Origin of the sequence: Marinomonas sp. PE14-40 (assembly GCF_051623805.1) — a bacterium.
Classification (GTDB): domain Bacteria; phylum Pseudomonadota; class Gammaproteobacteria; order Pseudomonadales; family Marinomonadaceae; genus Marinomonas.
Genome location: NZ_CP130700.1, coordinates 749,731 through 807,401, shown reverse-complemented (window position 1 = coordinate 807,401; position 57,671 = coordinate 749,731). Strand labels below are relative to the sequence as shown.

Annotated in this window: 32 protein-coding genes, 1 pseudogene and 1 riboswitch (2 of these 34 only partly in view); of the genes and pseudogenes, 16 read left to right on the top strand and 17 right to left on the bottom strand. The window is 37.8% G+C overall.

Annotated elements, in window-relative coordinates:
- Positions 1-1,308 carry the final stretch of an HD domain-containing phosphohydrolase gene (locus tag Q0A08_RS03720; RefSeq protein WP_438464960.1) on the top strand. Its footprint begins 1,674 nt before the window's first position, so only the last 1,308 of its 2,982 coding nucleotides appear in the window; the start codon falls outside the window, past its left edge; the stop codon is at positions 1,306-1,308.
- A gap of 37 nt (positions 1,309-1,345) precedes the next feature.
- Here the strand turns inward: Q0A08_RS03720 and Q0A08_RS03715 are convergent, their stop codons facing one another.
- Positions 1,346-2,605 carry a hypothetical protein gene (locus Q0A08_RS03715; protein ID WP_438464959.1) on the bottom strand — a complete coding sequence of 420 codons (1,260 nt, stop codon included), beginning with the start codon at positions 2,603-2,605 and terminating at the stop codon, positions 1,346-1,348.
- Between the two features lie 153 nt (positions 2,606-2,758).
- Between Q0A08_RS03715 and Q0A08_RS03710 the strand changes: the two genes are divergently transcribed.
- Both Q0A08_RS03710 and Q0A08_RS03705 read left to right on the top strand, forming a co-directional pair.
- Positions 2,759-3,433: a methylamine utilization protein gene (locus Q0A08_RS03710; RefSeq protein ID WP_438464958.1), complete on the top strand. Its 675-nt coding sequence runs from the start codon at positions 2,759-2,761 to the stop codon at positions 3,431-3,433.
- Positions 3,434-3,441: 8 nt separating this feature from the next.
- Positions 3,442-5,778, top strand: coding sequence for an EAL domain-containing protein (locus tag Q0A08_RS03705; protein WP_438464957.1), 2,337 nt, complete (start codon positions 3,442-3,444; stop codon positions 5,776-5,778).
- A 50-nt stretch (positions 5,779-5,828) separates the two neighbouring features.
- Here Q0A08_RS03705 and Q0A08_RS03700 read toward each other — a convergent pair.
- From Q0A08_RS03700 to Q0A08_RS03680, 5 genes and pseudogenes are all read right to left on the bottom strand, one after another.
- Positions 5,829-5,936 (bottom strand): annotated as a pseudogene (locus Q0A08_RS03700) (DapH/DapD/GlmU-related protein); the annotation flags it as partial.
- Positions 5,937-7,357: 1,421 nt separating this feature from the next.
- Positions 7,358-8,152, bottom strand: a complete 795-nt coding sequence (locus Q0A08_RS03695; protein WP_438464955.1) for a hypothetical protein — start codon at positions 8,150-8,152, stop codon at positions 7,358-7,360.
- Between the two features lie 386 nt (positions 8,153-8,538).
- Positions 8,539-9,519, bottom strand: coding sequence for a TauD/TfdA family dioxygenase (locus Q0A08_RS03690; protein WP_438464954.1), 981 nt, complete (start codon positions 9,517-9,519; stop codon positions 8,539-8,541).
- Between the two features lie 186 nt (positions 9,520-9,705).
- A complete protein-coding gene (locus Q0A08_RS03685) occupies positions 9,706-10,827 on the bottom strand; it encodes a Gfo/Idh/MocA family protein (RefSeq protein ID WP_046017905.1) in 1,122 nt (373 codons plus the stop codon).
- A gap of 25 nt (positions 10,828-10,852) precedes the next feature.
- Complete coding sequence (locus tag Q0A08_RS03680) at positions 10,853-11,572, bottom strand: GntR family transcriptional regulator (RefSeq protein ID WP_438464952.1); 720 nt, start codon at positions 11,570-11,572, stop codon at positions 10,853-10,855.
- 304 nt (positions 11,573-11,876) lie between these two features.
- Between Q0A08_RS03680 and Q0A08_RS03675 the strand changes: the two genes are divergently transcribed.
- From Q0A08_RS03675 to Q0A08_RS03660, 4 genes are read left to right on the top strand one after another with little or no spacing between them, the layout of a single operon-like run.
- A complete protein-coding gene (locus Q0A08_RS03675) occupies positions 11,877-12,779 on the top strand; it encodes an aldo/keto reductase (RefSeq protein ID WP_438464950.1) in 903 nt (300 codons plus the stop codon).
- 34 nt (positions 12,780-12,813) lie between these two features.
- The gene (locus Q0A08_RS03670) at positions 12,814-13,350 is read left to right on the top strand and encodes a TRAP transporter small permease (RefSeq protein ID WP_438464949.1); all 537 of its coding nucleotides are present in this window, start codon (positions 12,814-12,816) and stop codon (positions 13,348-13,350) included.
- 45 nt (positions 13,351-13,395) lie between these two features.
- A complete protein-coding gene (locus tag Q0A08_RS03665) occupies positions 13,396-14,688 on the top strand; it encodes a TRAP transporter large permease (RefSeq protein WP_438464948.1) in 1,293 nt (430 codons plus the stop codon).
- 44 nt (positions 14,689-14,732) lie between these two features.
- A complete protein-coding gene (locus tag Q0A08_RS03660; RefSeq protein ID WP_438464946.1) occupies positions 14,733-15,803 on the top strand; it encodes a TRAP transporter substrate-binding protein in 1,071 nt (356 codons plus the stop codon).
- Positions 15,804-15,864: 61 nt separating this feature from the next.
- Here the strand turns inward: Q0A08_RS03660 and Q0A08_RS03655 are convergent, their stop codons facing one another.
- Genes Q0A08_RS03655 through Q0A08_RS03645 form a run of 3 tightly spaced genes read right to left on the bottom strand, consistent with a single transcriptional unit; the run spans position 15,865 to position 42,308 of the window.
- Entirely contained in the window at positions 15,865-25,137 is a 9,273-nt protein-coding gene (locus Q0A08_RS03655) for an amino acid adenylation domain-containing protein (protein WP_438464945.1), read from the bottom strand.
- A gap of 30 nt (positions 25,138-25,167) precedes the next feature.
- Positions 25,168-37,146, bottom strand: coding sequence for an amino acid adenylation domain-containing protein (locus tag Q0A08_RS03650; protein WP_438464944.1), 11,979 nt, complete (start codon positions 37,144-37,146; stop codon positions 25,168-25,170).
- On the bottom strand, positions 37,146-42,308 hold the full coding sequence (locus tag Q0A08_RS03645; RefSeq protein WP_438464942.1) for an amino acid adenylation domain-containing protein: 5,163 nt from the start codon (positions 42,306-42,308) through the stop codon (positions 37,146-37,148). The genes Q0A08_RS03650 and Q0A08_RS03645 overlap by 1 nt, the downstream gene beginning before the upstream one ends.
- Positions 42,309-42,426: 118 nt before the next feature.
- Between Q0A08_RS03645 and Q0A08_RS03640 the strand changes: the two genes are divergently transcribed.
- Positions 42,427-43,749, top strand: a complete 1,323-nt coding sequence (locus tag Q0A08_RS03640) for a hypothetical protein (RefSeq protein WP_438464941.1) — start codon at positions 42,427-42,429, stop codon at positions 43,747-43,749.
- An 8-nt stretch (positions 43,750-43,757) separates the two neighbouring features.
- Here the strand turns inward: Q0A08_RS03640 and Q0A08_RS03635 are convergent, their stop codons facing one another.
- Entirely contained in the window at positions 43,758-45,011 is a 1,254-nt protein-coding gene (locus tag Q0A08_RS03635; protein ID WP_438464939.1) for an MFS transporter, read from the bottom strand.
- 139 nt (positions 45,012-45,150) lie between these two features.
- Here Q0A08_RS03635 and Q0A08_RS03630 point away from each other — a divergent pair, with 139 nt between their 5' ends.
- Both Q0A08_RS03630 and Q0A08_RS03625 read left to right on the top strand, forming a co-directional pair.
- Positions 45,151-46,089, top strand: a complete 939-nt coding sequence (locus tag Q0A08_RS03630; protein ID WP_438464937.1) for a cupin-like domain-containing protein — start codon at positions 45,151-45,153, stop codon at positions 46,087-46,089.
- A gap of 220 nt (positions 46,090-46,309) precedes the next feature.
- A riboswitch (FMN riboswitch) is annotated at positions 46,310-46,453 on the top strand.
- A 123-nt stretch (positions 46,454-46,576) separates the two neighbouring features.
- Positions 46,577-47,065 (top strand): 6,7-dimethyl-8-ribityllumazine synthase, encoded by a 489-nt coding sequence (locus Q0A08_RS03625; protein WP_438464935.1) that lies wholly within the window; start codon positions 46,577-46,579, stop codon positions 47,063-47,065.
- A 60-nt stretch (positions 47,066-47,125) separates the two neighbouring features.
- Here Q0A08_RS03625 and Q0A08_RS03620 read toward each other — a convergent pair whose 3' ends face one another.
- Together Q0A08_RS03620 and Q0A08_RS03615 are read right to left on the bottom strand one after the other, a co-directional pair.
- Positions 47,126-48,550: an ATP-binding protein gene (locus tag Q0A08_RS03620; RefSeq protein WP_438464933.1), complete on the bottom strand. Its 1,425-nt coding sequence runs from the start codon at positions 48,548-48,550 to the stop codon at positions 47,126-47,128.
- 12 nt (positions 48,551-48,562) lie between these two features.
- On the bottom strand, positions 48,563-49,228 hold the full coding sequence (locus Q0A08_RS03615; protein WP_438464932.1) for a response regulator: 666 nt from the start codon (positions 49,226-49,228) through the stop codon (positions 48,563-48,565).
- A gap of 626 nt (positions 49,229-49,854) precedes the next feature.
- Here Q0A08_RS03615 and Q0A08_RS03610 point away from each other — a divergent pair.
- Complete coding sequence (locus Q0A08_RS03610) at positions 49,855-50,064, top strand: FAD:protein FMN transferase (protein ID WP_438467598.1); 210 nt, start codon at positions 49,855-49,857, stop codon at positions 50,062-50,064.
- On the top strand, positions 50,033-50,383 hold the full coding sequence (locus Q0A08_RS03605) for an FAD:protein FMN transferase (RefSeq protein WP_438464930.1): 351 nt from the start codon (positions 50,033-50,035) through the stop codon (positions 50,381-50,383). The genes Q0A08_RS03610 and Q0A08_RS03605 overlap by 32 nt, the downstream gene beginning before the upstream one ends.
- A gap of 1 nt (position 50,384) precedes the next feature.
- Here the strand turns inward: Q0A08_RS03605 and Q0A08_RS03600 are convergent, their stop codons facing one another.
- Both Q0A08_RS03600 and Q0A08_RS03595 read right to left on the bottom strand, forming a co-directional pair.
- Positions 50,385-50,708: a hypothetical protein gene (locus Q0A08_RS03600; protein WP_438464928.1), complete on the bottom strand. Its 324-nt coding sequence runs from the start codon at positions 50,706-50,708 to the stop codon at positions 50,385-50,387.
- A 194-nt stretch (positions 50,709-50,902) separates the two neighbouring features.
- The gene (locus tag Q0A08_RS03595; RefSeq protein ID WP_438464927.1) at positions 50,903-51,799 is read right to left on the bottom strand and encodes a carboxylesterase family protein; all 897 of its coding nucleotides are present in this window, start codon (positions 51,797-51,799) and stop codon (positions 50,903-50,905) included.
- A 642-nt stretch (positions 51,800-52,441) separates the two neighbouring features.
- Between Q0A08_RS03595 and dusA the strand changes: the two genes are divergently transcribed.
- Together dusA and tal are read left to right on the top strand one after the other, a co-directional pair.
- Positions 52,442-53,488 (top strand): tRNA dihydrouridine(20/20a) synthase DusA, encoded by a 1,047-nt coding sequence (gene dusA, locus Q0A08_RS03590; protein WP_438464925.1) that lies wholly within the window; start codon positions 52,442-52,444, stop codon positions 53,486-53,488.
- Complete coding sequence (gene tal / locus Q0A08_RS03585) at positions 53,478-54,428, top strand: transaldolase (RefSeq protein WP_438464923.1); 951 nt, start codon at positions 53,478-53,480, stop codon at positions 54,426-54,428. Before dusA ends, tal begins: the two co-directional genes overlap by 11 nt.
- Before the next feature lie 92 nt (positions 54,429-54,520).
- Here the strand turns inward: tal and Q0A08_RS03580 are convergent, their stop codons facing one another.
- The 3 genes from Q0A08_RS03580 to Q0A08_RS03570 form a co-directional block, all read right to left on the bottom strand.
- On the bottom strand, positions 54,521-55,216 hold the full coding sequence (locus Q0A08_RS03580) for an aspartate/glutamate racemase family protein (protein WP_438464921.1): 696 nt from the start codon (positions 55,214-55,216) through the stop codon (positions 54,521-54,523).
- A gap of 187 nt (positions 55,217-55,403) precedes the next feature.
- Positions 55,404-55,703: a hypothetical protein gene (locus Q0A08_RS03575; protein WP_438464920.1), complete on the bottom strand. Its 300-nt coding sequence runs from the start codon at positions 55,701-55,703 to the stop codon at positions 55,404-55,406.
- A 60-nt stretch (positions 55,704-55,763) separates the two neighbouring features.
- The gene (locus Q0A08_RS03570; RefSeq protein ID WP_438464918.1) at positions 55,764-56,222 is read right to left on the bottom strand and encodes a GNAT family N-acetyltransferase; all 459 of its coding nucleotides are present in this window, start codon (positions 56,220-56,222) and stop codon (positions 55,764-55,766) included.
- Between the two features lie 111 nt (positions 56,223-56,333).
- Between Q0A08_RS03570 and Q0A08_RS03565 the strand changes: the two genes are divergently transcribed.
- Positions 56,334-56,753: a MarR family winged helix-turn-helix transcriptional regulator gene (locus tag Q0A08_RS03565; protein ID WP_438464916.1), complete on the top strand. Its 420-nt coding sequence runs from the start codon at positions 56,334-56,336 to the stop codon at positions 56,751-56,753.
- Positions 56,754-57,044: 291 nt separating this feature from the next.
- Positions 57,045-57,671, top strand: partial view of a M3 family metallopeptidase gene (locus Q0A08_RS03560; protein WP_438464914.1) — the 5' portion only. Its footprint extends 1,224 nt past the window's final position; 627 of the gene's 1,851 nt are visible here — the first part of the coding sequence; the start codon lies at positions 57,045-57,047; its stop codon lies beyond the right edge, outside the window.

The window sequence follows — 57,671 nt, the reverse complement described above, 5'->3', positions numbered from 1 at the left end:
ACTGAGCTAAATACTCACCATAAAGCCTTTATACAGGCGATTTCAAGCAATGCTGCCTTGTCTATTGAAACAAGACAACTTATTCAATCACAGGATGAATTATTTGAATCTTTCATCATGCTTCTTGCCAGTGCGATAGATGGTAAAAGCAGCTATACAGCCGAACATTGCAAGCGTGTCCCTGAAATTATGAAACTTTTGGCTCAAGCTGCTCACACGACAGAAACGGGCCCTTATGCTGAGTTTGAACTCACTAAAAATTGTAAACAAGCCATCCACGTGGCTGCATGGCTACATGATTGCGGCAAGATAACAACACCTGAATATGTGATTGATAAGGCAACAAAGCTAGAGACAATTTATGACAGGATACACGAAGTTAGAATGCGTTTTGAATTAATCAAAAAGGAAACAGAGCTGGCTTTTAGTAAAAGAGAGCTTAACGGTGAAGATCCAGTTAGGTTGGCTACAGAGCTTAAAAAAGAGTTAAAGATACTTGATGAAGAGTTTTTACTTGTTGCTGCCTGCAATCAGGGTGACTTAGTCATGGATGACTGGACAACAAACCAACTAAATAATATAGCTAAACGTAAATGGACACGTACTTTAAATGATAGAGTCGGGTTATCTCATTTAGAATTAGCCAGAAAATTGCGCTCTGGCACAACGCCAAATTTACCTGTACAGGAATTTTTATTAGCAGATAAAGAAGAGCACAAAATCATTCGAGACGAAGTTAATATAAAAGATAACTATCACAGTTTGGGCTTTAAAATGAAACAGCCTGAACTACTTTATAATCGAGGTGAATTGTATTCTCTTATGGTTAAACGAGGGACCTTGAATGAAGAAGAAAGATACAAAATCAATGAGCATATTATTCAATCAAGCTTGATGATGGATAAATTGAATTTCCCTAAGCATTTGAAAAATGTTCCAGAAATTGCCTGTGGTCACCATGAAAAAATGGATGGATCAGGTTATCCCAAAGGGCTTACATCTGAACAAATGTCTCCTCTAGCGAAAATGATGGCCATAGCAGATATTTTCGAAGCACTTACGTCAGATGATAGACCTTATAAGAAACCAAATACCTTGTCCCAATCTCTTGAAATTATGTCGAGAATGCGAGACCAGAAACATATAGATAGCGAACTGTTCGATTTATTTGTTGAGAACGGTGTTTATAAAGAGTATGCCGTTAAGCATTTAGATGAAAAACAAATTGACAGTATCCAGCCTGAAAAATTCTTAAGTGAAAACGGAAAAATACATTATTTCAATACCACAAGCCGTTTCACCAGTTAATTAATGACTAAATATGAGAGCCTTATAAAGGCTCCCATTACCAACGATACATAGCCGTAACTTGGTATACGGCGTCTTTTGTATAGGTTTCTTGGTTTAAGTCTGCACGGTTGGCTTGAAAGGAGTTTAATCCAGTAACTTCGAACCTAAGGTTAAGTTCCGAATTAACTTGATTAGCTAATGACAAGGTAATCGCTTCGCCATGACCATTATTATTATCGCCAGCAAGCTGGTCTTTATCTACCGTATCGTAGTTATCATAGCGCAGGCTGACTTTATAATTTTCAATGTCATGACTAACCATGCTAAACCAAGCTCGATAATCAACATTAACAGCATTATCTCCCATGATAGTATTACCTAGTAACCATTGTGCTAGGAACTGAGTATCTTTGGCGATAGGGTAAAAGAGGGAAATCGTATCAAACCGAGTATCCCAGGCATATTGTTGATGCTTAACGACTAACGGATCGCCATTATTGTCATAATGATAAAGCCTTACTTCTGCACCACTCCTGTGTTTAATATGCCCGCCTAAATAATGCCCAATACGATTGTCTAGTTCTAAATATGGATTTACCCAGTTTGGCTGTCTTACAAGAGCACCAGATTGAAGGCTAGGGTAGTTAGCAAAATATACTCTGTCACCAATATTAGTCTGAGCTGAATGTAAGGAAAAACCGCGCCAGCTGATAATACTTCCAATAGCATCATTTCCAATAAATAACCCACCAACACCTTTAAGTGAATATTTAGATCGAAATGCACGACCAGGACGTGTTATTGACCACTCTAAACCTGAAACTTTTAACTCTTCAGCAAACCAAGAGTTTATGGCTGAAAAGTTATTACTATAAGTACTAGTCCAAGCCGTATCATTATTCTCTAACGACATTGATGGATAAAAACTACCAAATCGAAAGTTATGTCGATATTTTGAACTAGTTATTGGGCGATAATTTGCCCAAAACTCAGTAACACCTAAGCTAGATTCTGTATTTTCTGATGCTTGGCCATGAACTTTATAACTAAAGTTGGAGTCTGTAGCTATATCAAGACTAAAAACACTGTCTGCTAATGATAAGCCTGAGAGGCTATCAAGTTGGCCTGAGTCTCTATCATACCAAGAGTTTGCTTGAGTTTCTGAAGCGCCTAGGGTGACACCGCCCTTAATTTCAAGATTGGTATATGGGGTCAATTGCGCTGCGTAAACTTGTTCTATACTCATAAAGGTTAATGAGTATGCGAGGCACTTTTTTACGCTAATCAGCTTGGTACTTTTAGGATAATTGTTCAAATCAACTTCTTTATTTAGGGATTTTTTTATCATTATAATCAGTGCATTAAAATACACACAAACAATCTGTATACTAGTGATATAACTGACAAAACTTTCTATTAATTTACAGCGTTATAATAACGCCTTCAATGCCTAAGGAATATTAGATTCATGTTCAATCTAGCACAGAAGGGACAAAAATTATTGTTAACAGGCCTTTTAGTAGCGACTTCTCTGAATGTCTACTCAGCAGACCTAACTCTGGTTATGACAACCAAGCAAGGTTCATTGTTACGGGATGCTGTGGTTGAGATTATCCCAATAGAAAAAAATGTAGTTTATGATAATTTAGCTGCAAACAATGGCAAAGATTTAGACTTGGTTTCAATCAGCCAAAAAGACAGAACCTTTATCCCTTTTGTTAGTGTTGTCCCAACTGGCACACCAATTGATTTCCCTAACATGGATAAAACACGTCACCATGTTTACTCATTTTCTCCTGCAAAAACATTCCAATTACAGCTTTATATTGGCAAACCTGAAACGCCCATTGTATTCGATAAAGCAGGGATTGTTGCATTAGGCTGTAATATTCATGACTTCATGGAGTCTTATGTTTATGTCGCTGAGAGCCCTTTTGCTCAGAATAGTAACTTAGAAGGTGTTATTCGATTTAAAGATGTACCTGAAGGGGAATATGAAGTCTCTTTTTGGCATCCTTGGCAGGATAGTGAAGAAGCAAGCATAACAATAACTGTTGCTGGTAAAGACTTAACCATTCAGCAAAGTATGGATGTTTATGAAGAAGAATACCCAACAAATGAAGGCATAAACGATAGCTATTAAGGGATAATATGTTTAAAAGTTTCCGCTCACAATTAATTGCCATGCTTGTGTTTTTTCTTGCAATGATACAATTAATTTCAGGAACAGCCATTCTTGATACCATCAAGCGTGACAGTATTAATCAAGCGATTAAACGTATTGATGTCGCTAAAAATGTTTTCCAATTAACTTTAGACAACAGAAATAAACATCTCGGTGTTGGTGTCAGTTTATTGGCTTCGGACTTCGGTTTTAAAACAGCTGTTGCCACTAGAGACGAAGCGACAATACGATCTTCACTTGAAAATAATGCTCAAAGAGTCAGTGCAGATTTTGGCATATTGCTTTCGAGCGATGGTCAAACAATTAACTCTACCTTCGACATGGCTTACAGCAGTGACTTTACTCAACTAGTAAAACGTAATCGCCGTAGCCGCACTATAAACGGCATTATTGAAGTTGATCATAAGCCTTACCAATTGGTGCTGGTACCAGTAAGAGCGCCAAACATTGTTGCTTGGGTAGGTATGGCTTTTCAAATGGGCAATGAGTTAGCAAATGAAATCAAAGGAATTACAGGGTTAGAAGTAAGTTTTGCCACAATAAAGGGTCTGGATACTGTCGAAAAACATGACAGCCACACAAGTACATTAAACGTGACTGCCATTGATTCAATTTTACATAAATTCAAAGGTGAAGATGTAGACGATAACACCACTTTATTCTCAGATGATGAAAACTTTTTAACCTCTCGAGTTAAGTTAGATCTTGATAATCATTGGGCTTTCTTACATTTACCCTATAATTCATGGATACAAAATATTAATGAAGTTACCAACCGTTTAATCATTATTTTCTCTATTATTCTTTGCCTATCAATTCTTTTAAGTTGGTTTAGTGCTCGCCGCCTGTTAAAACCTATTCAAATACTTGTTTCAAAGGCTAAAAAAATAGGTCGAGGAGAGCATGTCGAAATAGAGCATCAAGCAGGCGAGTTTGGAGTCCTTTCAAAAACCCTATCAGGCATGCAAGTTCGAATAGCAAAAAGGGAAGAAGAGCTCTCATTTCAAGCGTCACACGATAGTTTAACTGGCCTTAAAAACCGAAATGCGGTTGAAATTTTTCTTTCGGAAAACTTAAACACAAGTTTAGGCGGTGTGCTCCTTATTAATATTCGTCACTTTAAAGATATTAATAACATGATGGGGTTTGAAACAGGTGACATATTACTTTGTCAATTTGGTAAGAGAATTGATAGCCTGATCAAAAACAGTGATGTTGTTGCTAGACTAGCTGGAGATGAATTTTTAGTCGTATTCAATAGTCAACTTGATGAAATGACATTGACTAAAATGCATCAAGAACTTCAAGCAGAATTCGATGTTTCAGGGTCTAAAATTTGTTTGCAGCTCTGTATGGGGGCTTTGTTTTTTGCAGATCAAGATGACCTTAGTGTTAATGGTGTAATGAGGCGTGTTGATATAGCTGCAGACGAAGCCAAGCAAAGTGAAAACGGAATAGCTATCTATGAACAAGGTCAAGATGAAAGCCACAGAAGAACGTTATCTATTATCCGTGACTTGCCAAATTCGCTTGAAACTAATCAGCTATTTATTGTTTATCAACCAAAAGTAAACATTCAAAAAAGAAAGTGCTATGCGGCTGAGGCGCTTATTCGTTGGATACACCCAACCCTTGGATTTATTTCACCGGCAGACTTTATTCCTTTATTAGAAAGGTCTGGCAATATTCAATTAGTCACCAAATGGGTTATTGAAGAAGTCTGTAAACAGCAGTCAAATTGGCAAATAGAAGACATGCAGGTTCAAGTGGCTATTAATTTATCTGCTCTAGATCTATTAGATTTAAGCTTGCCAAATTTCATTAAAGGCATGATGGAAAAGTATCATGTTTCACCTTCTCAATTAGCCTTCGAGGTAACTGAAAGCTCTGTGATGAAGGATACCAAGACAGTCATCCATGTACTAAACGCACTGAAAAGAATGGGCTTCAAACTGTCTATTGATGACTTTGGAACAGGACAATCTTCTTTAGCTTACTTAAGAGACTTACCGGTTGATGAAGTAAAAATTGACAGGTCATTCGTACATGATGTGGATACGAATGAATCTAATGCCTTAATAGTTAATACAACCATTCAACTTTCACATAGCTTTGGATTCTCAGTGACAGCCGAAGGTATGGAGAATGTTGAAGGGCTATCTATTTTAGAAGATTATGGCTGTGAAACAATACAAGGTTATTACTTTTCTAAACCGCTCAAGCCGGATGAATTTCTAAACTGGCAATCAAGTTTCAGCTACTCATCCGATGAATGGTGGCATGAAAATACCATGGAAAAATAGGGCGTTTGTGTCCAATTTATAACAAATTAGTAGTAAACAGCCCCTTCGGGTACATCTTTAGTAACAACCGCATTGGCGCCGATAATGGCGCCATTGCCAATTCTCATTCCTGGTAATATCTTCACACCGCCTCCAATCCAGACATCATCACCAATAACGATAGGTTTCGCTGAACAAGTACCAGTACGTCTAAACTCAACATCTTTAGGATGATCGACCGTATATAGGTGAGTTCCAGGGCCTATTAAAACGTTATTTCCGATAATTATTGATGCAGCGTCTAGAAAAACGCATTGAAAGTTGATGTAGACATTTTGGCCCATGCTTATATTAACGCCGTAGTCACACTGAAAGCCTGGCTCTAGAATCACTGAATCGAATGAAGCAAAAAGGCGCGTTATATGCTTCATATTGCCTTTACTAGGATGCGCATTAAATTTAGAACACGCTAGACGAGCAGATTCTCGTAATAATCGTAATTCAAGATCTAAAGTGTTGAAGGCATGGCCAAGGCGCATTTTTTCTAGTTCAGTCATAAAGTAGCTCATCGAAGTAAAATCAAATCGAAAGGATTATATATTAACGTGTTTGAGATAAAACCAGTGATTACAATCTAGATGATTTAAATTCAAACTTAGAGACTTAGAGACTTAGAGACTTAGAGAGGAAACTTAAAGATTTAAGATAAATAAAATAATTAATATTCACTAATTATTTTTGAATTTACTTTATGGCATTACAGATCAATGAATTAAAAATTCATAATCCAGAACACAGGTGGAAGTTAAGAAATATGCCTACAAAGGGATGTATTTACGAATATCTACTATTTCCGATAATAACATTTATCGGAAATAAATATGATATTCATATGTCCTTAATCCAACTAATAAGTTCTTAGCTGACTTTCATTCAAACCCTTAAGCTGTATGGCTTTGAGTAATTAATAAAGCGCTTTCTATCTAACTCTTTGTGATCTGATTTCATTTCTTGTTTGATGCTGGGAATATTTTATTGCGGGAAATAACTATGAGCTCTAAATAACTATGAGCTCTGAGTTTGATACTAGACACAAACGAACTAAATAAATTTAATTTTGTTCACTGATATCAAACGTCTAACAGCTATTGTGTGAATAAGGACTGTCTGCTTTTATATTTCTGAATAAAGACTCTTATGAACTAGATACAAGTTAAGGCAAGGCATTTTGTCTTATAGTTAAAACAGTTGTTTCGAGGTCTCGTTAATGAATTCTGGGAATTTGTTAAAAGATACTTTCTATAGATCATTTGATGAATTCACGCTTAACATATCTTGTTATCACCTAGACCTCATTGGAGGCTCAAATTATCACTGCCTGCACTTTAGTTAATTTAAGCGACTTGATTATTAAAATTACATAGAAGTTATATTGGGCATGATTGCCCTCATAATATGTTAGAAAAAATGATAGAGGATTTTCTACATGATCACCCTGCTCATTATTTTTATTGCTAATAAGCTAGTGTGAATTGATGTATTTAAAATATGTTTTCTCTTATGTTGTTTTATTTATCTGCAAAGATGTTGTGCTTTTAAGTTATTGAAATGAAGAATAACGATACATACTTTCTTTAGTAACATCATCTCTGCGCTCCTCAATTTTCTCCCACAAAGCTGTCGCTAAATCAGGGTATCTAGCAACAAACCTATTACTGAGTACTAAAAAATAATCCTTTGTTTTAAGCGGCACTGATGATCGCTTTATTCCTGAAAATTCTGCACTATCAAGTAATGGGGCCACTTTTACATCTTGTAAGGCTGCACCTACGACTTGAGGACGCTTGGTAAGCATCAGTAACGCCTTATACGCGGAATCTGGCTGCTGAACTTTTTGTCCTATCTTTTCAAGATCGCCAATGATGGAATCGCCATGTTCAGCAACAATAAAGCCCTTTGCCCCTGTTACATTCGTGCCATCCCAGTCTAATTTTGCTTCTATTAGTGAATAGAGCCAATAACTAAGGGTTGCAAGCCTTTTTGAGCTATCAAGCTTGCCTTCTTGTGTCAGTGGATAGCGAACTATTTTGGCTCTATCGGGTTTATAGGAAAACATGAAAGCACCATCAATCTGGCCATGTTTAAGTAGGTGCATTACTCGTACATTAGGATATCGTTTATACACGATTTTGAGGTTAAGCTCCTGAGCAGCAGCGTTAATAATATCCAAAGCAATACCGGGTGGTTCGATTACTTCCACTCCTGTACCCATTTGGTATGGCGGAGATGGATTGATTTGATATGACAAGGTCAATTCTATGGGTTCGGATGATTGACTGGTAGCAGGGAACATAAAAATAATAAAGAGCCAAAAATATATCTTGTGCGAATTCATTATGGTAATTATTCCTATATTAAAGCGTTACATGTATGGATCCTTCCTTTACATTTAAGTTTTGCTGCAAGGTTTTAGTTTAGTAATAAATTAGAGTCTTTCTAGTTAATCAAATTTTCCAGATTTCATATAATACAGTAACTTATATCAATTTAAATAGGTCTAACTCTTTTCATAGCTAGCTCTTACCAAAACAATTTAACCAGATCTCAAGCTTACTGGTAAGAAGAAATATAATGATTTTATTAATCAATTCAAATACATATAAATTGTAGTGAAAGATGGATTTTGTTAACGATCACCCTGCTCTTCATTTATTAATTATGAGTCAGGGTGAATTTTAGAATTTACAAAGAAGGCATTTTATTGAGTGGACTTTCTTTAATCTATTTAAAAGAAATAGACGCTAAAATGCGGCGATCGCCTTCAAATGGCTGCCTAGCATGTAATACTGTGTGGTTATTAACCCAAAGTACATCACCATTTTGCCATTTAAAGTTTACGCACTTACCATCCATTTGTTCAACTAAAGCATCGATGGTAGCTTCATCCATAAGCTCTCCCTTGCCTGTTTCTACCGCGGTTTTACCTGTGTTACGACTATCATTCCAACCTGTATAAACAGCAACAACCGAATTGAAAAAGACTTTTTGCTGAGTTTCTTCATCAAATCGAATTGCAGATAAGGTATTAGTTTGAGTACGAAGGTCGCCATTATCTAGCCACTCCCAACTCATGCCAGCTTCTTTCATTTTTTCTTCTGCATCATCTTTGGTAGTGACTTGGAATGTATCTTTCCAAGAGCGACCAATAGCGGAGGTATTGTCTGTCACTTCAGGCATCACTCTGACATAACGAACACCATCCTTTTCAATTTTCGATGCGAAATCAGCATTTAACTCGAATAAGGATTTGCAAATTTCACCTGAGTGAAGAATCGACGTTGCTCCACCTTTAGGTGATGCTGTTTCACAATAAAAGAAAATATAACCAGGTGGTGTCGGTACCTGCGCCATTTCATGGTGGAAAGGAATTTTTTCAGTTGCAGGTGATTCATTCGCTGTGACAATACGTGATGCTGTAACTTGTTCACGTGGTGCTGCGCCGCCAACATAAGGCATATTTTTATAGTCAGTTTGATCTAACATCTTTTCAAATTCAGCGGCACTATCAAGTGGAAAGCCACGTAGCAACACTGCACCATGCTTGATCAGGTATTCATGTAATTCTGCTTTATTTTCACTAATCCAGTTTAAAAATTCAGCTTTAGTCGCATTCTTTTGCGTCTCACTAGGTGTAACCATTAAAGGAAAATCTAAACCATTTACTTGTTTTTGTTCTGCTAGTTTACCTATGACTACACTCATTTTATCTCCTAAATCTAAATTATTATTGTTAGCTTAGTTATCTGAAACTATGCGAATCAATCATGTATCAATACTTAAAACTCTAATCTTTATATTTATAAAAGTAAATCAATAGTGAATGAATTGTTGTTAAATTTATACAATATACATTCAAACTATTGATTTAATTTAGAATTTTTTTAGAGATTATTTTATGAAGGAATAGCCATTTTCTGTGATATTTACAGCTTGGCCTGTCATTGCTGAGTGTTGAGCCGCTAGACCAACAACAACGGCTTTAAGCCCATCTTCGATACTAACTTCAACACTTTTTTCTTGAGTAATAGCCTCAAAAAAACCTAAATGTTGATAAAAAGTAGAGCCGTTATGGTCGCCTGCTGCAAGTAAAGTGTCATCTACTGGAATATCAGACTCAGTTGGTCCTTTTGGATCCCTTGGACTTAAAACGACTTTAGGGATTGGTGCTTCACCGAGCGTTTCAACAGGCCAGAAACGACCTGGGCCTGGCACAAAGCATTCAATTTTAGCCTTTTCGCCAACTGCGCAAATTTCTTCCTGATATCGTGACCCTTCAGCAAACATATTCAGATCTAAACTAGCACGTTTTCCATTTTCAAAATCAACGACAACAAATGCATTATCAATGATATCTGGTTGCTCACCATCATAACTTTCGTCTAAATGATTTACATCTTGTCCTGTTGAGGCATAAACACGCTTAACTTCGGACTCTGCCAACAAACGCATCAAATCGAAAAAATGACAGCATTTCTCAACCAAGGTACCCCCGGTTTTATGATTAAATCGATTCCAATCTTGTACCTTTTCAAGAAAAGGGAACCTATGCTCTCTGATACTTAGCATTTTCATATCGCCAATTTCATTAAGTTGCTTTCTTAACTGAGCAACAGGCGGCATATAGCGATATTCCATAGCAACCCAAACAGGTGAAGGATGTTTATGAGCAGCCTCTTGTATTGCTTTTACTTGATCTAATTGAGTGATGACTGGTTTTTCAATCAAGATTGGAAGTTTAGTGTGTTCAAAAAGGTAAAGAAGTTGTTCTGCATGCTGAAAATTAGGTGTCGCAACAACTATGGCACCTAATTCTGGTTCACCTTGAAGCATAAGTTCTAGTGAATCGTAAAAAGCAACATCAGGTACTATTTGCGTACATTTAATTCGCATATCAAGGTCTGGCTCTACAATTGCCACCACTTTAGCACCTTCAATAAGGGCTATATTGTTAAGATGTTCTTGACCCATCATGCCGCAACCAAGCATGCCATAACGTACGCTATTGCTCATTTTCTTTACCTCATTTTTTGTTGTATTAACGCCAACGAGCAAAGTATCGACACTTACTTGGGTCAAACCAGGTTAAAGAGTATTCCTCAATTTTATCCTCGTTTGACCAGCCTCTTCTTTGCACCCTTGGCAGTATTTGGTCTTTATCTAATTGAAGCCCTGCTGCAACCCAATCAGGAATAGGTGCACAATCAATTTCGTCTTCAACTCGACTTATCCAGAAAGAAAAGTTTTCTCGATAATGTAAATATAAAGATTCGTGTAAATCTTCTAACGTTAGTTTCTCTGCGTGTTTATGGCTAAACCAGATTTGTTCGGCTGCCACTAAGTCAGTATTTAAATATCGCAGACGCTTAATGCACCAGGTACTTGCATCAATTTGTTCTAACCTTAACTGTTGGTTTACATCCGTGTTTTGATCTTTTCCAACACTTAAAGTATCGGCACTAGGTGCACCGCCACCGGCTAAAAGCTCTAAATGAAAAAACTGATAAATTGCCCTTCCACCTGGAGCTCTTTTAACATAAGTCCCCGAACCTTGGCGTCTTTCTAATAAACCATCAGTTTCTAATTTAGCAAGTGCTTTTCTTAGCGTGCCTACAGCAACGCCAAGCTTGACAGCTAATTCAGCTTCAACTGGAAGCCTCTCTCCAGCCTGCCAATGACCTGCTGCAATTTCACGGTGTAATAACTCTCCGATTTGAATGTATAGCGGCAATTTCTTTTTTGTTTTTTTATCTTTCACACACTCACTCCATATACTTATTTATCAGCCTATTTTACAGACTCAAACGACATTAGAAAGCATGCACTTAATGCAATTCTAACAATGGATAAACCGTAATATCTAAGCCGTATATATTAGGAAGTACTTAAAAAGCGAAAATTAAACAAAATTCATTCACTATTGATTTACATCATTAGAATACACTGATAGTGTAAATATACAAGTTGTGTCAATTTAGATTTTTGAACTGAATTGATGCTCATTTTTCTAGAGAGAAGAATAACTACTGCATTTATCTAGTCGTTATAGGGTGAGTTAAAAAATGAAAAAAATACAAATGGGTCAATCCGATATTGAATTAAGCCGTTTAGTGTATGGCGCATGGCGACTAGATGATGCTGAAGATACATCAAGCGCACATGTTAGAGAAAAAATTGACCTGTGTTTATCTCAAGGTATCACTAGTTTTGATCATGCTGACATCTATGGCGACTACCGTTGTGAAGCTATTTTCGGCAATGCTATAAAAAACGATAACTCTCTTCGTAAAGATATACAGCTTATTTCTAAGTGTGATATTGCTCTTTTATCGGATAAATTTCCTGACCGCAGAGTTAAGTTTTACGACACCAGCGCACAATATATAACCACAAGTTTAGAACAGAGCCTTAGCAACCTATCAACAGATTATTTGGATCTTTTATTGATTCATCGCCCTGATCCATTTATGGATGCAGCTGAAACAGCATCCGCTTTAGATGCATTAGTTGATAGCGGTAAAGTACGTGGTGTTGGTGTTTCTAACTTTGGTCCATGGGATTGGAAACTGATTCAAAAACATATGAAGCATCCACTTTTAACCAACCAAGTTGAAATGAGTTTGCTTAACCGTGGAAGCTTTGTAGATGGCACTCTTGCTGCGATGCAAACAGATAACATCACGCCAATGGCATGGTCACCGCTTGCTGGCGGACAGTTATTTCAAGATTCTGCTGCAACCCAGCGTTTAGCGCCTATCTTTAAGCGTATCTGTGATGCTCAAAATACCAGCATTGATCATGTTGCCTTAGCATGGTTGTTAGCTCATCCAGCTAATATTTTACCTGTTGTTGGCACTAACAATCCTGAGCGTATTAAGTATTTATCAGATGCTTTAAACCTAGATATCGATCGTGAAACTTGGTTCGAGTTATGGACTGCGGCTGAAGGCCAAGAAGTGCCATAAAACTAAGAATTCACATTCTTTAATGGGAGGCAAAATGATCGTGTTAATGTCTTTGGTAAAATATCTCAGTAGTTTCAACCTTATGTTACATAAGGTTGGACGCAATATCGCATGGGTACTGGTTACCCTAATGATAAGCGTAATACTGCTACAAGTATTCTTTCGCTATGTTCTTAATAACGCACTTCCTTGGCCAGAAGAAGCTGCTAGAGCCCTCATGATTTGGATGATGGCTGTCGTCGCTGGTGAGGCCTATAGAAAAGGAAGTTTTGTTGCTATAGATATGTTGATTCTTGCTCTCCCAGATAAAGCAGCAAGCTTGTTAAAGCTTGCTCTCTATCTATTGGCAGGGTTAGTTCTTTTCAAACTTTTCACCTTAGGAATCGACTTTTTTGAACGGGGTTTTAGGTCTAGAGCAGCCTCTATTCATATTTCTCGTGCATGGATATATCTAGCAATGCCTGTGTGCTTTTTCACCATGCTTTTATCAAACATCGAACTTGTGTTACGTGAAATTGGCTGCCTATTAGGTAAGGCAGATGAATACGCTTTGAATTTTAAAGAAAAGTAATTAATACCCTTACTTTCTAAAAATAATAAAAACGAGAGAAAATTAATGTTAGCGCTATTTTTACCCCTGTTTTTAGTTTTTTTATTGATTGGCATGCCTGTGTTTTTTGCCATGCTAACGGCTCCCGGTATCATGCTGTATGCAACAGGTATGGAAAGAGACGTCTCCTTACTGTTTCGCAATATATACAATGGTATTGATTCATTTCCTTTAATGGCTATTCCATTTTTTATGCTAGCTGGCGAGATAATGAATCGTGGTGGCATTACGCTCAACCTTGTTCAATTCTCGCAATCTTTTATAGGTCATGTTCGTGGTGGTCTTGCACATGTCAATATTCTTTCAAGTATGCTTTTTGCAGGTCTTTCAGGCTCGGCAGTAGCAGACACATCCGCCATTGGTTCCATGATGATTCCAGCTATGGAGAAGAATGGTTACAAACGTAAGTTTGCAGCGGCAATTACGGCGGCCTCATCTGTAATTGGCCCTATTATACCGCCATCAGGCATCATGATTATCTATGCTTATACAATGGAAGTGTCTGTCGCAGCCTTGTTTGCGGCCGGTATTGTGCCTGGTATTTTAGTGGGTGTGTCATTAATGCTAATGGTAGCTTTAATGGCTAAGAAGTATGACTTCCCAATAGCCGGTCCGAAATCCACATGGAAAGAAAGAGGTAAAGCCACTAAAGGTGCAATACTACCATTATTTGCTCCTGTCATTATCCTTGGCGGCATCATTGGCGGTATTTTTACGCCAACGGAAGCGTCTGCGGTTGCCACCTTTTACGCATTAATTATCAGTGTTTGGGTAATGAAAACCGTTAAGCTTTCTGACCTACCTGATATCTTTATCAAAGGTGCTCAAGCTTCAGCGGTTGTACTACTTCTTGTCGGTTCTGCTATCGCCTTTAAAACCGTCGTTAGCCTTTCTCACAGTGCTGAGATTCTAGCTGAATGGGTATTAGCGATCAGCGATAATCCACTTATGCTGCTTTTCTTGATAAACATACTCTTGTTCGTTGTCGGTATGTTTCTAGATGCAGGCCCTGCCATCATTATTCTTGGCCCTATTTTAGGCCCTATTTTTATTAATCTTGGTATAGATCCTGTTCATTTCGCCATCATCATGTCAGTTAACTTAACAGTGGGTCTTGCAACACCACCCATGGGGCTTGTTTTATTTGTGGCCTCGAGTGTGTCTGGTGAGCGAATCGAATCAATTTCAAAGGCAATTCTTCCCTTCCTAGCGGTTGAGGTTGTCGTGATATTTCTTATTACCTTTTTCCCATCTTTATCCATGACGGTTCCAAGATTATTGGGGCTGGTGTCCGGATAAGTAATTAGCTAAATCATTAAATAATAAAAAACGAGGACGAATTCATGTTTCTAAAAACAAAAATAAGCAGAATGATAGGTACAGCAGTACTTGCTACCAGTGTGCTATTAGGCGCTCAAGCACAAGCTGCTGATTTTAACCTTCGTGCTGTCGCAAACTCGAACGAAAATGATGAAGATTATGATGGTCTAGTTGTTTTCAAAGACTTTGTAGAATCACATTCAAATGGCCGCATTAATGTAGACCTATATATAGGCACTCAGCTTTGCGGTAATGGTGTCGAATGTCTTGAAGCGGTTGAATATGGTTCTGTTGATATTTACATTTCTACCTCTGGTGGTGCATCAGCCATGTACCCTTACGTTCAGGTACTTGATTTACCTTATCTATTAAGGGACGACAGAATTGCTGAAACAGTTTTTGAAGGTGACTTTACCCGTGAATTGCGTAAGCAGATCCTTGAAGATTCAGGTGATACTGTCCGTCTGATGACAATCGGTAATACTGGTGGCTGGCGTAATTTTGCGAATACCAAGCGTACGGTCAAATCACCAGATGATTTGGAAGGCTTGAAAATTCGTACAGTGGTATCAGATCTACCTCAAGAGTTAGTAAGATCATTAGGTGCTAGCCCTACTCCAATTCCATGGCCAGAACTTTTCACCTCATTCCAAACAGGTGTTGTTGAAGGTTCTAAGAATGGCATCACAGACATTATGGGGATGAAGTTCACAGAAGCAGGTCTTAAGCACGTTACTCTAGACGGTCACGCTTATATGTCTGCACTATGGTATATGAGTAATGAATCTTTCATGGATATGCCTGAAGATCTACGTAAAGTGGTTGTTGACGGTTTCAGTGCGCTTCAGCAGGCAACGTTTGCCTCACCAAAACGTAAATCAATCCAAGCTTATCAAGATTTTGCTAAAGCCGGTGGCGAGCTTTATGTACCAACACCCGCTGAAAAAGCTGAGTTCAAAAAATCAGCTGAGCCTGTTTATGACTGGTTCAAGGGTAATATAAAAGATGGCGAGAAGTGGTTTAACCTACTTGCTAAATCTGCAGCTGATGCAGAAAAACAAGTCGATAACGCTTATGCAAATGACTTGAATTAATAGTATTGCTCTTACTCCATTTAAGAGGCCTACGGGCCTCTTTTTTTGGATTACTTTAAAGCTAATGTTTAGCTAATACTTGCTCTACTATCACTTCCACATTGTCTTGTTCCATGATCGAATAATGATCGGCATTCACTTCATAAAAACTAACATTGTTTAAAATACTTCCCCACGTGCTTTTAACGTTATCAATCTCATACATGTCATTTCTACTCGCAATAAATATCTGTGTTTTTAAACTGATTTTAGTAACAGGTTCAAAGCTCAACATAGCTTTTTGATTCTTATTACAGCTCAAAATGGCGTTTTGGAAAAATGAATGAACCTCCTGATTTAAACTAGTATTAATCTGGCTAGAATCTTTACCCAATATGGCTTCAATCACTTTAGATACATCTAATTCATCAGAACTACTGTTGATCGATATAGGGTTAAGGTTATCTTTTAAATGAGGATATTGCTGTTTCAGTTCTTCAATAAATACATTTTGCCCATTTGCTTCCTCTTTATGACTTAAATTCTGTTTAAGGCTAGGCGGGTCTATGAATATTAAGTCTAAACTGTCCAATATCTCGCTTTCTTCCTGCTCTAGTAGACGTATCATTTCCCAAGCAATCAGCGCCCCAAAAGACCAAGCAATAATGCGCTTTGGCACATTCGTTTTAATGCTACCAAGATAAGCAGCAGCTAAGGTTTCAACACTGGTTAGCTTTTGTGAGTTATTATGAAATAAAGGATCCTTGATACCTAACGTCTCATCAGTATCAGGCAATGCTTTTATCAAGGCTCTATAACCCCCTAACTCACCACCAATTGGGTGAATAAGCATGTTTTTAGCGCCATTTCCTGCTTTAAGAATCTGACTATAATCCAGTTTTTGGATCTCAGAGTCAGGTGTTTCATCATTACTTATGAGTTTTATTAAACTATCAATAGTGACATCTTGGTTAAGCTCTTTAAGCGAAATTTTTCCAGGGAAGCTGGCTTCTAAAGCATCAAATAAATCTAAAACAGTGAGTGAGTCGCCACCTAAATTATAAAAACAAACCTCCTTTGATATGTCATCTTGACCCAAACAGTCTTGAAATAGATTTGTTATTAGACTCTCTAAAGTTTGAGTTTCTTGGTGTTCAACTGCTCTTTGCGGCATAAATTTATTGTTATTTATCTCTTCAAAAAATGCCGTTTTATCATGATCACTTAAAGGAGAAATTAGATACTGATTTGAGCCAGTCTCAAGAGTCGATAAAAACAAGCTAACCCCCTGTTCAGCCGTTATTGCAAAATCGTTTCTCTCAACCTCGCTAGCCATACCTGTTCCTTGCCAAGTAGGCCAGTTAACACTGATAAATTCTGTCTCTGGGAAAACCTGATTCTGATGTTTTGCCAATAAATCTAAAAAATGGTTTGAAGCACAATAATCAGTTTGACCTGCTATCGCATTCACACAAGACATAGATGAAAAGTACATTACCTTTTTAGGCTTAAGAGACAATAAGGTCTTTTCAATGTTAATTGCGCCAACTACTTTGGCTGACATTTTATCTATCGTCTTTTCTGTATCTAAAAGACGCATCATGCCACCACCGCTATTACCCGCTAAGTGAAGCAGTGCGTAAACCTCACCAAAATTTGTTTGAATTTGCTGCTTAACCCATTTCATTGACATAAGATCAGTGATATCACACTTGAGTCTGTTTACCGCTAGCTTTATATCTAACGTATTACTCGCAGAAGAGCGGCTCAAACAAATAAGCTTATTATTTGAATCTTGGCTTAAATGTTTTATCAAGGCTTCGCCTATTCCTCCAATCCCTGTGAGTACATAAACTTTTTCTTTTTTTCCCTTTTTATCGAGGGCCTTAGGGTAAGTCGTTTTATCAGATTCGGATAATAAATTGGGTGGATTTATCGACCTTTGATAATGCTTTTGCCACAAATAATGCCCTCTGATTGCATAATGGCCAGATGATAGGCTTTCTAATTTAAGTAATGCATTAAGAATGAGCTTTTCTGAAGTAGGTGGTATGTCCAACACAGTGTATTTCAAATTTTCAAACTCAATTGGGCAGGTTTGTAATAAGCCAAACAATAATGCACTGGTTGGATTTAAACTTTCATCTCCTAATATTTGAGCACTGCCTTGAACAAGATTAATGATCTTGATTGTCTGCTTAGAATGATTAATCAATTTGCTCTGAATAAGATTAATCAGATCATTCCAATCATTAAAAATTTGTTTAAAATCAAATGGTGCTAAATCTAAGTCATTATATAACCCTTGAGACGCTGTTGATGAGTAAGACGCTAGCTGATTAAAATTTAGCAAGGTAACATCTTCTAAAGTTTCTAGATCAAGCTTTTCAAGGGTTTTAACAAAGTCATCTAGATTAGAAAAGTAACTAACCTGGGTGAACAAAGAGAGTTTCTCTGCTAGCTTTCTCCCCTGTTGGTTTGGGTTATCAATAAGGACATAGTGCTTATTAAAAGATGTATTGTTCCCTTCAAGGCTTTCCCCCCTCAACCAGTTTTCCTGTAGAAACCAATCATTTTCAGCTAACTGTTTAAACCTTGTAACCGCCTTACTTTTTGTCCTCTCCGATGTCTCATCATTTAACGAAGAAGCAGCCACAGACTTGTAATGATTAAATAAATCACTCACGTAAGAGCGCTTATTGAATTCGATTTTTGGCGGCTTAAGCTCATTTCTCGAATCCGAGTTCGGTGATTGCCCCATAATAAGGTGAGCATTTGTGCCACCAATACCAAAACTACTAATACCGGCATATGGCTTTGACATATCTTGGTTAAGCATTTGAGGGCTTATTTCAAATCCAGCTTTAATGAAGTCGATTTTAGTATTTAGCGTATTTACATGAAGACTGGCGGGTGTTTTTTTATGATAAAGAGATAAGGCTGTTCGAATAAAACCTGCAACACCTGCTGCTGCGCCCAAATGCCCCATTTGACTTTTCAAAGTGCCTAAGTAGCGTTTATCTTGATGATCGACAGTTTCATTATGTTCATGTTTTACTGATTCAAGAGCCTGTGAAAGCGCACTGACTTCTATCGGATCACCAAGCAAAGTGCCTGTACCGTGTGCCTCTATATAACCGACTTCAAAAGGTTCGATCTCTGCTCTTTTAAGTGCCGTTTTAATCACCTCAATTTGCCCTGAAAGTGAAGGCGCAAAGTAGCTCACTTTATCACTGCCATCATTATTAATCGCACTCGCTTTTATGGTGGCATAAATCGTGTCTTGATCCTGTATAGCCTGCACTAATGGTTTAAGCACAACGGCAGCCACACCATTTGCAGGGACAGTACCGTCAGCATCATCGCTGAAGGGTCGGCATAATCCTGTTTTCGATAAAATCATGCCCTCACGATATGGATAGCCCGATAATAAATTTAGGTCTATGTTTACACCGCCAGCAAGGCAAACCTGACTATCACCATTTAACAGTTGCTGACAGGCTTGATGGATCGCAACGAGCGAACTTGAACAAGCAGTTTGAACAGAGATAGCTGGGCCTTTAAGATTAAGGTGATAAGCAAGGCGTGTCGCAATAAAGTCTTTTTCATTTAATAGAGATAAGTGAAATTTATCTAGATGCTTATTTTCAAGCTTAGATAGAATCTTAGTTTGGTAATCACTATCACCTTGGCTAAATACAACCCCAACCTTATTCAATCCATCACTTGTAATACCCGCATCAGCTAATGCTTGCGCCGAAGTCATAAGAGCATGTCTATGTTGAGGGTCCATTAGCTTGGCATCATTAATTGATATGCCAAAATAGTGAGGGTCAAAATCAAACACATCTTGGATGCTAGATACGCTATTCACCCAGTGTCTATCTGAGCGATCTTCTTTCTCATCTTGCACTTTAATTGCGCAGGTACCGTTTTTAATCAGTTGCCAGAAAGCTTGTAAATTATTGGCTTGTGGCAAATTGACTGCCATTCCTATGACAGCGATTTCTTGAATGCCATTATTAGCTTTAGCACTTACGGTTGTTTGTTCTTCAATTATGTCTTCAGTAACTAAACTAGGATCGTTACTTAAAGGGTCTTGATCAATGTCATTTTTATTTAGTTTTTCGGCTAACTGATTTAAATTTGGTGTATCCAATAAGGTCATGAGACTTAGATCAAAAGAAGCAATTTGAGCGTTAGTTAACGCATGATGAAACTTCATCATGAGAATCGAGTTCATACCTGCTTCGAAAAAGTGCTGCTCTTGGTCGATTTGGTAACCAAGAATGGGGGTTAAGATCTCATGTAGTTGGCAAACTAAAGCTTCTTTGCTTCTATTTAGCTCTTTGCTTTTATTTAGTTCACTGCATTTATCTAGCTCTGTATTTTTGTCTAAGCTGGACGTCTGATTAATCTTACTCTGACTTGTTATACCCGTCTTTTTACCATCTTTGAAATTTGGAGTGGGCAAGTTGTGCCTATCTACTTTACCATTCAAGGTTAACGGAAATTCATCCATTACCATTATGTATGAGGGTTGCATAAAACTGGGTAAATTATCCATTAGCATTTTGGATAATTCGGTTCTCAACGTTTTCGAACCGCGCGAAGTGATTAATTCAGCCTCTTGATTATTTTCAATTGATACTGGGGAGACTCGAACTACATAAGCTAAAAGCTCACTACCCGCATTCTCATTTTCAATGCTGGTTACCAGAGCTTGAGATACGCTTTCATGGCCTAAAAGGCAGGTCTCAACCTCCCCGGTTTCAATTCGAAAACCGTTTACTTTGATCTGAAAATCTTTACGACCAACAAGTTCTATATTGCCATCAGCACCACGTCTGGCTAAATCGCCTGACTGGTACATTGTCTGAAAGGGCGATGTACTAGATATAAAAGGATCTGATGTGAATTTAATATGGGTCAGCGCCTGGTTATTTAGATAGCCTCTGCCAACATTTGCACCACTAATATAAAGCTCACCCATTTCACCTCTAGCTACCATCTTTTTTGATTCATCGAGAATATAGAGTCGATTGTTCTCCAATGCTTTACCAATATGGATATTGTCTTGCTCTTTCGTCATTTCAGCAGCAGAGCAATAAACAGACGTTTCAGATGGGCCATACAAATTAAATAGACGCGCTTCATTTACTATAAGGGCGTTTTTCAATGGCAATGATAGATGATCACCCCCTGTCAGCATTTTTAAACCTTTGGAGGGTTTCCAACCAATATCAACCAACAACTGCCAAGTTGCAGGTGTTGCTTGCATTAGACTTACGCCATAGTGCTTTTGCCTATTAGATAAAAGCTGAGGCGTATGCGCTTCTTCCCAAGTTAGCATTGCGAGTTTTGCACCACAAATTAAAGGCAAATAAATTTCAGTGACATGAATATCAAAGCTGGGTGCGGTGAGGTTCATAAAGGTATCTTGATCTGAGACATCTAGCATGCGCCTCATGGATATGAGTAAATTAGTGATATTAGCCTGTGTCACCATGACGCCTTTTGGTTCACCGGTAGAGCCTGAGGTATAGATAATATAGGCAAGCTCATTAATTGCATCATTTGCTCTTGCCGGGTTATATGTGACTTCTTCTTTTATTAATGCTTCATGGTTAGCATCATCAAGCGGAATCAGTGTTAAGGCTTCACTCAAATTCTGTAAGTTTTCTAGATTACCTAAAACCGATTTTACGCCAGCATTACTGAGCATGCTCACCGTTCTGTTTTTAGGGTTTCTATGATCCAAAGGTAAATAACAAGCGCCTATTTTTGCTATTGCTAAGATTGCCAAACAACTTGATGGTGACCAAGCTGAAGCTAGCCCTAAAATATCTCCCTGTTGATAGCCTAATCGCTTAAGGTAATGAGCCAATTGATTTGCTTTTAAATTTAACGCCTTGTAAGTAAGACCTCTATCTTCAGCATTTTCTTTCCAAATTAATGCCGTTGAATCAGGTGCCCTAGCAACTTGCTGTTCAAACATATCGATAAAAGAAAGTGAAAGATCAAACTCTAAGTCACTATGTGTTTTTTCAAAATTAAGAGATCCCTCCAAGTCAAAAGATGCGCGGCTTTTCGGTAAGCTGATATCTGTCGGCTGGTAATCTGTTAAACCATCCAACTCCATAATAAAGTGATCTAGTATGGCTTTGGCTTTTGTCTGATTAATACAAGAGATTTGATATTCAAGGCACAATTCAGCACTGTCATGACTTTTAATTAGATATAAAGAGATAGGGAATTTAGCATCACCAGCAAATCCAGTTACCGCCTGAATCGTTTGATCTGCTAGCTTAAAATTATTCAAATCCGTATTTTCAAGTACAAATAAAGCCTCAAACAAAGGCGCCTTATTGCCCAGAGACATACTTAACTCACTAATTTGCTGAAAGTCTAAATTCTGGTGTGACAAGGTATCGATAACGAGATCTTGTACATAATTAATAAAGTCTGACTGCCCTTCTTTGGAGCTCTCCTTTAAATGGAAAATGCTCGTATTAGCGAACATGCCGACGATCGCTTCATCCTCTAAAGATTGACGATTAGCTATTGGAGAGCCAATGGGGATTTTTTTGTTATCAAAGATTTTGGCAAGCGCTAAGTAATAGGCGCCTAACAATAGGCTAAATAAAGTGACATTATGCGTTTTAACAAAGTGTTCAATAGATTCCCATCTGGTTGAATCAATAGACGAATGAAGTTGCGCCCCCTTTTTGCTATCACGTAAAGAAGTAGGAAATAACAAATTTTTATTTGAATAGGCTTTAAATTGAGTGAGCCAGAAGTTCTCGTCATCCTGGTTGCTTTGATTTCCAGCTTTATGACTATCCTGACTATATTGACCATAGTTCTTGTTAAGTGCGTTTAAAGTGTTGGTTTCTTGTTTTAAACCACTTTGATATAACTGGCTGAGCTCATCAAGAATAAGATTAAGACTCCAACCATCAATGATTAAATGATGAAAGTTAAAACTGAGAATCTGTTTTGCTTGATGATTAACTGGGTCAGATATGTCAAAAAGACAAGCTTTGGCTAAAGGGCCCTTTTCTAGATCAAAAGGGGCTTTCATAAATCGCTCTAGTTCAGTATCTACTTCTGCTTGTTTTATCTCACAAACCTTAAGAGGCATAACTAAACAAGTTTCAGAGACCATCAATTGATTATTATTTAACTTAAACTGACTTGTTAAGCCTGTATGGCGAACAAGTAATTGTGACCATGCCCATTCTAATACAGAAACAGATAAACCCTTTTCCAGAAAGAAATGATAAGGCGCATAATAAGCCTTAGAATCTGGCTCTATTTGTTGTAAGAAAAACAAACGTAATTGCTGCTTTGTTGCCACATATTGCTTGATGTTTGTTGATGGGCTCGCGGTATTTCCTTCTAACTCTTTTAATAATTCTGGTAACTGCTCAACCTTAACCATTAGGTCTAACATAGTTTCAGATTCCAATATGTCCCTGACACTTAGTTGTATTGAAAACGCACGTTTGATACTAGAAGAAAGGTGCATAGCTTTTAAAGAATCACCGCCAGTTTGAATAAAACCTTTTTCTAAGGAAAGTTCAGACTGATTGAGCGCTTTAAGCAATAAATCAACACAGGTATTGCCCCTTATTGGCGCTATCTTAGCTAACGTGTTTCTTAGTTCATTTAAGCTTTCTTTCTCTTTATTGACTCTTGTAGTTGGTGTTTGGCTGGATGCGAGTTCAGATAGCTCTAATCTTGCTAGTACCTCTCTATCTAACTTTCCGTTCGCATTTAATGGCAGTTTGGCTAACACAAACAAACGATGTGGCAGCATATAAGTTGGAAGTTCTTCTTTTAGGTATGCTAGTACCGAATCTTTGTTTAATAAACTGGTTTCCTGATAGCGGCTCTCTTCTGAGCTTGTCTCTTCTGAACTTATTTCTTCATTAGCACCTTGAGCCGTTACGATATAAGTGTAAAGGTCTTTATAGCCAAGCCCCGAATCCACCCCTAAGGTGACAGCTTGCTTAATATTAGGGTAGCTAACTAGGTGATTATCTATCTCTGCTGTTTCAACCCTGTGTCCACGTATTTTAACTTGATCGTCTGCTCGCCCTAGGTATTCAATTTCACTTTTATCATTACGTTTTGCAAGATCGCCGGTTTTATACCAAACATGAGAATCCTGCTCTTTGTTTGCTTTGTAGGCTAATTTAATGAAAACCTTATTCGCCTCACTATCAGTGCTAATATAGCCTTTAGTCAGACTTGGACCTGCGAGGTATAAGTCGCCTACTTCATTTGTCTTAGCCAAATCACCTGTTTTATTTAGAATAATCACTTTCGTTTTACCAATGACTTTCCCAATAGGCACAGATGCATTGGTGATATATTCTTCGAGACGACTTTCATCTAACTTATGACATAAGCTGAATGTAGTGCACTCAGTGGGACCATAGGCGTTATACAATCGGCTTTTACTGGTTTTACCAGCTTGTGCCTGATAGAAGGCCATGCAACTTTGTGGAGATAAAGCCTCTCCCCCAACTAATAAGTGTTTGATCGAAATTATTTCTTGTGGGTATTTAGTAACCATGTAGTTAAATAACGATGCCGTCATAAAAGCATAATCTAACTCGCTATGTTGAAGCTTTTGAGCAAAGGCGTCAGTTTCAATTAACTCTGCTTGGTTGAAAATGACCAAACAAGCACCATTTAAAAGTGCGCCCCATATTTCAAACAACTGAGCATCAAATGTGGGATTAGCCCAACTAGCGACCCTGTCATTAGCACTGATATCGACATAACCTGGCGTAATCACAAGATTAAGAATGGCGTCTTGGTGAATAGGAACGCCTTTAGGAATGCCAGTTGTCCCTGAGGTGAAAAATAAGCAAAAGTCCTGGGTTAAGTCTCTCGCTACAAAGCTCGTCGTTTCTTCAGTATTAAATAGCGAGACCTCATTTGTCTCGATATCAATACATTTAACGCCTAATTCAGAGGGGATGTTACCCAAGCCAAGCTCTACCTTGGCAAGTGATAGCATGGTTTTTTGTCTAACGATGGGCGCATCAGGGTCAAGGGGGAGATAACAAGCACCACATTTAGTAATCGCCAACAAACTAACACAAAGTGATAAAGATCTAGGTAAACATACTGCAACCCTATCACCCTGCTTAACCCCATTTTTAATTAAATGCTGGGCTAGAATGTCAGATATAGCGTCTAACTCACGGTAACTCGTTGCTTTATCATTGCACTCAATCGCATTATGGTCACCAAACTGAGTAACCCTTTGTTTAAAGATTGAAATGAGCTTGTTACTGTTATTTTGATCAAACAAAGGCTTATTATTTTTCTTATCCATGAATAATATCTCTTCAAACAGACTAATCTATTACGTCAGTTCAGTCTTAATAATGTCAGCTACTTTTAAGGTGCTTGGTGCCTGCAACATAGTTGAATGATCACCATCCACCAGCTCAAGTTGAAAATCAGCTTCTGCCTTACCAGCCCAAAACGCGGTCAAAGAATCAATATAGGCATCAGATTTATCATCTGTTGCTAGCACTGTAATTGTTCTTGCCTCTGTTTTTGCTAAAGACATGGTTTTTAGAGACAGCAAATGGTGGTTATAAATTCTGAAATAACGATCTATTTGAGCATCATCGATATGTGGATACATACCGTTATAGGTAACGAGCTTTTGCTTAAATACATCTAGGCTAACAGGTGAAATTTGATCTAAAACAGCTTGATCATGTGTTCCTTCACTGTCCAATAAAATGGCAACTGATTTATGGCCGGCGGTGTTTAAAATTCTTGCCATTTCATAGGCGATATAACCGCCATAAGAACAACCCACAAAAACATGTGGTTTTGATGTTAAATGAGAGACTAATGTTAAGTAATACTCTGCCATTGCTTGTACATCCGGTAAAAACACGCCATCCGTATCCACCCCTTTTGCCTGAATACCGTACACACCAAATTCATCAGGAAGTACTTTAGCCAAAGACAAATAGCCAAATGCCGTACCACCCCCTAAGTGAGGACAGATAACATTTAACTCTCCTTCCCCTTTTCTAAATTCAATCAACTCATTTCTTACGGCTTTACTTTCTGAACCTTGATTTTGCCTAATGATGCCACCTAGGGCTTCAATGCTTGTGGCTTTTAATAATTCAGAAACAGATAGCTTAATTGGCCAAACTTGCTCAATTTTGTGTATAAGTTTGATCGCAGAAATTGAGGTACCACCAATATCAAAAAAATTATCCGTAATGCTAATGTCTTTGGTGGTGAGAATATCTAGCCAAATTTGATACAAGGCCATTTCAATCTCATCCCTTGGACTTGCGGTGTTGACCTGTTTATTGGCTTTTTGTGTTTTCATCCGTTCAACAATTTTTTTACGATCAAGTTTGCCATTTTGGGTAAGAGGGAGTTCATCATAAAGATGAAACTCACTAGGCAACATATAGCTTGGAAGTTTTAATCTAAGTTCCGCTTTTACCGTCGCCAGCGCTTCATCTTTCTCTGCTTGTGTTTCAATCACGTGTAAGCTTGTGAAAACAGCCGCTAATACAGGCTCTTTTTCACGCTCGATCAGTTCGACACTTGCCTTAGAGATGAGGTCAATCGTCATTAATTGGCTAAGTACTTCTATCCTTTCAATCCTAAAACCCCGTAGCTTTATCTGATCATCTAACCTTGCAACAAACTCAATATCACCATTGGCTAAATATCGAACAAGATCCCCTGTTCGATAAAGTATTTGTGACTGATCGAATGGAGATTCGATAAATTTTGTATGAGTTAAAGCAGCTTGCCCCAAATAACCAAGCGCTAACCCTTGGCCACCAAGATAAAGTTCACCCACTTGGCCAAAAGGAGTAAGTTCTAAAGTCTTTGAAAGAATGTAAGCGCTTGTGTTTGAAATAGGCCTACCAATAGGATATTCATCAGCCTTTTCTTTAATTTCATGAAAGGTACTAAAGGTTGTGTTTTCTGTTGGACCATAAACATGTACAAGATGCTTAGGTTTACCTGAATCAAGCATACGGTTAATGGTTTGCTTATTCACTTTTTCACCACCGAATAACAAGGTGTCTAAGCCTGCAAATATCTTAGGGTTAATGGATATCATCTGATTAACCAGTGCCGTCGTCATAAACATGATATCTATGTTTTCAGATTCAATTTTATTAGAAAGTGCTTGAGCATTCTGGACTTCTTCATTGGGTAAGATAACAAGCTGAGCACCATTTAATAAGGCTCCCCAAATTTCGAAAGTCGCCGCATCAAATGAGAAATTACTTATCTGAGCGATTTTTTTATCTTGGTTAAGCTCGACATAATTAGTTTGTTTAACTAACCGTTTTATCCCAGATTCTGGAATCATGGTGCCTTTAGGCAAGCCAGTTGAACCAGAAGTGAACATAAGATAAGCAGGTATAGTTTTATTTTTTACATCAAACTTATCTAATTGTGTTTTATCCACATTTTCTTTGGATAACCCAGAGGGTAAGTGAGTAAAAGCGACAAATGTCAGTTCGATATCTGATTGAATACTGGTCGTATCCTGATCACAAATGATGTGGGAGATACCTGCACTCTCTATCATATGAGTGAGGCGTGCTGCAGGATAGCTTGTATCCATAGGCACATAGGTTGCCCGCAATTTCATAACCGCCAGCATGGCAACGACCATTTCGATAGAGCGTTCTGTATGAATGCCTATGTTATCACCAGGCTTGGCGCCTTTTGCAATCAAATAATGGGCTAAGGTATTGGCTTTCTCATTTAACGTTTGGTAACTCAGTTTTATTTGATTAAAGCTAATTGCGGTATTGAATGGCGATGATTGAACAATCGCCTCAAAGCATTCAATTAAAGAGCACTTATCTAGCCTTTGATTGGTCTCTTCACAAGGTGTGACTTGTTTAAGCTTATCCTCATGATTAAGCATTTTCACATCATTCAGGTTATTTGCCTGAGACAGCTTATTTGTCTGTGACATATGGACAAGAAGTGTCTTAAAGTGATTAAGGATTTGATCCACTTGCCATTGCGCTAAATGCTGATCATTAGACAAAAGCTTAATTTCTATTTCGCACTCTTCAACGATGACTATCGTTAGAGGGTAATTGGTTTGCTCTTCACTCTTGAGGCCAGCAAGTGTTAAGCCATTTGTAGTTGATTTTAAGCCTTGATCAAGCGGATAGTTTTCAAACACAAGCAGTGAATCAAACATTGCTTGATTACCCGTTACGGTTTGTTTCCATATATCCTGCAAAGGAAGATAAGCAAAGCTCTCAGCTTCCACATGTTCCCTGTGTAGCTGTTTCAACCAAGTCTTAATATCCGCATTTTTATCAAGTGACATAACGACTGGTAAGGTATTAATACAAAGACCTACCATCTTCTCAATATCGTGAACTTGAGAGTGTCGCCCTGAGACGATACTACCGAAAACAATATCATTTGAGTCTGTATAGTTTGACAGTAAAAGCCCCCACGCAGCTTGGAATAAGGAATTAAGTGTACATTGTGCTTCTTGCGCTAGGGCTTTTAAGTCGCTAGTTTGAACGCTATTTAAGTAACACTGACTCTTAATTGCCTTCGCTTTTTCGCTTTGTGTAAGATCATGTGGTTTAGATGAAAGAGACCTTGATGAAATAGGCCTAGTTGAAAGAGGTTTATAGTCAGCAATAGGTTGTAACTTAGATTGCCAAAATTCATTTGCCGTTTGTACATCCTGCTCATCTAACCATTTCACAAAGTTTTGATAGGATGGCGCTTCTTTTAAAGTGATCGCGGTTTCATTCTTTAACGCATGGTAAATGTGATTTAGCTCTGATAACAATATGGGCAGGCACCATCCATCAATAAGAGCATGATGATTTGTCCATATAAGGTGATAGTCACCTAACGCTGTCTTAATGAGACTAAAGCGCATTAAACAAGGTTCTTCATGATTAAAGCCTCTTGTCTTATCTTCAGCTTGAACGCTTTTAAAGCGTGCGGTGTAATCGATAGCCTTGAGATGGCTTAAATCCAATGTACGCCAGTCTAGAGGCGTTTTATCGATAACTACTTGGTACTTGTCACCTGCCGTAGTTGTCATAAATCCTGTTCTAAATATGTCATGACGTTGAATAAGCTGATACCAGGCGAGTTTGAAAATTTCTATATCAAGTTCATGGTAGTGTAAGTCTAATTGAGTAATATAGGCGTCTGACTCAAGCTGGTTCTGATATAAGAGCCCTGCTTGCATACCCGTTAACGGATAGACATTAACGAGATTAGCCTCTTCTTTAGAGATCCTCTCCTGCCAAATATCTAGATCTTCTTGAGTTAGGTTAGCCAGAGGGAAGTCAGATGGCGTGTATCTGACACTTTTTTGTTCGAGGTTATGTTCAATAATACGAATCAGGTAACCATAAACGCCAGCCTTAAACTTGCGGATATCATTATCTGAGTAAATGCCTGTCTGATAGGCTAATTCAAAGCATAAAACACCATCAGACACTCTTACGTTGATTGCCATTTTTTGTGGTGCCATATGATTATAAGCACCATCTTCAAGAGTCACTTTGTGCGGTGTAATCCCTTTCATGGTTGAGTTTTCGTTAAAGTCTTCTTGATCTGAATGAGTTTGACCAAAAAAGTTAAAAAGAACATCTGTCTCTATTATTTCTTGTTTAGGCTTTTCACCCAACCAATTAAGCACACCATATCCAATGCCTTTGTTTGGCACTTGTTTAAAGCTCTCTTTTATTTGGCAAATAACCGCACCTAAATCTGATGTTTCTAACGCCTTTTGTTTTTGAGCATCAGTTTCTATCAACAATGGGAAAGTCGCGCTAAACCATCCCATTGTCTGGCTAAGATCAGGTTCTGCTTTTAAGAGACCATGGCCCATGAGCTGTTTCACTAAACCTGTACTGAGACCTTCACGACCATGGCTTTCTAAGGTGAAAGAGACTGGCCTTTTTTCATCCTCTTTCTGCATTTTTGCCAAGGTCAGACTTATCGCGGTTATTAATAAAATCTGAGTATCTGTGTGATACGCCTTGTTTGCCTTATTCAATAAATCTTGCGTGTCATTGAGGTTCAATTCAAATTGATCAATTGCTATTTGAGGCCGTTCAGTTTGATTAGACCTGATGTGAGTTTTCGAAATTTGCTTAGAAACTTTAGCCCAATAGTTGGCTTCATGTTTCTCAAAATATTCAATTGTCACCTTATGGTTTAGCAGTTTCCCCCAATCTTGATAAGACAGGGTTTTAGCGGCCAACAGATTTTGGGATGGAATTTTTGCTTGATAAAGTTTAACGAAATCTGAGATGAGGATTTGCCATGACACCGCATCAATCACGAGATGGTGAGAAAGGATAAAAAGCTTTGTTTGGTGATCAGAATAGAGTCTCACAAATTTAAATACAGCCCCTTTAGCAATATCTAATGAGTGATTAATCTGATTACAAACTTCATTTAGAGAGTCGTTATCCATCTTACTCATATAGGTTTCATAGCAAGCTGAATTTAGATCCTTTTCCTCATGGTATGCTGCCTGATTATTATCAAAGCTAAGCCTTAACGCATCATGACGACTGACTAAAATATCAAAACAACGCCTCATCGTCTCAAGGGAAAAATGCTTGTCCACATCAAACAAATAGTACTGATTAAATTGATTCGACTTGTTCACAGCAAAATGAAAGAACTCGTGCTGTATGGGCAATAAGGCTTGCTTACCTAGACTAGCTCCTTGTTCTGCTTCTAGGCTATTTGAGTTTTTAATATGAGGGATAAGGCTTGCAATACTTGGGTATTCAAATAAGATTTTTGTACTAAAATGCAAACCTAATTCGGCACCCCTAGCAACCAGTTGCATTGCGAGTATTGAGTCTCCACCTAAAGCAAAGAAGTTATCATTAAGCCCGATGGATTCCAGTTTAAGCATTTCTTGCCATAAATTGATTAAAGTCTGCTCTTGTGCTGTTAAATCTTTTTCCGAGTCTTGTTGGCTAAGTTGTTGGCTAAACTGAAGACGACTAAGTTTTGGTAGAGCGGCTTTATCTAATTTACCGTTAGCATTCAATGGCCAAGACGATGTTTTAGCCCATAATTTAGGCAACATATAATCTGGCAAGCTAAGAGCTAGGCTTTCATAAATGGCTAAAAGTAATTGAGGATCATCTTGGTAAGTTAATACATAAGCCCCTAATTGTTTTGTACCTTGGTTTTCAACGAGCACAACCTTAGCTGTTTTTACTCCTTCAACTTTTTGAATTTCAGCTTCTATTTCACCAAGCTCAACCCTAAAACCACGAATTTTTATTTGTTCATCAATCCGAGAAACAAAGACTAGTTGAGCATTTTTATTTGTCTTAACAAGGTCGCCTGTTTTATAAAGCCTACCAAAATGAGTATCGATAAAACTTTCTTGATTTAATTTATCTTGATTAAGATAGCCTCTGGCTAAACCACCCCCAGACAAATATAGTTCGCCAGTAACACCCTGTGGGACAGGGTTAAAAAATGAGTCTAATACATAGGCATTTACCCCATTAATACACTGACCTATCGTGTTTGCTTCATCACCTGCTTGATAGATATGAAAGCTTGAACAGACGGAGTTTTCTGTTGGTCCGTATTCATTAATTAAACAGGTATGTTCTACATATTTATCAACGACAGACTGTGAAACAGATTCTCCCGAGATAATAATATTTGGAATCAAGTTTGACGTATCGTCAGGAGTTAGCTTGTCTAAAAGAATGGGAGGAATATAAGCAACTAGATACTTGTCACCTTGGCATAATAATCGATTTAACTTAGCCAAATTAAACCTATCTTCTTCACTCACTATCTCAAGATAATGACCACTGGTTAGAGCCCCCCAAATACTGGCAACAGAGGTATCAAAAGCAAAGTTCGTTAAATATAAAAAGCGTGATGGTGCTTTTAATCCATCTACCTTGAGCTTATCAAGTTTTAGGTAAGCAGATTGTGCTTTAACATAATTAACCACACCTTTATGTTCGAGTTGTACGCCTTTTGGCTTTCCAGTAGAGCCCGATGTATAGATGATATAAGCAAGATCTGTTGCCGTGGGTTTTATGGCTGATTTAGGGAGAAAATCAGGACTAAATTCAGAATAAGTTGATACATCAAATTCAGGTAAATAAAGAAAGTCAGCTTTATTACATAAAGACGCTAACTTGTTATTGTCACAAATTAATAAACGGCTATCGCTGTCGTTTAAGATGAAAGACAACCTGCTTGTCGGTGTTTTGGTATCAATGGGTAGATAAGCTGCTCCTGCTTTTAAAACAGCAAGCATGCTAACAATCATATTCAAGGATCTCTCAAGGCAGATAGCGATAATATCTCCCTGACTATCACCCATACAAATGCCTTTATCAATTAAGGCGTTTGCTAATTGGTTTGAACGAGCTTCAAGTTCATCGTAACTCAGCGTTTCACATTGATAGGAGATGGCGGGTTCACTCCCATGTGTCTTAACCTTTTGCTGAAATAGATCTAATAAACTTGTATCAGGAATTATATCTGAGGGTATGTGTCCTGCATTGTGAGTATTTGATTGATCACGCTCATCCATCTTCGTTGAAGCAGTCAATAACGCTGGTTTGAAAATATCCTCCTCTAATGAACGAATGCTTAACGTAACCAAATGATTTAGTTGTTTTGCGAAACCTTCAATCGTATCTCGAGTAAAAAGATCTAAAGCATAGTTCCAGTTAAACTCGACCTTATTAGTATGAATCCTCACGCCTAGGCTGATATCAAACCTTGCTTCATTATGTTTAATCGATAGCGGTGTTACCTGAGTATTCTCAAACTCAAAACTATTATTACTAGCATGTTCAAGCACCATCATAATTTGAAATAACGGTTGCTTTAATTGTTGCGCTGAGAGCTTTAAGGACTTAGTTGCCTGCTCGAAAGGCAGAGACTGATGTTCAAAATCAGACAAGAGATTTTGATGAGAGCTTTGAATAAGCGCCTTAAAGCTTATCTTTTCAGGCAGATGGGTACGCAAAGCTAAATTATTCACAAAAAAGCCAATCAAGTGATTGAGCGCTTTTTGTTCACGGTTTGCACTGACTGTCCCAACAAGCACATCCTTCTCTCCTGAGTATCGGCTTAATAGAACAACCAAGGCTGAGTACAGGATGGAAAATGGTGTTACTTTTAATTGCTTTGCCGTTTCGAGCAACTGCCGTGAAGTACTTACATCTAATGCTGTTGAAACATTTGCCCCTTGGTAACTGGAGATTTCAGGACGTTTAAAGTCAGAAGTTAAAAATGTTTTAGGCTGATACTCAGCTAGCCTTGTTTGCCAATAGTCTTGTTGCTTACTTGATGGATTAGTTTCAGGTTCATTTCTTTGCCAAGCGGCATAATCTTTATACTGAAAGGCTAATGGTTTTGGTTGATAGTCCTTACCAGAAACAGATGCGTTATAGGCATTTTGTATCTCGTTTAAAAGAATATCACTAGACTCACCATCGATAGCAATATGATGAACGCCAATGTAGAGATGGTATTTTTTATCAGCAACTTTGGCCAAACCTACTCTTAAAACATCGCCTTTTGCTAGATCGAAAGGACGCTCAAAAATATTAGATTCAAAATGACTCACCAGGTCATCTAAATCAGGCTTTTTAGTGACGTCTTGATAGTCCAATAATTGTTTAACAAGACTGGAATTAACCGATTCATGCTTAACCACTCTTTGATAAACTTTTCCCTGATCTGAATGATATGAAGTCGTTAATATCTGATGACGTTTTATTAGCGTTAAGAGGCTTTCTGACAAAGCTTTAAGGCTCAATTCGCCCTTTATTTCGAACTTAAAAGGTACACAATAGTGCTTACCTTTTGTTTCAAGTTGATCAAGTGTCCAGAGTCTTAATTGCGAGAAAGACAAAGGGCTTTCTCGTTTTTCACTCGGCTGAACAAGCGGTTTTTTAGGAATGATATTAGTTTCATTTTGTTCACGTAGCTCATCAATGAGCTTAGCCAGCTCATACACAGTGCCAGCATGTATTAGACTTCTTAATGATATTTCGTACCCTACTTTGTCACTGATACGATTAACCATCTTTATGGCTAGAAGTGAATGACCACCTAGGCTGAAGAAGTTTTTATTAATATCAAGCTTGGTAATGCTTAACATCTCCTCCCATAACGCCGCTAACCATGTTTCTGTGTTTGTATTAGCGTGAAGCACTAAAGTCTGATTAGTATTTTCTGCACCTGCTTTATCTATATCAGGTAATGGGAGAGCAAGTCTGTCTACCTTGAGGTTTTGGGTTAGAGGAAATGCATCCAGTTCAACAAAATAACTAGGAACAAAACTTGAAGGCAAATGCTTGGTTAAATATCGACGAATTTCAACAAGATCAAGTAGCTCACCTGCCTTGGGAACCAGATAGGCAACTAAAGCTTGATAGTCTGGCTTAATTTCTTTTATCGTCACAAGCGCATTATCAATGCTGTTTATCTGCAAGAAGTGATGTTCTATTTCACCTGCTTCAATACGAATGCCGTTTAGCTTAAGCTGGAAATCTTTTCGAGAGATTAATTCGACACTGCCATCTTCTAATCGCCTTGCAAGGTCTCCTGTTTGATACATGCGCTCACCGGCATCGTCACAAAAGATATCCGGCCTAAAACGCTGTCTTGTTAATTCATCATTGGCTAAGTAACCTCTGGCGAGGTTTTTACCTGAGATATAAAGCTCGCCAATACAACCAATGGGCAATTGATGCTCATTTTCGTCCAAAATATAATAACGATTATTGGCGAAAGGCTTACCAATATTCACCTTATCTTGATTAAGGCTGACTTGATTACCTGAGCAGTAAACGGTTGCTTCTGAAGGGGCATACAAGTTAAAAAGTTTGGCCTCTTGATGGCTGTTCAATAAAGCTTGTTTCAAGCTCTCAGGTAAATGATCTCCTCCTGTTATCATTTTAAAATCAGAATTAGGCCTGAATCCTTCATCGTAAAGAAGCTGCCATACTGACGGTGTCGCTTGCATTAGACTGATATTATTTTGCTTTACCCTGTTTAAAATCGTTTTAGGTGATCTAGCTTGATCCCAACTTAAAAGACTAATGCAGGCGCTGTTGGTAAGCGGCATTAAGATTTCAGCAATATGAATATCAAACCGTGTTGATGTCATACAGGCCACAACATCTTGAGCTTGATAATTCACTCTTTCTTGCATGGCATCCATAAAATTATTCAAGCTGGCGTGCTCTAACATAACGCCTTTTGGTTGCCCGGTAGAACCTGAAGTAAAGATCACATAAGCAAGATCTGATGCGTGAATTTTGGAGGTAGGATTTTTGTCTGGAAAGTTCGCAAGTATATCTTTTGCAGTGTGCGATGATATATCCATCACATTCAGCGATTGTATGCCTGCTTTAATCTCATCTGGGCCAAGCATCAATTTAATTGAGGCATTTTCTAGCATGCCTTCCAGCCTTTGTTCCGGCTGTTCAGTATCTAACGGCACATAAGCAGCACCTGACTTTAAAATCCCTAAAATGCTTATAATGGCGTCAATTCGCCATGAATAGGCCATGGCAATACAAACATCACTTTTAGCGCCTTTGCTTATTAGGTAGTGTGCAATACGGTTAGCTTTTTTGTTGAGTTCAGCATAGCTTAGGGTTTGCTTCTTTCCCTCTAAATACCAGACACAAGCAAGTTTATCTGGGTTCTGACTGACATTTTTCTCAAACCTTTCAACAAAACTTAAGTTTGGATGGAAGTTTTGTTGAGTATTATTCCAGGCTTGAATTTGTTTTAAATCAGTTTGACTAATTAATGAAAAAGAAACGATGCTTTTATCAGGCGCTAGAATGAGCTGCTCTAACAAGGTTTTATAACTTTGTTTAAATGCTGTGATGCTCGTTTCTTTGAACAAGGTTTTTGCATATAGCCAATATAATTCTAAGCAATCTCCCTTATCCGTAACGTGCAGCTCTAATTCAAAATTAATGCGTTTTCTATCTACTAAAAGCTTAGTGACATCAGCACTATCTAACGCTAACGATGCTTTGTCAGTTTGATTAAGCACGAATAGCAACTGCAATATCGGCGCATGTAACTCACTTCGTTCTAGTCCATTCTGATCAACAATTTTCTCAAAAGGCATGGCTTGATGCTGGAATGCTTCTGCTAACCCTTGCTTGGTTGTTTCTAATATTTCCGAAAAGCTTTTATCCGCCGCAATTTGATTTCTTAAGATAAGCGTATTTGCAAAAAAACCAATTAAATCACTTACCCCTGATATGTCCCTGCCTGAGACAGGTGTACCTATCACCACGTCTTCGTTTTCAAGCCAGCGGCTAACCAACACACTATAAACACTCATTAAAACCGTATAGAGACTGACGCCTTGCCTCTGAGCAAAGGCTTTGACTTGGTTTGTCATTGCCTGATCTAGCTGATCTTCAATCAAAACACCCTCAGATAGGGGCTGATTAGTCCGTTTATAATCTGTTGGTAAGCTATTTAAGCTTTGCACCCCAGACATTTTTGCTTTCCAGTAATTTAACGTTTTTGTACTTAACTTGCTCTGCTCGCTTTCTTGCCAATGTGCGTAATCAGCGTACTGAAACTTTAATGAAGGCAGTTTCACTTCAGAAACGGGTATATTAAGTTCGTAAGCTCGGTAAATGTCATTCAACTCTGAAAAGAAACAAGAGTAGGAATAGCCATCGAAAATAAGGTGATGAAATACAAACGTTAAGATAGTTTCTTCTGGTGCTAGCTTTAACAGGGAAACTCTAAATAAAGGAGGCTTACTTAAATCAAACGGTTTATTTGCTTGTTTAACCAACCAATCGGACTCTGTTAGATCACCCTTTTCTTCCACTTTGATCGGGCATTCTACTTGGTTTTTGCAAACCACCTGTTTTATGTCTTTGTCTATAGAGGCTATGGCCGCCGACAAAATACTATGCCTTGTCATGATCTGCTTAATGCTGGCTTCTAGCCATTCGATATTTAATGCTCCAGAGACTTTAAACGCCGCCACCATGTGATACAGAGCGCTATCGCAAGCTAATTTTTCAAGATAATATACACGGCTTTGGGCAAAACTAAGGGGCGCTTTATTTGAGTTTAATTCCTGAATTTCTAGCGCTAAATCAGACTTTTTATGAGTCTCTAAAAAGTCAATTAAAGCCTGTTTTTGTTCCTTTAACTCAGCCGCTAAACTTTTAGTTAACTTTCCTTTTTCAGCTTTGTATTTTAGTGCTCCATTTTCCACATATAGATAAACACCTTGTGACTTAGCACGGCTAATTAGCTTATGTGGCATTAGATTTCCCCTTCTTCTAAATCTAACGCTAGTTCAGGACTTTCTTGGCTAACATTGCTATCGATTACGGCCTGAATGAAGCTCGCTTGAGCTTTAATGTTGGGATTATTGAAGAAGTCACTAATACTTAGTTGCACAAAGAATTGTCGCTGAATCTCTGCAATAATGTTCATCGCCAATAGCGAATGACCACCAAGTGAGAAAAAGTTTGCATGAATACTTAATTCCGTTTTATCTAGGTGTTTTTGCCATATTAAACTTAGCTCTTTTTCTAGCATGCTTGAAGCAGGCTCAAATGGTGTATCAGTGCTTAGAGGAGAATCCAACTTGGCTTTATCTACTTTGCCTTGTGCTGTCATTGGGATTTCATCCATTAAGATAATGGCATTTGGACACATGTATTCAGGCAGTTCCGCTTTTAGCTGTCTTCGAAGCTGTCTTACGAGTTTCCTTTCACTTCCTTGTCCTGCTAACCAAGCCTGTTTGACTTCATTTTTTACAACAACATAAGAATAAATAGCCGCGTCACTCACAATTGAATAAGCTTGCTTAACATCTAGGCTAGTTTCTAATTGGTAATTAATTTCTCCCAAAGCCACCCTAAAACCACGGACTTTTATTTCATCATTGAGTCTACCTAAAAAGATAAGTTGGCCATCTTGATTCCATTTAACTAAATCACCTGTTCGGTAATATCTTTCTTGAGTGGAAGTCTGAGCCGAAGCTGACATTGGATTAGTATTTGGGTCTATGACTTTTCCTGATAAGGCACAATCCGGGATAAAGACTTTTTTATTAAGTTCGTCATTATTTAGATAACCTTTGGCAATACCATCTCCTGCAACATAGAGTTCTCCCGGTACACCAATAGGTGCTATCTGACCGTTAACAAGGACTCTTGCTTTGGCATGGGATACAGGACGACCAATTGGTACGTCTTTAATATTGTTGATATCAACCTTGTAGAAACAGGCATCCACGCAGGTTTCAGTTGGGCCATATAGGTTATAGAAAGCAGCATCAAAATCCTCTGGTAAACGAATATCTCCTAGAACATCACCACCCGTTAGTAAGGTTTTTAGACTCCTTGGCCAGTGAACTTGGTTAGCAAATACATGAGTCAGCAAACCTGTCGGTAAGCATGTGTGAGTGACTTGTTGAGCCTTCATTAATTGCATTAGAGCACTTGGGCTATCTCGTTCTGCATCAGGTACAAGCACCAATTTTCCGCCTGCCATTAATATCGGCCAGACCTCGGCCATAAAGGCATCAAAGCCAACATAGGCAAGGCTAGTACCCACGCTATTTTCATCTAATTTAAATTCATCGATATGCCATAAGCTCATTTTATAAAGAGCAAGTTGGCTGATTTCAATGCCTTTGGGCTGTCCGGTTGAGCCAGATGTATAGATAACATAAGCACTTGCATCTGGTTTGTACTGACTTGCTTCAAAATGAGTATCTTGAATACTTGTGAAAAGCGCGTTATTCAAAACAATCTGATTACATGGCAAGTTATTAACGCCAACTAAGGAGCCATCATCAATGATTAGCTTTGCTTGGCTATCTAGTAAAATGTGCTTCAATCTCTGTTTTGGTAAATCACTCCCCAGCATGACAGCACAAGCACCGAGCTTAAAGACAGCCAACATAGCGATGAGATTAAAGGTATTTCTTTGGCAATGAATGGCGATTTTATCGCCTTCTTGGTAACCATTATTTTTAAGCTGTTGTGCTAACGCATTCGAGTAAATATCTAGCTTGCCATAAGAAAGAGTTTCTTGGTTATCTTGAATAGCCGTTTTGTCTTTAAGGCTCTTAGCCTTTTCTCTGATTGAAGTAACTAAGCCATTTTCTTTAAACGTCTCACTTGTATTATGAGATAAAGGAGCACCTTGCCCCCAAACACTTAGTATTTGTTTTCTCTCTTGCTCTGTAAGGACATCTATTGCAGAAATCGGTTGATGAGAGAGAAAACGATACTCACCTAGAATATTTAAAAAACTCGTTTTGAAAGCAGACAAAAATCGCTGTATCTCATCTTGGGTGTAAATGTCATTACGGTATTCCCATAAAAAATGCACTTCTTCACTTTCGTTAAAGGTCTTACCTCTTGGAACGACAAGACAATCAATATCAAATTTTGAAGTATCTGAGATAACGGTTTCGTCTTTATACCAAGACAGTCCCTCAATTTCGTGCTCATTAACCGGTGTATCATGAAAGCCTAAAAGAACATTAAAAAATGGATTAGATGCACTACCGCGCTCTGGATTAAGTGCTTCTACCACAAGGGGGAAAGGTAATTCTTCATTCGCCTGAGCCTGATCAACGATATTCTGAGTATTTTGAAGAAATTCAAACAAGGGGGTTTCAAGATTAAGTTTATGTCTAAGTACAACCGTATTCACAAACATACCTAATGTGGCATGTGAGTCCGCCCAGTTACGATTGGCAAAAGCTGAACCAAAACTTAGATCTTGTTCGCCTGAAAAACGCCCAAGGCAAAGATACAAAATAGAGGAGGTATAACTAAAGGGAGTAATACCTATATCACGGCATAAAGTCTCCATTGCATGCCATTGTTCACGCGTGAAAATCATTTTTTCATGAGAACCTGCAAAGCCTAAGCTATGCGATTTTTTACCAAATAGAGCCACTCCTTGCGGAGCACCTTCTAACTGCTTCTTCCAATAACTTTTCTGTTTTTCAGCATGTTTTGAGTCTAACCAAGCTTGTTGTGATAAAACAAAGCTAGAGTATTGGCTTGACTCTTGATAAGGGGTTTTAAACTCAGAATTAACAAACCTGTGATAGTGATGTATTAGTTCGTTGGTGAACTCGTTCGCACTCCAACCATCATGAATAATATGATGTTCTTGATGCAATAAGACATGATGCTCTTCATCAAATCTTACCAAGATAAATTCAGCTAATGGTAACTGGCTTAAATCCTCGATACGGTCTAATTCTGTCTTAAAAGTATGTTCTAAAAAGGCCTCTTTATCTTGCTCTGTCACGGTTAGAGCATCAATACTTCTTAGACTCATCTTATATTCTGGCAATATAGTTTGGACAATGCGGCCATCTATTTCCGTGAATCTTGTGCGATAAATATCGTGATTAATAAAAATTTGGTTAATCGAATTCTCGAGAGCATCACTTACGAACCTCCCTTTAAAATGCGTTGCGGCTTCAGCCAGATAAGCTTTGCTATCTGGCTGGTTCTTATGCATGTACCAAGCAACCATTTGCTGGTTGGAAAGTGGAAATTCAGTTTTACCTTTATCGATTGCCTTTGTTGTTAGACCATCTATTTGTTCAAGCTGACTATTCGCTAACACACCTTGTATTGTTGCATCTTGTTTAAACTGCTTCATGGTGAGATGACGGTTCAACAAGCTTCGTAATCTGCTCATAAAACGTATTGCGGTAATTGAATCACCACCTAGAGCAAAGAAATCATCATTTACCCCAAGATCATCTAGCTCAAATATATTTTTCCATTCATTTACAAGTATTTCTTCATCTGGTGAGTTCGCTAAAATGAGTTCACCTTTTCTTAGTGGCGCAAAGCCTGTAGGAAGTTGCTCGTGATCGATTTTACCCGCCAACGTCAGCGGCCACTTTTCTAATGGAACTAATAGGCTTGGAATCATGTAGTCTGGCAAACTTTTAGCCAATTTCTCTTTAATCGCGGTGATATCTGAGTCTTTAAGGTCTTTTCCTACCAGATAGGCGATTAGTTTATGCGTTTCTTTTGTGGCCTCTGCTTTAACAAGTGCCTGGTCAACCAGGCTATCAAGGCAAAGGCTTGCTTCAATTTCAGCAGGCTCAATACGATAGCCTCTTACTTTTACTTGCCTGTCATTTCTGCCGATGTACTCATAGCTGCCATCTTGCTGACAAACAACCAAATCACCTGTTTTATATAGAATCTCATGACCAACTTCGCTATAGGGATTTGAGATGAAGTGGTTTTGAGTGAGCGTATCTTTATTCAAGTAGCCATTAGATAAGGCGATACCACTAATATAAAGCTCCCCCATCTCGCCTATTGGAATGCGGTTCAAGCTTTGGTCCAAAACATAAAAATTCACCTTATCGATTGGCTTACCAATGTTATTATTTGCTTTTGAAACATCATGGCAAAGATTCATTGAGACAGTCACAGTGGTTTCAGTTGGACCATATGAGTTAACAAGTCTCTCACCCCAAATTTGCTGAAGTGATTTTGGGCATTTATCTCCTCCTGTGACAATGCGTTTTAAATTTGGCAGTTCTCCACAATCGCCCAATGCCGATAAAAATGATGGCGTTGCATGTAGGTGGGATATTCTATTGAATTCGAGCATTTGCTTGAAAATCGTTGGGTCTTTTATGTCATCACTTGAAGGGATGAAGAGCTTGGCGCCATTGAGTAAAGCTAAGAATATATTTTCAATTGAGGCATCAAAGATATGGTTAGAAGATAAAATAACATTTTCATCTTCGGTAAAGTGATACGCCCGAGTTTGGTTTAATATTAAATTAATAAGACTATTCTGCCTTACCATCACTCCCTTGGGTTTTCCTGTTGTTCCTGATGTATATAATAAATAAGCTAAATCAGTAATTTCATTAGTTTTAGTAGGTCTTTTTATGCGATCAAAAGTAAATCCTGTAATTTGATGTAATTGACTATTTTCTTTTTTACTTTCGATTTTGTTTAAATATAATTTATCACAAACTATTATATCTGCACCTGAATCTTCAATTATGTATTGAATTCTATCTTCTGGATAATCTGGTGAAAGAGGAATATAAGCCGCGCCAGATTTTATTACACCTATAATTGCGATTATTAAGTCAATACCTTTATCAAACAGAATAGGAATGAATGTTTTATCATCTATATCTTTTCCATTGAGTTGGTGGTACTCCCATCTTATTCGTTCAGCCAAGGTATCGGATAGCTTATTAAGCTCTTGATAAGAAATAGTTTTATTCTTATAAATCAAAGCATCTTGAGTGGCATATTGCTCGAATTGGTAATCTATTAGATCAACTAACGAGAATGTTTCAAATTCTTTCATTAGATTTTTCTTAGCATCAAATATACTGTTCTTAGCGCTTGTTAGTTTACCATTTTTATTATTATTTTCTTTGATCAAGTCTTCCATAATTCAACCTAAACTATTTTTTTTTAAAAACTTTTTACTTGTTATTTATGCATTTGTAAAGTTATTGTTAGTAAAGAAATTATTAATCTTGACTGTTAAGTTAAGCTTGTGAGGTTAAATGAAGTGTGTAAATAAAGAATTTTGGTATTCTTTTTTTGATGAGAATCCAGAGTCAGATGATGTTGCTGATGATATTAGATCTGTAGGAAGTTTAAGCCGATTTACACGCCCTGATTGGAGTTTGATCCTTACTCCTAGCCTATTTACTGAGACGGAAATTTATAAAAATACGCTTGAGCTAAATACGCTTTTCCAACTCATAAAAAAACTAGCACTAAAACTTTATGATGGAGATTATTACGCTTTTTCAAATGCTGTAGGCTTTAAAAATATAAAGTTACAAGCCCTTTTTGATAGCTATGCCAAGCGTCATCTCAATGTCATAACCCCTTGTCGCTGGGATTTCATTAAATCAGATTCCGGATTAAAAGTTTTAGAGCTTAACGCTGGTGGATCTCTAGGTGGCTTTGCCTTCGATCAAGTCCAGAAAATATATGATGACTGCTTTAACAAAGCCCAACAAGAAACAGATAGCTCGCTAGTTAATGAAGTCTGGGCTGCTCCTTTCGATGAAATTTCCAACTTTATGACCCCAAAACTTACCAAGCTAAACAACCCGCTTGTCTTAGTGATTGATGATGAGACCATGTATCAAGAGAGCCCTCTGATTGCGAATAGTATCTCTATGGCTCTTGCCACTAAATTGCAGATTCAGGTTAAAACCATAGTACATACGGACTTTCAGAAAGCGTTAGATGAACATGATGGTGATGTTATGACTTTCGAGGTCTTTAGCATGAGTCATATTGCTGAGGCTGAAGATGAGTATCATGGATACTTATGCGCCATAGACAATGATGAGATCACACCAACAATCGACCTTTTAAGTGAGCTGTATATGAGCAAAGCCATACTTGCTCTCATTGCTGATAAGTATCACCATACTCTCTTTTCAGCAGATGAAGTTAAAGCCATTGAGTCGCTCGTACCAGAAACCTATTTACTAGAAAACGCATCTGAACTCGATCTTGGCAATGACTGGTTGCTTAAGCCGGCTAATGGTTATGGTGGGCAAGGTGTTATCTGCAAATGGGAAACACCGAATGAGTCTTGGCAACAAAGTTTAAATAATGCCAAAGATATGGCCTCAGCATTTATATTACAGCGTAGAGTCAACGCCACCCAAGAAAAACATATCGCAATGACAGCCAGAGGCGACTTTGTTGAATCATCTAACCCTTGTGTTTATGGCATCTTCAATATTAACAATCAATTTTCTGGCGGCAGTGTCAGACAGTCGCTCACTGCTAGCGGTGTGATTAATGCGAGCAGAAACGCCGCGGTGGGAGTTGTTAGACTTCAAAAAGACAGTGAAAGATAGACATAAGCTTAACTTGGGTCTGCAATCGCGCTTTCTACTCGTGTGTTTAAAATTTGACTTAAAAATATCACACTAGCAAAAGATGCAATTGCTCCCCCAACCAACCAAGTATTAGTCAACCCAATATAGCTAGCACCTAATGCGCAAATCAGAGTGCCAAGTACACCTCCCGTCCTTGAAACAAAGGACATAATAGAATCAACCGTTGATCTCACATTGTCTTGTGTCGCATGTCCGACTAAATGGCTGCGGGCAGACGCACCTAGCTCTAGGGAGAAATCAAAGACGATAAATGAAATGAGAAATAGAATAATATGATTTGAAAGACTTAACGCAATAACACTTAAAAGCTGGCACACCAAACCAATAAATAACACCTTGCCCATTTGTTGATTCAAAATATCGCACAGCCAAGTTGTTACGCGTGCAGCAAGTCCTGCAAGAAATAGAGTGACAGCAAAAACCAGTCCAAACATCCAGGCAAGAGACTCTCCTTGGGTTAAATTATAAAATTCGACCTGCCAAAATTTTTCAATTGCACTTGCAAGTGGAATAGCAAGCAGACCTGACATTAAGATTCGCCATAAGACAGGATGAGATACGGCTACAATTCCCGTTTTTAACTGCAGACTTACACCATTAAAACTAGAGCTTGATATAGAATTAAACACCCTCTTTTCTTTAATCCAAAAATAAGAAGCGATACATACTAAAAGATAACAACCTGCCGCTGTTAACAATAAGGTTCGAAAGAGAGTTAATTGATCTATTGACATCCAAATGCCCAGATAAACAAGAAGAGAGCCTAGTAATGCGCCACAAGCTCCCATCAAGTTGGTTCTAAAACCCACCATAGCAAACCCTTTTTGTAGGCTCTGTTCTCCCTCTGACGCTTGATAAGTTTCAACAAACCAAGCTGTTATTGTTCCTGAACTTAAAGAGATTCCAGCCCCCCAGAAAAGCATACTTATGATCGCACCAATCACATTTGGGAAAACACACAAAAATAGCAGTGAACAGATATTAAGAATTAGTGAAAATATGAATAATTTTTTTCTGCCTATCTGGTCGGCTAGTCCCCCAGTAGGTATTTCTAAAAGGATAACAGTGCCACCCATTACCGCCATAATGACACCAATTTCTTCAATGCTGGCGCCCATTTCGATAAACAAAGGGGTCAAGATGGGAAGCACTAAGAACTGACCAAAGAAAAAGAGCCCTAAAAGAAGCCCGTAATAATGACTAAATTGTTTACGATTCATCCATAAATCCTATCAAGTATCGAATACTAGCTGCTTACAAAAAAATTTATTTTAAATGTGACATTAATGTTATAACCATATAACAAAGTTCAAACAATTATCACAATAAATTAATCAGTTAGGATTTAGGTTATAACTCATGGATGAACAAATCTTAAACAACATTCCTGGCATGGATAGCGCTAAACAGGTAGTTTGTATTGATGCCGAAGCATTAACTGAATCATCTTTTTACGACAATTTTGTCTCATTAAACAAACCTTGTTTAATTAAAAACGCGATCTCACATTGGCCGGCAATCAATAAGTGGCAGAATCAAGGTTATTTAAAAGAGCTTTGTGGTGAGAATACGTCTAAGTATTACCCTCATATGAATTATGATGATGAAAAGAATATGTTGGTTGATGAAACTAATGTTACCTTCGCACAAATACTTGATCTCTTATCTGCTAACACCAATACCACCATCAGCGCGCCATCTATTCTATTAGAGCGAGCACCGTACAATGCACTTGCTGTTGACATGACAGGCTTTAACTTTCTGCCGAAGCCTACAAAACCAATTGCCTACCCAACAAGTCGTGCATTTTTTTATAAAAAAGCAGGAACAGGATGGCACTATCATTTTGTTGATGAAACTTTAATGTGTCAGGTTAAAGGTACTAAACGGGTTGGGCTTTTGCCACCTGATAAAATAACTGACGATATAGTGCATGATATTTTCACAACAGATGCCTATTTGCTAAAAGATGCTTTCAAAGATAAGGACAAAGAGAAAATACAACCTCTCATTGCACAGGTCGAACCTGGTGATGCACTTTATATCCCGCCTTTTTGGTGGCATGGCGTTGAAACTCTTGATTCTGAATATGGTATTACAGTCGCAAATTGTTGGCGCTCTCCACTACATGTCATGGGTGATATTTCTTATCCTACCGTGAGAAAAATATGGAAGAAATCACTGACAAAGCCAAATAAGAACACGCCCTTTGTCGTCGCGTTTGGCTCACTGAGTTTTATGGCACAAGTGATACGTCTTTTTCAAACGCCTTTTAGACCTAAAAATATAAACAATTAAGAAAACTGTCTCTTACTAAGGCTTTTTGAGAACAATTAATATCTTGGAACATAATGATGAACTGATTACGTTTCATACAGTTAGAGCTGAATTATTGTCGAAATACGGACAAATAATGTCTATATTGTGAAATCATCTAAAAAAGTACGAATTAGTTCACTTTCTCCTTTGACACCTGCCTGATAAACCAATACATTTTGCCTGCTGGTAACAAAACCAGCTTCGTTCTCGGGGCGGGGTGTAATTCCCCACCGGCGGTAAGAACTTTATGTTTAAGCCCGCGAGCGTCTAACCTTGGTTAGAGTCAGCAGATCTGGTGTGATTCCAGAGCCGACGGTTATAGTCCGGATGATAGAGAGCGTGATAGACAAGATAGACCCATTTAATGTGTTAATTCATTAACTGGTAATACTGTGTGGGTTCTTCCTTCATGGTTTTTTTTGCCTGTCCGTTCGCCCTGATTCAATATTTTATATAGGATTTACCAATGAATCAGAGCTTAACGAATAACTCTACTTTTAACGCTGAAAACCAACGAATTGCTTTTTTATACGGTTCTTGGCATTCAGACATCGTTTTAAACTGCCTTGATGGCTTTAAAGCAGAACTCGCCAAACGTGGATACAATACTGATAATATTGATGTTTTCCCTGTTCCTGGCGCTTACGAAATCCCATTACAAGCAAAAATCTTAGCTAAGACTGGCAAATATGCTGCTATTGCTGGTTCCGGTTTAGTTGTTGATGGTGGTATTTATCGCCATGATTTTGTTGCTCAAGCAATTTGTACTGGTCTTATGCAGGTTCAATTAGAAACTGAAGTACCTGTTTTAACGGCTGTATTAACACCTCATAACTTCCATGAACATGCTGAGCATAAAGATTACTTTAGCCGTCACTTTGTTGTTAAAGGTACTGAGTTAGCTAATGCTGTTGATGAGACAATCAAACTTACGGCTCAAACAAAAGCCCTTTAAGTTTAAATTTCTCATTAAAAAAGCCGATCTTTTAGATCGGCTTTTTAGTTTTTACCCTATTTACTTAATAGGCAAAACCAACTCCACCGTTAAACCGCCACCAGCAGTATCTGTAAAGAGTAAGTCGCCTTCAAATTTCTCAATAATGTTATGGACAATAGAGAGACCTAAGCCTGCGCCTGCTTGAGACCCATCTCGATAGAAGCGCTCAATTAGACGATGCTTGATACTTGCTGCGCCTTCTGTCTCCTTAACACCCACACCATGATCTTGTACCTTAACTGAATATTGTTTATCTGTTTGCGTTATTAAAACTTCAATCAAACCTGATTTGTGAGAGTGCTTAATCGCATTGGAAATGAGATTTTGCATCAAGATATCAAATATTCCTTCTGACATGGTTAGTTGCCATTCTTGAGACTCTTCGGCATCCAAAGTCACTTCAATCGATTTTTTATTTGCCAAAGGAATTAACTCGGCTAGACACTGTCTTGAGTGCTTAACCAAATGTATCGTTTCTGCTACTTTCGCTTCTTTCACAGGTTTACCCTGCTCTAATCTGGCTAAAGTAAGTAATTGAGCAACAATACGAGCTGATCTATCTACGCCTTGCTCAAGCTCGTTAAGGGCTTTTTCTTTATCGGCTAAATCATCTATTTGAATGGCATTTTGAGCATGAATTTTAAGAACTGCTAAAGGGGTTCGTAATTCATGAGCAGCATCACTGATAAAGCGCTGTTCCCTTGCCATCATGTCATCAATATTAAATAACAAATCATTTAACTTGTTCTGAATGGGTTCTAGTTCATCTGGCAATGGCGAGATATGAACAGGCTCTAATTTTTTAGGATTGCGATTAGATATTTCATTAGCTAGTGCTCCAATTGGAGAAAGTCCACGCTTAATCGCCAACATCAATAAAAAAGCTAAAATTGGTAACGATATAACCTGAGGAATGACAGTTTGTAAGACAATATACTCAACCATTTCATTCCTAATATCTTCCCTCTCAGCAACCAGTACACTGATATCCCTACCCTCTATTTTACTGATAAGATGGTAAGTTCTCCAAGATTGATCATGGCTTTCAACATAAGAAAATCCCTGCTTTGAGTTTGAAAGATCATTAATCAAGGCATGACTTGACCCTAACCAGTTTTCACCATTTACCTTAATCTCAAAATAAACCTTATGTTCATACTCATGAGGGTCAGTTGAACTGTCAGTTTTATTGTTTAAAGAATTCTCAATCACATCTAAAAAGTTTTTACGTTGTGATAAATTTAAATCATTAATAATACTGCCTGTGACTAATGTCCTTAGTGTTCTCGCTTGTTGTGATAGTCTGGCATCAAATATTTCTTCGACTTCATGGTTCGCATTCACAATACCTGCGATAGAAATAATACTGCCAACTAAGACCAAGCAGGTCATCACAAGAAATAAGGTACGTCTTAAAATGGATTGATAAATATATTGCTTCAACTGAACTCTCATTTATGCAGATTCTTTATCTAAAACATACCCTATACCTCGCACGGTGCGAATGACTTTTGGAAAAAGTTTTTTGCGGATATGGTGTACATGAACCTCTAAAGTATTACTTTCTACATCATCTTCCCAACCATAAAGCAGTTGCTGCAGCGTATCTCGAGTGAAAACATGCCCAGGTTGGCTCATCATTTCTTGTAGCAAGGTATATTCGCGACGAGTTAGGGGCACCGGACTCCCTTCATACGTGACTAATTTAGCACTCGGGTTAAGTTCGATACCTGCATGAGAAATATGAGCTTGGGTACGACCTGAGTTACGCCTTAATTGGGCTCTAATACGCGCTTTCAGTTCAGTAATATCAAATGGCTTTACAAGATAGTCATCTGCTCCCGCATCTAGCCCTGCAATTCTGTCATCAATCGCATCTCTCGCCGTGAGTATAATGACAGGCATATTCTTATCAGCTGACCTTGCTTGTTTCAAGACAGAGATACCATCCAAATTTGGTAAACCTAGGTCTAAAATAACTAGGTCAAACGTTTCATTCAAAAGCGCATGTAACGCTTGGTTACCGTCAGTAAGCCAATCAACCACATAGCCTTCAGGCTTCAACGCCATGCGCATGCCTTCACCCAAAGAATGATCGTCTTCTACTAATAATATTCTCATGCTTTTTAAACCTTAACTTAATGTGATTGTGCTTTTTGTGATTTTGTAAAAATGAAACTACTTGCTCTAAAGTTGGTACACCTTGAACCTTGCTACTTCTTGTGAATCTGCATTGAAAAACATCATTTTCAAATTTTGGCACGACACGCCATCCTATATTTAATCCAATGAGTAAGGCTTTTAGTCCTATTAATTTTAAATGCATCATTCGTTTTTGAAAAATTTACTTATACAGTCCAATTTTTAACGATTATTAATTAACCCGTTAGCACTTAATAGTTTGCGAATACTCTTGTCTGATAAGATGCTTATATTTTTCAATCATGAAAGATAAAATCTGATTACTTAATTGTAAAAGTGCCTCCTATTGTTACCAACTAAACTTAAGGAAATATTATGTCTCTCTTAATCTAGAGATAATTTTTCAATTCTATAGTGTTGCAACATTAAGACTCAGGCTTAACATTCACTTTAAAGAGTAGAAACAAGATGAAAACCTAATGTTAAGTACTCTATTAAAAAGCTTAATGAAGGCAATTTGAGGAATTGCTGAAACTATCTAATGGCATGTTCGACATTAGTTCTGGCAATTTACAACTAATTCAAAAGTCACCAAACAAGGTAAGATTGATCATCTATTAGGCAATATTGGCTGGAACAAAGTGGGCTTAGATGAAATAAAAGGCATAAAATTGCCACCTTCAATGGAGTTAGGCTTGGGAGGTATAGGCAAAGAGTACGCTGTAGACTGTGTTTTACAGCTAGTTAACCAACATTATAAAAGAATACCTATTTTGGTGAATTTTGGGGGGGGACATTGCTTGCAATCAAAGTAGAGCGAATAAACAGCCTTGGTTAGTGGGTATTGAGTCTCCAGAAGGATTACATAGCCAAGCTAGTTTATCTTTAGCCTGTGGTGCCCTTGCCACTTCTGGTGACAGCAAACGCTATATCATGAACAAGGGTAAAAGATATTCACATGTACTAAATCCCAAAACAGGCTGGCCTATCTCTAATTCACCCCGTTCAATTACTGTAGCAGCCCCAACATGTACTCAAGCTGGCTTGTTGGCAACTTTGGCCTTAATAAAGGGAAAAGATGCAGAAAATTATGTGAAAGAAACAGAATTTAAATATTGGATTTATCATGGCTAAGCTATTGTTCTAAATGCGTTTCAATAACATCTTCAAACTCTAATTTGATACTGAAAATTTGTGAAAACAACCAAAGTCCAGATGCACTTAAAACCCAAAGCAAACCAGTGAGAAATAAGCTTATTAGAGGCCAAATGATAATGAAGACAATAAAAATGTAACTATAATGGTAAGCCTTTCCAAAAAAGTCGATACCTGAGTGATAGCTAAATGCTGCCACTAGAATTGAGATAACAAGAAGTAGTACAAATAAGCTACTACTTAAAGCGGTTAAAAGTAATTTAAACAAGGATAGTTGAGACAGTCTTTCTGCTTTTACAAACATTCAAAATCACTCCAATAGCCAATCATATAAGAGGCGTAGCCAGAGTCTGATGAGAAAGTCGCGTTGAAAAAATTGCGGCTTACTAATACTGCTTTAATCAGAAGGCAAAGCGTCAATCAGTGCTAATTCAAGCACTTAGTTTGTTTTAAGCAAAAAAAACGCCAAGTTGGCGTTTTTTTAATCAAGTCAGAAACTTATTTCTGATTTACTGGATTATTTTTGAAGAGTTTGAAAATAAAACCTTCAACAATATTTGTATATTGACTTGATAACCCTAGTGAATCGATCATATCAAACTCATCTAATTCAAGTTTAATAATTTCAGTACTTCGAGCTAGCTCTAGTCCTTTTAACTTAAAGGCTTCTGAAGTTGCACAGTTATCTGGCGTTTCCACAATTGAACATACGAAAAGTACTGGCGATTTTGAAGGTTGCATTATATGTATAGGGGATACGCTTGCCCAATAGTTTTGATCTGAGCCAAATGCATCACGTTCTGCATAATTTGAATCATTCTGCATAAGATCAATGGTATCAAGACCAATAGGGTTTACCGCGATTGTACCCAACCAAGGCTTAGCCCCCTCTTCAAATGCTATTTGCGGGTTAGAAGCTAACAATGAAGCTAAATATGCGCCGGAAGAATGACCCATTAGAATGACATTGCTTGGGTCACCTCCCCATGCAAGCATTTTCCTCTGGACTAAAGCGATAGCCTTAGCAACATCCCTTGCTTGATCATTTGGTTTAGCATTATTAAGCGAACGGTAATTGGTGGAAGCAAAAACCATCCCATTAGGAACCCAGCGTGAAAACTTATTTGAGGTAAAAATTGAATCGGACTTATCGCCAAATGTCCATGCGCCACCATGTACCATCAAGATAGCTGGACGGTTTTTGGTATTAATGGGATATGATGGTAAGTACATATCAAGTGTTTGTTTATCATCAACACCATAAGGTTGATCTTCCAAAAAAAAGACTTTTGGTTTTTGAACCTGATCTTGGATAGGTGCTATTTGGGCTTTTGCTGGCAATGATGTTAATAGAGCACTGGCTACCATTAAACCTAGCGAAATTTTTGAAATCATCTATTAGAACCGTATAAAGCGTTAAGTTAATTGCAATTATAAGCACTTAAATTCCTTAATGAAAAGTGATAATGGGAAAACCTCATGCGTATTAATCAGATAGCATAAGATCACAGCCTGATAAAAGGCATAAAGTGGTTTATATTAATCGCTTTAACTAGGGTAGCTGCGATTAAGAGATCCCTTTTCAGTCTGAACTTATCAGTCTCGTGTGAATAAGCATCACTTAGCGCATGATTAATTGAAAATCAGTGTAGGTGCCTTTGTAAAAGGGATAACACAGGACGACACTTTTTCTGAAAATGACTTATAGAGCCCAAAATTTTACCCTTTTAATCTCTTTTATATGAATTAGATTGTAAAAATTTTACATATGGTCAAAAATAACCGTTCTCATTGTAATTTTATGACATAATAAGCAGGTAAATTGCTAACTAAGGTAGTTGAAGTTAGTTTATTGAAATTTTATAACAGGATGTTTTTGTCAGTATAAGCATTAAATCAAACGCATTTATGACATAATTAGCGCAAATTTATTCTGTACTTTTAAAGCAATTAGGTGGGGCTTTCCTCAAATTAAAACTTTTTAGTGCGAACGCTTTTAAACCAAATTGATTGACAACATTTACTACTAAATATTTTATGCAAGAAAATAACCAAGACACCAAGCCAACATCGAACGATAGCCTAAACCGCCGCTTTTCTATTGCCCCAATGTTAGATTGGACAACTTCTGATTACCGTGTTTTTGCTAGATCCTTAAGCAAAGAAACCCTGTTATATACAGAAATGGTAACAACAGGAGCGCTTCTAAAGGGTGATAATCCTGAGCGATTTTTAAGGTTTGAGGATATAGAGCATCCCATTGCCCTGCAACTAGGTGGCTCAGATGCAAATGCTTTAGCACAATGCGCCAAGCTCACTGAAAAATTTGGTTATGATGAAGTTAACCTTAATGCTGGTTGCCCAAGCGATAAAGTTCAGCATAGTTTAATTGGTGCAATCTTAATGGCCCACCCTGAAAAGGTGAAAGATGCCATGAAAGCGATGCAAGATGCTTGTTCTATTCCCGTCACGCTCAAGCATAGGATTGGTCTTGATGATCAACAAGATTACAGCATAGTTAGAGACTTTATTGGTGATGTTGCTACGACTGGCACCAATACTTTTATTGTTCACGCTAGAAATGCAATTTTGGCAGGGCTAAGTCCTAAGCAAAATCGTGAAGTACCGCCATTGAAATACGATTATGTTTATCGTTTAAAACAAGACTTCCCTGACTTAGAGATCATTATCAATGGCGGAATCAAAAGTCTTGATGAGTGTGAGCAACATTTAAACCACGTTGATGGCGTGATGGTTGGGCGTGAAGCCTACAATAACCCTTGGATTTTAAGCCAGGTTGATTCACGTTTATTTAATCAAACAGATCAAGTAACAAGCCGTATTCAAGCCCTATTAAATTTTGTTCCTTTTGTTGAACAAAGATTAAATAACGGCGAAAGACTATCCCATTTAACTCGTCATATTATGGGAATATTCTTAGGACAGCCTGGCGGTAAACAGTTTAGACGTTACCTTTCAGAGCAAGGACATAAAAAAGACGCATCAATAGATGTGCTAAAACAAGCCATTGATTTGGTAAATGAACAGTTAACTAGAGCGAAGGAAATTAAAAATGAGCAATAAGCTTTCTCAACTAAAAGCCTTTACCACCATTGTGGCTGACACCGGTGATATCGCAGCCATAAAAGAATATATGCCTGAAGATGCAACGACTAATCCATCCTTGATGCTGAAAGCTGCACAAATCCCTGAGTATGCTCCTTTTATTGATCAAGCAATCACTTGGGCAAAAGCACAAAGTGATGATATGAACCAACAAATTATTGACGCTTCTGACAAATTAGCCGTTATTGTTGGTGCTGAAATACTTAAAACCGTTCCAGGTCGTATTTCGACAGAAGTTGATGCACGTCTATCTTTCGATAAAGATGCAACGCTTGCTAAAGCTCGTAAATTAATTGCTTTGTATGAAGAAGCGGGTGTCTCTAAAGACAGAGTGCTAATCAAAGCAGCATCTACATGGGAAGGCATTAAAGCGGCTGAAGAGCTGGAAAAAGAAGGAATTAACTGTAATCTAACGCTACTCTTCTCTTTTGCTCAAGCAAAAGCTTGTGCTGAGTCTGGTGTATATCTAATTTCTCCATTTGTTGGCCGTATTCTTGATTGGTACAAAAAATCGACTGGAGAAGAATATACAGCGGAAACAGATCCAGGTGTTGTGTCAGTCACTGAAATTTATAACTACTACAAACAGCATGGATACAAGACAGTTGTGATGGGCGCTAGCTTCCGTAACATTGGTGAAATTGAACAGCTTGCTGGTTGTGACCGCCTTACCATTGCGCCGGCTTTATTAGGTGAACTTGAAAAAGATACTGGCACCTTAGAGCGCAAACTAACGCCTGTTACTGATGTCGAATCAGCACCAGAAGCGATTACTGAAGCTGAATTCCGTTGGGAAATGAACCAAGATGCTATGGCAACTGAAAAGCTGTCTGAAGGCATTCGTAATTTCGCAATTGATCAGAACAAGTTAGAAGAAAAACTAGCTGCATTACTTTAATGCAAGGTATAGCCTTTATTTAGATATAAAGACTATTACTCATTAAAAAGCCGTAATAATTAGATTTATTACGGCTTTTTATTGTCAATTACTTAGTTTTGTATTGCCTGTTCAACCGCTTTTTCAGCGTGAATCAAGCTAGTATCATAAATTGGAAGGTTAAGACTCTCTTGAGAGATAAGTAAACCTATCTCAGTACAACCAAGAATAACTGCCTCAGCCCCCTCTCCCCTTAATTTTTCAATAATATTCAGATAAGCCTCTTTAGACTTTTGAGAGCAAATACCCAAACACAGTTCATTATAGATAACGTCATGAATGGTTTTAGCATCATCATCAGTTGGAACAATAACATCTAAACCATATTCAGCCTGGAGGACTTGCTTATAAAAAGTTTCTTCCATGGTGAAACGTGTCCCCAATAGCGCGAGCTTGGCTATCTTGTCTTTTTTTAATTTATCACCGGTTGCGCGTGCGATATGTAACAAGGGGATTGAAACAGACGCTTCAACTTGGGTAGCTACTTTGTGCATAGTGTTTGTACATATAAGCACAAAGTCAGCACCTGCTGCCTCTAAAGAACGAGCAGCTTCAATTAAAATCTTACTTGCTGTCTCCCAATCACCTCGGTGTTGGCAGGCTTCAATCTCAGCAAAGTTCAAACTTATCATACAAATTTTGGCACTATTTAACCCACCAAGTGCTTGCTTAATGCCTTCATTGATTTGTTTGTAGTATGTCGCTGTGGATTCCCAGCTCATCCCACCTATTAATCCGATTGTTTTCATAGCACCCTCTATTATTCATGATTTTATGTTGCTGATAGTCTATTTAAAGCCAAAAGGGGAATGCATTATTAGTGACAGTTTTAGAATGTATGATAATACAGATGTGATGATGACAATTTTCGACAAGTACTTATTGGGTAGATAGCCATGAAACATCATGGCTGTATTTTTGAAAGGGAAAGGGTTACTAACTATTAAACTTCATATAAGTTGAGCCATGATGTTGATAAATAGACAATTGGGAAACGTTAGGACAGCCTTCACAACTTAAATGTAATGTAAGCCCTTGTCTTCTTGGACTCGGATTATCTGCAATATTTGTATCAGTTGTTACTTTTTCATCGACACTGACATGTAATCCATTCCTGTCATCTTCATTACGTTGAAACACTTCTACTTTTTTCTGATGCATATAACTCGAGCCACAATTTGGGCACTCTAGTGGCAAGCCAATATCATTTTTATAATCACCAAATGCTAATTTCATAGATCGTCCTCGTTTCTAAAAATGTTTAGTTCAATATAAAAGTACCGTCTTAAAAGTTTCTTAATTTGTGTATACAGCAGAATTCCATACCTGCATAAAAATATCAATATTAATTATTTTTTCGAAACCAAACTGCTGATAAAGACCATGGGCATCTGAAGTCGCTAGCATAATTCGCCTTAATCCTTGAAGATCCTCATGGGCTAAGATATTCGAAACAAGTTGTTTACCTAAGCCTAGGCCGCGATAATAATCATCAATGTAAACATCAGCTAAATAGGCGAATGTTGCCTTGTCTGTAATCATGCGACCAAAACCAACAAAGATCTGTTCGTTTTGTTCATTGATTGATAATAATGAGAAACACAAAGAGTGTTTTAATCCTTTCTCAAATACATCTATCGGTATTCCTTTAGCCCAATAGCTATTGCTAATAAAGCCGTATAATTTGGGGATATCAATGTCACCTTGTTCGCAACTAACCCAGTATTTTTTTGTCTTAGTTAATGTCTGACACATAATTTACTCATTCATTCCTTTGTATTATGGAAAAATTATTAGGATTTAACCCATTAACCTTTATAATGAGTACGTTTTCAACCTGTTATGCAAGTGTTTTAAGAGAGATAAATGTCCAATCTGAACCTTAATATATCTTTATTAATGGAGACTTTTATAAAGAAGTTTTTTAAAGCGATGGATAACGCAATAAAAGAGTTAGACCTACCTATAACTCATCAAGATACAATGCTGATTATGGTCACATTTCGCTCACCAGGCCTTACGATTGGTGAGCTGGTAGAATCCGTTTGTCGTGATAAATCCCAGATCACACGGAAAATAAAAGAGCTGGAATCTAAGAACCTTCTGATTCGAAAATCTAGCGAAACAGATGCAAGAGTTTCAAAAATGTACCTAACAGATGAAGCAAAAATTATTGCTGAAAAGTTAGATGTGACTCGCAGCCAAGTATTAAATAAAATGCTTGTTGGACTAGATAAAGAAGAAGCATCTAGTTTAGCCATGATACTTGGTAAGCTCTCAGTTTAAACTCAGTTTATGAGCCTTAAAGGCTCATAAATGAACCCCGCATAACTAAATACTCGCTCACTTCACAAAGCTTTATGATAAATTTACACTTTCAAGATTAAGGGTGAGGTAAATTTAGCTCACTACAGCCATTTAATTATTACTCTATTTAATCGCTTAGCTTTTCTGCATTTTATACGGCTTAGTAATAACCACACAGATACTCATTTGAAAAAGTAGTAATTTAATAATCCAGATTTATTCAAATCGAGCTAGACATTCATACTAGACAATTTATACAAGGATGAAATTTTGACACTTAATACTCATAATGCGAGAGATTACTTCCATCAACTTAATGATGATTATCTTAGTCTCCATAAAGAGAAAGAAAACCTATTCTGGCAAACCTACATGGGAACAAGTGATCAGCATGAAGCATTTGCGACAGCTGAATCAAATTTAAATGCATTTATTTCCTCCCCTCTTCGCATTTTAAAAACTCGTGAGTATATCGAGCTTGTTGAGCAACATGACAATGACACCTTACATGGGTTAAAAGGATGGCTATCATTTTTTGAAGCTAATGCGATAGAAAGTGAGTCAGGTAGAGAGAAAATGTCGGCACTGATTAAAAGTGAGGCAGAGCTTTTTGCTAAAAGACAAAAATACATAATGCATTATAAAAACGAGAAAGGGATTAGAACACCAGCCTCTCTTACTGTTTTATCGGCAAATATTAGTAATAGCGATTCGGAAGATGTTAGAAAAACATCACATCAAGCCTTGTTAGATCTTGAGCAATGGGTGCTTGATAATGGCTATATTGAGTTAGTGAAACAAAGAAATGAGTTCGCTAGAGACCAAGGTTATAAAAACTTTTTTGATTATAAAATACAGAAAACGGAACAAATGAGTTGTGAAGAGCTTTTCATAATC

Coding starts and splice junctions, on each gene's coding strand:
- Q0A08_RS03710 (WP_438464958.1), top strand. CDS start 2,759: ATGTTCAATCTAGCACAGAAGGGACAAAAATTATTGTTAACAGGCCTT.
- Q0A08_RS03690 (WP_438464954.1), bottom strand. CDS start 9,519: ATGAGTGTAGTCATAGGTAAACTAGCAGAACAAAAACAAGTAAATGGT.
- Q0A08_RS03655 (WP_438464945.1), bottom strand. CDS start 25,137: ATGGATAAGAAAAATAATAAGCCTTTGTTTGATCAAAATAACAGTAAC.
- dusA (WP_438464925.1), top strand. CDS start 52,442: ATGCAAGAAAATAACCAAGACACCAAGCCAACATCGAACGATAGCCTA.
- Q0A08_RS03600 (WP_438464928.1), bottom strand. CDS start 50,708: ATGTTTGTAAAAGCAGAAAGACTGTCTCAACTATCCTTGTTTAAATTA.
- Q0A08_RS03570 (WP_438464918.1), bottom strand. CDS start 56,222: ATGTGTCAGACATTAACTAAGACAAAAAAATACTGGGTTAGTTGCGAA.
- Q0A08_RS03640 (WP_438464941.1), top strand. CDS start 42,427: ATGAAGTGTGTAAATAAAGAATTTTGGTATTCTTTTTTTGATGAGAAT.
- Q0A08_RS03650 (WP_438464944.1), bottom strand. CDS start 37,146: ATGCCACATAAGCTAATTAGCCGTGCTAAGTCACAAGGTGTTTATCTA.
- Q0A08_RS03705 (WP_438464957.1), top strand. CDS start 3,442: ATGTTTAAAAGTTTCCGCTCACAATTAATTGCCATGCTTGTGTTTTTT.
- Q0A08_RS03670 (WP_438464949.1), top strand. CDS start 12,814: ATGATCGTGTTAATGTCTTTGGTAAAATATCTCAGTAGTTTCAACCTT.
- tal (WP_438464923.1), top strand. CDS start 53,478: ATGAGCAATAAGCTTTCTCAACTAAAAGCCTTTACCACCATTGTGGCT.
- Q0A08_RS03660 (WP_438464946.1), top strand. CDS start 14,733: ATGTTTCTAAAAACAAAAATAAGCAGAATGATAGGTACAGCAGTACTT.
- Q0A08_RS03625 (WP_438464935.1), top strand. CDS start 46,577: ATGAATCAGAGCTTAACGAATAACTCTACTTTTAACGCTGAAAACCAA.
- Q0A08_RS03565 (WP_438464916.1), top strand. CDS start 56,334: ATGTCCAATCTGAACCTTAATATATCTTTATTAATGGAGACTTTTATA.
- Q0A08_RS03595 (WP_438464927.1), bottom strand. CDS start 51,799: ATGATTTCAAAAATTTCGCTAGGTTTAATGGTAGCCAGTGCTCTATTA.
- Q0A08_RS03580 (WP_438464921.1), bottom strand. CDS start 55,216: ATGAAAACAATCGGATTAATAGGTGGGATGAGCTGGGAATCCACAGCG.
- Q0A08_RS03635 (WP_438464939.1), bottom strand. CDS start 45,011: ATGAATCGTAAACAATTTAGTCATTATTACGGGCTTCTTTTAGGGCTC.
- Q0A08_RS03645 (WP_438464942.1), bottom strand. CDS start 42,308: ATGGAAGACTTGATCAAAGAAAATAATAATAAAAATGGTAAACTAACA.
- Q0A08_RS03685 (WP_046017905.1), bottom strand. CDS start 10,827: ATGAGCAATAGCGTACGTTATGGCATGCTTGGTTGCGGCATGATGGGT.
- Q0A08_RS03665 (WP_438464948.1), top strand. CDS start 13,396: ATGTTAGCGCTATTTTTACCCCTGTTTTTAGTTTTTTTATTGATTGGC.
- Q0A08_RS03615 (WP_438464932.1), bottom strand. CDS start 49,228: ATGAGAATATTATTAGTAGAAGACGATCATTCTTTGGGTGAAGGCATG.
- Q0A08_RS03575 (WP_438464920.1), bottom strand. CDS start 55,703: ATGAAATTAGCATTTGGTGATTATAAAAATGATATTGGCTTGCCACTA.
- Q0A08_RS03630 (WP_438464937.1), top strand. CDS start 45,151: ATGGATGAACAAATCTTAAACAACATTCCTGGCATGGATAGCGCTAAA.
- Q0A08_RS03675 (WP_438464950.1), top strand. CDS start 11,877: ATGAAAAAAATACAAATGGGTCAATCCGATATTGAATTAAGCCGTTTA.
- Q0A08_RS03695 (WP_438464955.1), bottom strand. CDS start 8,152: ATGAATTCGCACAAGATATATTTTTGGCTCTTTATTATTTTTATGTTC.